At 66.6% G+C, this 56,803-nt stretch carries 52 protein-coding genes (1 of these 52 running past the window's edge); 19 read left to right on the top strand and 33 right to left on the bottom strand.

Annotated features, from left to right (window positions below; translation table 11 throughout):
- The 5 genes from hflK to U1763_RS12950 form a co-directional block, all read left to right on the top strand.
- A protein-coding gene (gene hflK, locus U1763_RS12970) for a protease modulator HflK (protein WP_132896127.1) crosses the window boundary here: on the top strand, nt 1-220 show its end. It extends 917 nt beyond the left edge of the window; 220 of the gene's 1,137 nt are visible here — the last part of the coding sequence; the start codon falls outside the window, past its left edge; its stop codon occupies nt 218-220.
- Nucleotides 217-1,083 (top strand): protease modulator HflC, encoded by an 867-nt coding sequence (gene hflC / locus U1763_RS12965; protein ID WP_332755535.1) that lies wholly within the window; start codon nt 217-219, stop codon nt 1,081-1,083. The genes hflK and hflC overlap by 4 nt, the downstream gene beginning before the upstream one ends.
- A gap of 102 nt (nt 1,084-1,185) precedes the next feature.
- A complete protein-coding gene (locus U1763_RS12960; protein ID WP_132737640.1) occupies nt 1,186-2,742 on the top strand; it encodes a Do family serine endopeptidase in 1,557 nt (518 codons plus the stop codon).
- Nucleotides 2,743-2,853: 111 nt separating this feature from the next.
- The gene (locus tag U1763_RS12955; protein ID WP_332755534.1) at nt 2,854-4,497 is read left to right on the top strand and encodes a helicase HerA-like domain-containing protein; all 1,644 of its coding nucleotides are present in this window, start codon (nt 2,854-2,856) and stop codon (nt 4,495-4,497) included.
- 171 nt (nt 4,498-4,668) lie between these two features.
- Nucleotides 4,669-5,913, top strand: a complete 1,245-nt coding sequence (locus U1763_RS12950; protein WP_332755533.1) for a M20 metallopeptidase family protein — start codon at nt 4,669-4,671, stop codon at nt 5,911-5,913.
- A 150-nt stretch (nt 5,914-6,063) separates the two neighbouring features.
- Here U1763_RS12950 and U1763_RS12945 read toward each other — a convergent pair whose 3' ends face one another.
- The 3 genes from U1763_RS12945 to U1763_RS12935 all read right to left on the bottom strand — a co-directional run bounded on the left by U1763_RS12945 (nt 6,064) and on the right by U1763_RS12935 (nt 9,807).
- Nucleotides 6,064-7,176, bottom strand: coding sequence for a serine hydrolase (locus U1763_RS12945; protein WP_332755532.1), 1,113 nt, complete (start codon nt 7,174-7,176; stop codon nt 6,064-6,066).
- Between the two features lie 118 nt (nt 7,177-7,294).
- Nucleotides 7,295-8,872, bottom strand: a complete 1,578-nt coding sequence (gene nadB, locus U1763_RS12940; protein WP_332755531.1) for an L-aspartate oxidase — start codon at nt 8,870-8,872, stop codon at nt 7,295-7,297.
- Complete coding sequence (locus U1763_RS12935; RefSeq protein ID WP_332755530.1) at nt 8,869-9,807, bottom strand: ABC transporter ATP-binding protein; 939 nt, start codon at nt 9,805-9,807, stop codon at nt 8,869-8,871. Before U1763_RS12935 ends, nadB begins: the two co-directional genes overlap by 4 nt.
- A gap of 273 nt (nt 9,808-10,080) precedes the next feature.
- Between U1763_RS12935 and U1763_RS12930 the strand changes: the two genes are divergently transcribed.
- Entirely contained in the window at nt 10,081-10,314 is a 234-nt protein-coding gene (locus tag U1763_RS12930) for a zinc-finger domain-containing protein (protein WP_031393477.1), read from the top strand.
- 18 nt (nt 10,315-10,332) lie between these two features.
- Nucleotides 10,333-11,760, top strand: a complete 1,428-nt coding sequence (gene tldD, locus U1763_RS12925) for a metalloprotease TldD (protein ID WP_120299871.1) — start codon at nt 10,333-10,335, stop codon at nt 11,758-11,760.
- On the opposite strand, the gene U1763_RS12920 is transcribed toward tldD, so the two are convergent.
- Together U1763_RS12920 and U1763_RS12915 are read right to left on the bottom strand one after the other, a co-directional pair.
- Nucleotides 11,757-12,047, bottom strand: coding sequence for a CcdB family protein (locus U1763_RS12920; RefSeq protein WP_332755529.1), 291 nt, complete (start codon nt 12,045-12,047; stop codon nt 11,757-11,759). The genes tldD and U1763_RS12920 overlap by 4 nt on opposite strands.
- Nucleotides 12,048-12,293, bottom strand: coding sequence for a type II toxin-antitoxin system CcdA family antitoxin (locus U1763_RS12915; protein WP_332755528.1), 246 nt, complete (start codon nt 12,291-12,293; stop codon nt 12,048-12,050). It lies immediately after the preceding gene.
- 49 nt (nt 12,294-12,342) lie between these two features.
- Here U1763_RS12915 and U1763_RS12910 point away from each other — a divergent pair, with 49 nt between their 5' ends.
- Nucleotides 12,343-12,903, top strand: a complete 561-nt coding sequence (locus U1763_RS12910) for a pyridoxamine 5'-phosphate oxidase family protein (protein ID WP_332755527.1) — start codon at nt 12,343-12,345, stop codon at nt 12,901-12,903.
- Nucleotides 12,900-13,097: a putative signal transducing protein gene (locus U1763_RS12905; RefSeq protein WP_056057596.1), complete on the top strand. Its 198-nt coding sequence runs from the start codon at nt 12,900-12,902 to the stop codon at nt 13,095-13,097. The genes U1763_RS12910 and U1763_RS12905 overlap by 4 nt, the downstream gene beginning before the upstream one ends.
- Nucleotides 13,098-13,304: 207 nt before the next feature.
- On the opposite strand, the gene U1763_RS12900 is transcribed toward U1763_RS12905, so the two are convergent.
- From U1763_RS12900 to U1763_RS12830, 15 genes are all read right to left on the bottom strand, one after another.
- The gene (locus U1763_RS12900) at nt 13,305-14,633 is read right to left on the bottom strand and encodes a PQQ-dependent sugar dehydrogenase (protein WP_332755526.1); all 1,329 of its coding nucleotides are present in this window, start codon (nt 14,631-14,633) and stop codon (nt 13,305-13,307) included.
- Nucleotides 14,634-14,890: 257 nt separating this feature from the next.
- Nucleotides 14,891-15,454: an outer membrane protein gene (locus U1763_RS12895; protein ID WP_332755525.1), complete on the bottom strand. Its 564-nt coding sequence runs from the start codon at nt 15,452-15,454 to the stop codon at nt 14,891-14,893.
- A gap of 105 nt (nt 15,455-15,559) precedes the next feature.
- Complete coding sequence (locus U1763_RS12890) at nt 15,560-16,456, bottom strand: hemolysin family protein (RefSeq protein WP_132896138.1); 897 nt, start codon at nt 16,454-16,456, stop codon at nt 15,560-15,562.
- A gap of 8 nt (nt 16,457-16,464) precedes the next feature.
- The gene (gene ybeY, locus U1763_RS12885; RefSeq protein WP_332755524.1) at nt 16,465-16,974 is read right to left on the bottom strand and encodes an rRNA maturation RNase YbeY; all 510 of its coding nucleotides are present in this window, start codon (nt 16,972-16,974) and stop codon (nt 16,465-16,467) included.
- A 19-nt stretch (nt 16,975-16,993) separates the two neighbouring features.
- Nucleotides 16,994-17,389, bottom strand: a complete 396-nt coding sequence (locus U1763_RS12880; RefSeq protein ID WP_332755523.1) for a type II toxin-antitoxin system VapC family toxin — start codon at nt 17,387-17,389, stop codon at nt 16,994-16,996.
- Nucleotides 17,386-17,640 (bottom strand): type II toxin-antitoxin system VapB family antitoxin, encoded by a 255-nt coding sequence (locus tag U1763_RS12875; RefSeq protein WP_132896141.1) that lies wholly within the window; start codon nt 17,638-17,640, stop codon nt 17,386-17,388. The genes U1763_RS12880 and U1763_RS12875 overlap by 4 nt, the downstream gene beginning before the upstream one ends.
- A gap of 50 nt (nt 17,641-17,690) precedes the next feature.
- Nucleotides 17,691-18,695 (bottom strand): PhoH family protein, encoded by a 1,005-nt coding sequence (locus U1763_RS12870; RefSeq protein WP_132737677.1) that lies wholly within the window; start codon nt 18,693-18,695, stop codon nt 17,691-17,693.
- 379 nt (nt 18,696-19,074) lie between these two features.
- A complete protein-coding gene (miaB, locus tag U1763_RS12865; RefSeq protein WP_332755522.1) occupies nt 19,075-20,406 on the bottom strand; it encodes a tRNA (N6-isopentenyl adenosine(37)-C2)-methylthiotransferase MiaB in 1,332 nt (443 codons plus the stop codon).
- 301 nt (nt 20,407-20,707) lie between these two features.
- Entirely contained in the window at nt 20,708-21,412 is a 705-nt protein-coding gene (locus U1763_RS12860) for a lysophospholipid acyltransferase family protein (protein WP_332755521.1), read from the bottom strand.
- A 13-nt stretch (nt 21,413-21,425) separates the two neighbouring features.
- The gene (locus U1763_RS12855) at nt 21,426-21,848 is read right to left on the bottom strand and encodes a Fur family transcriptional regulator (RefSeq protein WP_055873135.1); all 423 of its coding nucleotides are present in this window, start codon (nt 21,846-21,848) and stop codon (nt 21,426-21,428) included.
- Nucleotides 21,849-21,922: 74 nt separating this feature from the next.
- A complete protein-coding gene (locus tag U1763_RS12850; protein WP_332755520.1) occupies nt 21,923-22,411 on the bottom strand; it encodes a GNAT family N-acetyltransferase in 489 nt (162 codons plus the stop codon).
- Entirely contained in the window at nt 22,411-23,040 is a 630-nt protein-coding gene (tsaB, locus tag U1763_RS12845) for a tRNA (adenosine(37)-N6)-threonylcarbamoyltransferase complex dimerization subunit type 1 TsaB (RefSeq protein WP_332755519.1), read from the bottom strand. The genes U1763_RS12850 and tsaB overlap by 1 nt, the downstream gene beginning before the upstream one ends.
- 157 nt (nt 23,041-23,197) lie before the next feature.
- Complete coding sequence (locus U1763_RS12840; RefSeq protein WP_332755518.1) at nt 23,198-23,791, bottom strand: malonic semialdehyde reductase; 594 nt, start codon at nt 23,789-23,791, stop codon at nt 23,198-23,200.
- Nucleotides 23,791-24,363: a NifU family protein gene (locus U1763_RS12835; protein WP_056050182.1), complete on the bottom strand. Its 573-nt coding sequence runs from the start codon at nt 24,361-24,363 to the stop codon at nt 23,791-23,793. Before U1763_RS12835 ends, U1763_RS12840 begins: the two co-directional genes overlap by 1 nt.
- 283 nt (nt 24,364-24,646) lie before the next feature.
- On the bottom strand, nt 24,647-25,510 hold the full coding sequence (locus U1763_RS12830; RefSeq protein WP_332755517.1) for an aspartyl/asparaginyl beta-hydroxylase domain-containing protein: 864 nt from the start codon (nt 25,508-25,510) through the stop codon (nt 24,647-24,649).
- 148 nt (nt 25,511-25,658) lie between these two features.
- On the opposite strand from U1763_RS12830, the gene U1763_RS12825 reads away from it, so the two are divergent.
- A complete protein-coding gene (locus U1763_RS12825; protein WP_332755516.1) occupies nt 25,659-28,565 on the top strand; it encodes a M16 family metallopeptidase in 2,907 nt (968 codons plus the stop codon).
- A gap of 157 nt (nt 28,566-28,722) precedes the next feature.
- On the opposite strand, the gene U1763_RS12820 is transcribed toward U1763_RS12825, so the two are convergent.
- Both U1763_RS12820 and trmB read right to left on the bottom strand, forming a co-directional pair.
- On the bottom strand, nt 28,723-30,507 hold the full coding sequence (locus U1763_RS12820; protein WP_332755515.1) for an AMP-dependent synthetase/ligase: 1,785 nt from the start codon (nt 30,505-30,507) through the stop codon (nt 28,723-28,725).
- Nucleotides 30,508-30,641: 134 nt separating this feature from the next.
- The gene (gene trmB / locus U1763_RS12815; RefSeq protein ID WP_132737701.1) at nt 30,642-31,322 is read right to left on the bottom strand and encodes a tRNA (guanosine(46)-N7)-methyltransferase TrmB; all 681 of its coding nucleotides are present in this window, start codon (nt 31,320-31,322) and stop codon (nt 30,642-30,644) included.
- Between the two features lie 162 nt (nt 31,323-31,484).
- On the opposite strand from trmB, the gene U1763_RS12810 reads away from it, so the two are divergent.
- Nucleotides 31,485-31,766: a hypothetical protein gene (locus U1763_RS12810; protein WP_332755514.1), complete on the top strand. Its 282-nt coding sequence runs from the start codon at nt 31,485-31,487 to the stop codon at nt 31,764-31,766.
- On the opposite strand, the gene U1763_RS12805 is transcribed toward U1763_RS12810, so the two are convergent.
- The 4 genes from U1763_RS12805 to U1763_RS12790 all read right to left on the bottom strand — a co-directional run bounded on the left by U1763_RS12805 (nt 31,763) and on the right by U1763_RS12790 (nt 35,410).
- Complete coding sequence (locus U1763_RS12805) at nt 31,763-32,032, bottom strand: hypothetical protein (protein WP_332755513.1); 270 nt, start codon at nt 32,030-32,032, stop codon at nt 31,763-31,765. The two genes, U1763_RS12810 and U1763_RS12805, sit on opposite strands and share 4 nt — an antisense overlap.
- Nucleotides 32,033-32,086: 54 nt before the next feature.
- Complete coding sequence (locus tag U1763_RS12800; protein WP_332755512.1) at nt 32,087-32,947, bottom strand: AraC family transcriptional regulator; 861 nt, start codon at nt 32,945-32,947, stop codon at nt 32,087-32,089.
- 199 nt (nt 32,948-33,146) lie between these two features.
- Nucleotides 33,147-33,737 (bottom strand): response regulator transcription factor, encoded by a 591-nt coding sequence (locus U1763_RS12795; protein ID WP_332755511.1) that lies wholly within the window; start codon nt 33,735-33,737, stop codon nt 33,147-33,149.
- The gene (locus U1763_RS12790) at nt 33,734-35,410 is read right to left on the bottom strand and encodes an ATP-binding protein (RefSeq protein WP_332755510.1); all 1,677 of its coding nucleotides are present in this window, start codon (nt 35,408-35,410) and stop codon (nt 33,734-33,736) included. The genes U1763_RS12795 and U1763_RS12790 overlap by 4 nt, the downstream gene beginning before the upstream one ends.
- Before the next feature lie 180 nt (nt 35,411-35,590).
- On the opposite strand from U1763_RS12790, the gene U1763_RS12785 reads away from it, so the two are divergent.
- The 4 genes from U1763_RS12785 to U1763_RS12770 all read left to right on the top strand — a co-directional run bounded on the left by U1763_RS12785 (nt 35,591) and on the right by U1763_RS12770 (nt 40,464).
- A complete protein-coding gene (locus U1763_RS12785; RefSeq protein ID WP_332755509.1) occupies nt 35,591-36,397 on the top strand; it encodes a hypothetical protein in 807 nt (268 codons plus the stop codon).
- Nucleotides 36,398-36,547: 150 nt separating this feature from the next.
- On the top strand, nt 36,548-37,060 hold the full coding sequence (locus U1763_RS12780) for a sigma-70 family RNA polymerase sigma factor (RefSeq protein WP_332755508.1): 513 nt from the start codon (nt 36,548-36,550) through the stop codon (nt 37,058-37,060).
- A 51-nt stretch (nt 37,061-37,111) separates the two neighbouring features.
- Nucleotides 37,112-38,044 carry a FecR family protein gene (locus U1763_RS12775; protein ID WP_332755507.1) on the top strand — a complete coding sequence of 311 codons (933 nt, stop codon included), beginning with the start codon at nt 37,112-37,114 and terminating at the stop codon, nt 38,042-38,044.
- A 2-nt stretch (nt 38,045-38,046) separates the two neighbouring features.
- Nucleotides 38,047-40,464: a TonB-dependent receptor gene (locus U1763_RS12770; protein WP_332755506.1), complete on the top strand. Its 2,418-nt coding sequence runs from the start codon at nt 38,047-38,049 to the stop codon at nt 40,462-40,464.
- Between the two features lie 42 nt (nt 40,465-40,506).
- Here U1763_RS12770 and U1763_RS12765 read toward each other — a convergent pair whose 3' ends face one another.
- Nucleotides 40,507-40,992 (bottom strand): hypothetical protein, encoded by a 486-nt coding sequence (locus tag U1763_RS12765; protein WP_277984041.1) that lies wholly within the window; start codon nt 40,990-40,992, stop codon nt 40,507-40,509.
- Between the two features lie 136 nt (nt 40,993-41,128).
- Between U1763_RS12765 and U1763_RS12760 the strand changes: the two genes are divergently transcribed.
- The gene (locus U1763_RS12760) at nt 41,129-44,335 is read left to right on the top strand and encodes an autotransporter outer membrane beta-barrel domain-containing protein (RefSeq protein ID WP_332755505.1); all 3,207 of its coding nucleotides are present in this window, start codon (nt 41,129-41,131) and stop codon (nt 44,333-44,335) included.
- A 112-nt stretch (nt 44,336-44,447) separates the two neighbouring features.
- Here the strand turns inward: U1763_RS12760 and U1763_RS12755 are convergent, their stop codons facing one another.
- The 5 genes from U1763_RS12755 to U1763_RS12735 all read right to left on the bottom strand — a co-directional run bounded on the left by U1763_RS12755 (nt 44,448) and on the right by U1763_RS12735 (nt 51,769).
- On the bottom strand, nt 44,448-45,848 hold the full coding sequence (locus tag U1763_RS12755; RefSeq protein WP_332755504.1) for an efflux transporter outer membrane subunit: 1,401 nt from the start codon (nt 45,846-45,848) through the stop codon (nt 44,448-44,450).
- 10 nt (nt 45,849-45,858) lie between these two features.
- Nucleotides 45,859-49,038 carry an efflux RND transporter permease subunit gene (locus U1763_RS12750; protein ID WP_332755503.1) on the bottom strand — a complete coding sequence of 1,060 codons (3,180 nt, stop codon included), beginning with the start codon at nt 49,036-49,038 and terminating at the stop codon, nt 45,859-45,861.
- Between the two features lie 133 nt (nt 49,039-49,171).
- Nucleotides 49,172-50,449, bottom strand: a complete 1,278-nt coding sequence (locus tag U1763_RS12745; RefSeq protein WP_443026922.1) for an efflux RND transporter periplasmic adaptor subunit — start codon at nt 50,447-50,449, stop codon at nt 49,172-49,174.
- Complete coding sequence (locus U1763_RS12740; protein WP_056489271.1) at nt 50,446-50,844, bottom strand: hypothetical protein; 399 nt, start codon at nt 50,842-50,844, stop codon at nt 50,446-50,448. Before U1763_RS12740 ends, U1763_RS12745 begins: the two co-directional genes overlap by 4 nt.
- 310 nt (nt 50,845-51,154) lie before the next feature.
- Complete coding sequence (locus U1763_RS12735; protein WP_332755502.1) at nt 51,155-51,769, bottom strand: TetR/AcrR family transcriptional regulator; 615 nt, start codon at nt 51,767-51,769, stop codon at nt 51,155-51,157.
- 144 nt (nt 51,770-51,913) lie between these two features.
- Here U1763_RS12735 and U1763_RS12730 point away from each other — a divergent pair, with 144 nt between their 5' ends.
- Nucleotides 51,914-53,821, top strand: a complete 1,908-nt coding sequence (locus tag U1763_RS12730) for a gamma-glutamyltransferase family protein (RefSeq protein WP_332755501.1) — start codon at nt 51,914-51,916, stop codon at nt 53,819-53,821.
- A 181-nt stretch (nt 53,822-54,002) separates the two neighbouring features.
- Here U1763_RS12730 and U1763_RS12725 read toward each other — a convergent pair whose 3' ends face one another.
- A complete protein-coding gene (locus U1763_RS12725) occupies nt 54,003-55,304 on the bottom strand; it encodes a UDP-glucose dehydrogenase family protein (protein ID WP_332755500.1) in 1,302 nt (433 codons plus the stop codon).
- 259 nt (nt 55,305-55,563) lie between these two features.
- On the opposite strand from U1763_RS12725, the gene U1763_RS12720 reads away from it, so the two are divergent.
- Both U1763_RS12720 and U1763_RS12715 read left to right on the top strand, forming a co-directional pair.
- Entirely contained in the window at nt 55,564-56,010 is a 447-nt protein-coding gene (locus U1763_RS12720) for a phasin family protein (protein ID WP_243643293.1), read from the top strand.
- Nucleotides 56,011-56,220: 210 nt separating this feature from the next.
- Nucleotides 56,221-56,577: a PilZ domain-containing protein gene (locus tag U1763_RS12715; protein WP_332755499.1), complete on the top strand. Its 357-nt coding sequence runs from the start codon at nt 56,221-56,223 to the stop codon at nt 56,575-56,577.
- Nucleotides 56,578-56,803 lie beyond the last annotated feature (226 nt).

The raw sequence follows: 56,803 nt of genomic DNA, 5'->3' as shown, positions 1-56,803 counted from the left end.
GTATAAGCTCGCCCCCGAAGTGACGCGCCGCCGTATGTATTACGAGACGATGGAGGCGGTGCTCGCCAAAAGCGACAAGACGATCGTCGAGACGCCGGGCGGGGTGGTACCGTATCTGCCGCTGTCGAACGCCAAGCGCTTGCCGAACCCGGAGGCTGTCCAGTCGACGCCAGCGCCTGCCGCGGCGGCGGCTGCCCCCCAGTCTGGAGCCGATCAGTGAACGCCGTGAGTTTCCGCAATCCGATCGTCGCCGGCATCGTCGCGCTGCTGCTGGTGATCCTCGCCGCATCGACCTTTGCGATCGTCCCCGAGACCAAGCAGGCGGTGATCCTGCGCTTCGGCCAGCCGATCCGCACCGTGAACGCCTGGCAGCCGAACACCGCGTTCGGCCAGACCGGCGCGGGCCTGATCGCGCGCATTCCGTTCGTCGACCGGATCGTCTGGATCGATAAGCGCGTGCAGGATCTCGAACTCGACAACACGCTGGTGCTGTCGACCGATCAGCTCCGGCTCGAAGTCGATGCGTATGCGCGCTATCGGATCGTCGATCCGCGCAAGATGCGGAATGCGGTCGGCAGCGAGGACCGGATTCCCGATCAGCTGCGCCCGATCCTTGGTTCGGCCTTGCGCAACGAACTTGGCAAGCGGCGCTTCGTCGAACTGCTCAGCCCTGAGCGGTCCGAGCTGATGGACAACATCCAGAAGGGTCTCCAGCGCGTCGCCAGCCAGTACGGCGTCGAGATCGTCGACGTTCGCATCAAGCAGGCGAACCTCCCCGTCGGTCTGCCGCTCGAAAGCGCGCTCAAGCGTATGTCTAGCGCACGCCAGCAGGAGGCGATCACGATCCGTGCCGAGGGCCAGAAGCAGGCGCAGATCGTCCGCGCGCAGGCCGATGCGGATTCGGCTAAGATCTATGCCGAGAGCTTTGGCAAGGACGCCGACTTCTACGACTTCTACCGCGCGATGCAGTCGTATCGGCACACGTTCGGTGCAGATGGCGGTACGCCACCGACCGGTTCGACGTCGATCATTCTTTCGCCGAACAACAGCTATCTACGGGAATTCGAGGGCCGCGGGCGTTGAGCCTGCGGAACCTTTGAACCCCTGTTCATATTCAAGCATCATTCAGGACGGTGTGGCTAAGCGCCACCTGTTTCGATTGATGAAACGAGAGGACAACATCTAGTGCGTTACGCCTACGCCATTACCAGTGCTCTTCTCCTCGGCGGCGCGACCGCGACGCTCGCGCTCCAGCCGAGCGGTGCGCAGGTCGCGCAGAACGAACCCGGTGCGATCCAGGCGGTCTCGCCGAAACCCGGCGCGCCGATGAGCTTCGCCGACATGGTCGCACGGCTCCAGCCCGCGGTCGTCAACATTTCGACCAAGCAGACGATCGTCCAGAAGCAGCAGGCCAATCCTTTCGCGGGCACGCCGTTCGGCGACCTGTTCGGCGGCATGGGCGGCGGCGGCCAGGGTGGCGCGCCGGTGAAGCGCGAAGGCGCCTCGCTCGGCTCGGGCTTCCTGATCTCGCCCGACGGCTATGTCGTCACCAACAACCACGTGATCTCGCCGGGCGCGCAGGGCGCGACGGTCGATTCGATCACCGTGACGCTTAGCGACAAGAAGGAATATGTCGCCAAGGTCATCGGCAAGGATCAGGAATCGGATCTCGCGCTGCTGAAGATCGACGCGGCCAACCTGCCGTTCGTGAAGTTCGGCGATTCGAACGGCGCGCGCGTCGGCGACTGGGTCGTCGCGATCGGCGAGCCGTTCGGCCTCGGCGGCACCGTGACCGCGGGTATCGTCTCGGCGATCAACCGCGTCACCGGCCAGGGCGGCGCGTATGACCGCTTCATCCAGACCGATGCGTCGATCAACCAGGGCAACTCGGGTGGCCCGATGTTCGACCTCAACGGCAACGTGATCGGCGTGAACTCGCAGATCTTCAGCCAGTCGGGCGGCAATATCGGCATCGGCTTCGCGATCCCCGCGGCCGTCGCCAAGCCGATCATCGCCACCTTCATGAAGGGCGGCACGATCGAGCGCGGCTATATCGGCGTCCAGCTCCAGCCCGGCGGCACGATCAACGAGGATACCGCCGCCGCACTCGGCATCGCCAAGAACCAGGGCGAGCTGATCAACGACGTTACCGCAGGCGGCCCGGCGGCGAAGGCCGGCGTGCGCGCAGGCGACGTCGTGACCAAGGTCAACGGCCAGGTCGTTACCGTCGACCAGTCGCTGTCCTACCTTGTCTCGAACGTGAAGCCCGGCCAGACCGCGCGTCTCGACATTCTGCGCAACGGCAAGCCGGTGGTCGCCAACGTGGTCGTCGTACCGCGTCCGAGCGCCGACAAGCTGGCCGCGACGCTCGGTGGTGACGCGCAGGGCTTCGGTACCGACGACGGCGATGACGGCGACGATTCCGCCACCCCCGCCGCACCGACGGCAGGCGCGGCGCTCGGGATCGGCGTCCAGCCGCTGACCCCGGCGATCGCGCAGGCGGTCGGCGTCGAGACGAACACGCAGGGCGTCGTGATCGCCGTGGTCGCACCGACCAGCGATGCGTTCGGCAAGCTCAAGCGCGGCGACGTCATCATCTCGGTCAACGGCACGCCCGTCCGCACTGCGGTCGACGTCCAGAACGCGGTCAACGTCGCCAAGGCCGCCGGTCGCCCGCAGGTCCTGTTGCAGGTCAAGCGTGGCCGCAGCCCGGCGCAGTTCCTGCCGGTCAAGATCAAGTAATCCACGACCGACACGACTGATGTGAAAGGACCGTCGCTCACCCGAGCGGCGGTCCTTTTTCTTTGCGGCGCGCGGGGTTAGGGTCGGCTCCGGATACAGAGGACGAGACCCATGACCGACGGCATCTTCATCGGCGCGAGCGTGGACGGCAAGCCGCAGACGCTGGAGTTGAAGCGCGCCAACCGCCACGGCCTGATCGCGGGCGCGACCGGTACCGGCAAGACGGTGACGTTGCAGGGCATCATCGAAGGCTTTTCCGCGAACGGCGTGCCGTGCTTCGTCGCCGACGTGAAGGGCGACCTGTCGGGCCTAGCGATGGCCGGGTCGCCGACCGCGAAGACGCACGCGACGTTTGCCGAGCGCGCCAACGCGATCGGCGACGACAGCTGGGCCTATGCCGACAATCCGGTGCAGTTCTGGGATCTGTTCGGCGAGCAGGGCCATCCGATCCGCACCACGATCAGCGAGATGGGGCCGCTGCTGCTGGCGCGGCTGATGGACCTCAACGAGGTGCAGGAGGGCGTGCTGACGATCGCCTTTCACGTCGCTGACAAGGAGGGGCTGCTGCTGATCGACCTCGATGATCTTCAAGCGATGCTGACCGAATGCGCGGGCCGCGCGGACGAACTGACGGTGACGTACGGTAACGTCTCGAAGCAGTCGATCGGCGCGATCCAGCGTTCCCTGCTTCAGTTGCGCACGCAGGGTGCGGAGAATTTCTTCGGCGAACCGGCGCTCGAGATGAACGACTTTATCGGCGTCGATGACCGGGGCAGGGGCATCGTCAACATCCTCGCCGCCGACAAGCTGATGGCCGCGCCCAAGCTGTATGCGACGTTTCTGCTGTGGCTGATGAGCGAGCTGTTCGAGCATCTCCCCGAGGTCGGCGATCCGGACAAGCCGGTGCTCTGCTTCTTCTTCGACGAGGCGCATCTGCTGTTCGACGAGGCTCCGAAGGCACTGTTGGAAAAGATCGAACAGGTGGTTCGCCTGATCCGCTCAAAGGGCGTGGGCGTGCACTTCATCACGCAGAACCCGATCGATGTTCCCGACACGGTGGCAGGGCAGCTCGGCAACCGGGTGCAGCATGCGTTGCGCGCGTTCACGCCGCGCGATCAGGCGGCGGTGCGCTCGGCGGCGGAGACGTTCCGGGCGAACCCAGGCGTCGACGTCGCGACGATCATTACCGAACTGAAGGTGGGTGAAGCGCTCGTGTCGCTGCTTCAGGCCGATGGCGCGCCGACCCCGGTCGAGCGCACGCTGATTAAGCCGCCTGCCTCGCGCGTCGGCCCGATCACGCCGGCCGAGCGGAAGGTGATGATCGAGACCGATGCGATCGGTGCGAAATACGACACGCTGGTCGATCGGGAGTCGGCGGAGGAATTGCTGGCCGCGAAGACGGAGGAGGCGAGTGCTGCTGCCGCTGAGGCCAAGGCAACGACCGAGGCGGAGAAGGCTGCTGCCGCGCAGGCAAAGCTCGATGCGAAGGCGGCGAAAGAGGCGGAACGCGCGCGCATCGCGGACCAGCGCGAGGCGGATCGCCAGCAGCGTGAAGCCGACCGCGAGACGGCCAACTCGCCCTGGACCAAGATGGCATCGTCGGCGACGCGCGCCGCCAGCTCGTCGATCGGCCGTCAGGTCGCCAACGAGATCGGCAAGCAGGTCTTCGGCACCAAGTCGCGCCGGTCGTCGTCGAGCGGTGGTCTGGTCGGCACCGTGTTGCGCGGGGTGTTAGGCGGCCTCTTCCGGGGCTAGACTACCTCAGCGATCGGGGGCGGGCTGCCCCACAAAAACGCCACCCCGGCGAAGGCCGGGGCCCAATTGGCAAGGTCGATGTAACGGAGCGCCGTCCGCCGTTACCGCTGTTCCCCAACTGGGCCCCGGCCTCCGCCGGGGTGGGGCTCAAATACTAGACAGGAGTTCCCGATGTCCCTCGATTTCGAATCCGCCACAGACTGGGCCCCGACCGACTGGACTGCCGTCGGCGAAGACAGCCTCGACGACGCGATTCAACTCCGCCGCGCGATCCACGCCGATCCTGAAGTCGGCCTTCACTGCCCCCGTACCTCGGACAAGGTGAAGGCCGCACTTGCCGGTCTCCCGCTCGATATCCGCGAAGGCACTTCCACAACCGGCTTCGTCGCGATCCTGCGCGGCGGCCGAGCAGGCAATGCCGGCGGCAACGGCCGCACGGTGCTGCTCCGCGGCGACATGGACGCCCTCCCGATGCAGGAGGAAACCGGCCTGCCGTTCGCGTCGAAGATCGACGGCGCGATGCACGCTTGCGGCCATGATTCGCACACGGCGATGCTGGTCGGCGCGGCCAAGGCGCTTTGCGCGCGCCGCGACGAACTGCCCGGTACGGTCGTCTTCATGTTCCAGCCCGGCGAGGAGGGGCATCACGGCGCCCGCCATATGATCGCCGATGGCCTGCTCGACTCGCCGTTGCCCGAGGCGGGCTTCGCGCTGCACATCTCGCCCAACATGCCGATGGGCCATGTCGTCAGCCGCGCGGGCACGTTGATGGCCTCGACCGACACGCTGCGCGCTACGATCACCGGGCGTGGTGGTCACGCGGCTATGCCGCACGACTGCCTCGATCCGCTGCCGATCGCCTGTGAGATCGTTACCGCCTTGCAGACCTACGTCGCGCGCCAAGTGGCGGTCACCGACCCGGCGGTGCTGTCGATCACCAAGCTCAACGCCGGCAGCGCGCACAACGTCATCCCGTCGACGGTCGAGATGCTCGGCACGATGCGGACGCTGTCTGAGCGCACGCGCGAACAGGTTCGCGCCGCGTTCATCCGCATGGTCGAGGGCATCGCCGCCGCGCACGGCGCCGTCGGTACGCCGACGATCGAGGAAGGCTATCCGGTCACTGTCAACGACGAACGCGCCACCGACCTGCTGAAGGCGTGCGCGACCGCGATCGGTGGCGAGGGCGCGTATCAGGTGATGCCGCCGATGATGGGCGCGGAGGACTTTTCGTACGTCCTCCAGAAGCTGCCCGGCGCGATGGCGTTCATCGGCGCGGCGCCCGAGGGCAGCGATCCGCGTACCAACCCGCCGCTGCATAATACCAAGATGACGATCGACGAGCGTGTGATGGCGCATGGGATCGCGATGCACTGCGCGGTGGCGGAGCGTTTTCTGGCGAACGGGTTCGACTGAGGGCGGTCCTGTGGGGACGAATGCTCGTCTTACGTCATCCTGACGACAGTCAGGACCCAGAGCTGGATACGGTATCGCCCGTCATCCTGGGTCCTGACTTTCGTCAGGATGACGGTAGGGTGGAGTTCATCCGCCCCGATACCGCTGATCTCAGTTCGAAGGCCGCGTGGTCCCCGCATACTTCGCCACCGCCGCCGCAGCCGCCTGGATCAGCCGCTGCCGCTCCGGCATTGGCCTGATCGTATCCCCGATCATCACCGCGATCGCATACCGTCGCCCATCTGGCGCAGTGAGCAGCCCGACGTCGTTGAAGCCGGCATTGCGGCGACCCAGGTCCTGCCCGGTGCCGGTCTTGTGCGCGATCTCCCAGCCGCCGGGGAGCGCCGCACGAAGCCGGGCGCGACCGGTGACCGAACGCCCCATCGTGTCGAGGAGGATCTTGGTCGAGGTCTCCGACAAGATATCCCCCTTCGCCAGCCGCGCAATCGCATCGGCGATCGCGATCGGCGCCGCACCGTCGGGCGGATTGCGGACATACGCATTCAGCGCGGCCTCACGCACCGCCGGGGACAATCGGTTGCGTGCGGTCATGAAGCCGCCGTTGACGGCGTAGGACGGCTGCCAGACGAGCCCAGCGGTGCCGCTCTGCAACAGCCGCTCGCCGGGCCCAAACCGGATTGCGCCGAGCTGCTTCCGCGCGATCATCGACCGCACCGCCGACGGCCCGCCGACCCGCGCCAGCAACCGGTCGTTCGCGGTATTGTCGCTGTGCGTCAGCGCACGCGTCAGCAGGTCGTTGATCGTGGTGTGATACCCGTCGCCTTTCACCAGCATCGCGATCGGCTGGTGGAAGAGCGTCAGATCCTGCGGGCGGACGACGATCGGTTCGTCGAGGCGCAGCTTGCCCTGGTCGCGCAGGTCCATCACGGTCATCGCGACCCACAGCTTGCTGACCGATTGCTGCGGCAGCAACTGGCGCCCGCCGGCCTCGACCGTCCAGCCGTCGTCGACCGCACGCACTGCGATCCCCGCCTTGCCCTGGAAGCCACTCTGCAATTCGGAGATCGCGTTGACCAGGCTCGCCGGCGCGGGTCGCAGCGCGCGTGGCAGCGGTGGCGGCACCGGGATCGACACGAACCCCTCGGCCTGATGCACCGGCCCGACCGCGGGAGGGCTTGGCCGCGACGCCGATCCGCATCCGGCGAGCGCCACGCCGAACAGGGACGTGGCCAAAAGACGCTTGAACGCACTCGCGGATGTCATGATCGATGGAACGCCCTGCACTGAAGCATCGACCCTTATCCGTTGATCCGGCGCGCGAAACAGCGGCCAGGCGGCGCTGCGACGAAGCGCGCCGACGGTGCGCCCAATCGCGCGGCGATCAGGGAACGAGAACCGTATCGACCGCGTCCGGCAGCGTCTCGGGATAATCGAGCGTGAAATGCAGCCCGCGGCTTTCGTGCCGGTGCAGCGCGGACCGGACGATCAACTCGGCGGTCTGGAGCAGGTTGCGCAGTTCGATCAGGTCGGGCGTGACGCGGAAATGCTGGTAATATTCGGCGACCTCTTCATTGAGCAGCTTGATCCGGTGTTGCGCGCGTTCGAGGCGTTTCGTCGTGCGGACGATGCCAACGTAATTCCACATGAAGCGGCGGATTTCGGTCCAAGTCTGCTTGATCACGACCTCTTCATCGGAGTCGGTGACGCGGCTTTCGTCCCACGGGCGGATCGGCGGGGGCGGGGGCAGCGAGTCCCACGCGGCTGCGATGCTGTCCGCCGCCGCCTCGCCGAACACGAAGCATTCGAGCAGCGAATTGGACGCGAGCCGGTTGGCGCCGTGCAGGCCGGATTCGGTGCACTCGCCTGCCGCATACAGGCCCGGAAGATCGGTCTTGCCGTGTTCGTCGATGACGATGCCGCCGCACGTATAGTGCTGCGCGGGGACGACCGGGATCGGCTGCGTCGTCATATCGATGCCGAGCCCGAGCAGTTTCTCGTGGATGTTCGGGAAGTGATGCCGGATGAATTCGGCCGGCATGTGGCTGATGTCGAGATGAACGTAGTCGAGGCCATAGCGCTTGATCTCGGCATCGATCGCGCGCGCGACGATATCGCGGGGGGCGAGTTCCATCCGCGTAGGGTCGTAATAGGTCATGAAGCGCTTGCCGGTCGACGGGTTGATCAACCGCCCGCCTTCGCCGCGGACCGCCTCGGTGATCAGGAAATTCTTGACCTCCAGATTGTAGAGGCAGGTCGGGTGGAACTGCATCATCTCCATGTTGGAGACGCGCGCGCCTGCACGCCATGCCATTGCGATGCCGTCGCCGGTCGCACCGCGTGGGGCGGTCGAGAACAAATAGGTGCGGCCCGCGCCGCCGGTCGCGAGGATCGTCGCGCGCGCGGTGTAGAGCGCGACACGCTCGGTCTTGCGGTCGACCGCGTAGACGCCCCAGACGTTGCCCGCGCCTGAATAGCGTTCCTCGTGGCGGCCGGTGGCGAGGTCGATGGCGATCTGATCTGGGACGAGGGTGATGTTCGGATGTGCTTCGGCGGCCTTCTGCAAAGCCTCCTGCACCGCCCATCCGGTCGCGTCGGCGACGTGGACGATGCGGCGGTGCGAGTGGCCACCTTCGCGGGTCAGGTGGAGCGCATTGCCTTCGGTCTCGAACGGTACGCCGAGACGTGTCAGGCGCTCGATCGCGGCGGGGGCACCCTCGACGACCATTTCGACGATCGCGCGGTCGTTGAGCCCGGCGCCGGCGACCATCGTGTCCTCGACATGGTTCTCGAACGTGTCGCCGGGTTCGAGCACGGCGGCGATCCCGCCCTGCGCCCAGGCGGTCGAGCCTTCGTTGAGCGCGCCCTTCGCCAGCACGGTGACCTTGAACCGGTCCGCCAGGTTGAGCGCCGCGGTGAGACCTGCGGCGCCCGAACCGACGATCAGGATGTCGCTCGTCATGCGTTGGCGGCGCGAGTCAGGCTGAGGAAGACGTCCTCGAGATCGGGCTCCTTGGTCGAGACGTCGACGATGCCGAAGCCGCCGGACTGGATCGCGGCGAGGACATCTCCGGCGTTTACCCGGTCCTTCGAATAGGTGATTTCGAGAGTGCGAGTGCCTTTCAGGGTGATCTTCTGGAAGCAGGCGTTCGCGGGGATGTCGGTCACGTCGCGATCGACGGTGACGGCGACGATCTTCTCCTGCGCCTTGCCGACCAGTTCGCGCGTGGGTTCATTCGCGATCAGGCGACCGTTGTTGATGATCGCGATCCGGTCGCAGAGTTCTTCGGCTTCCTCAAGATAATGCGTGGTGAGGACCACTGTCACACCGGCCTGGTTGAGGCTGCGGACATAGGTCCAGAGCTGTTGGCGCAGCTCGATGTCGACGCCCGCGGTCGGTTCGTCGAGGACGAGGACGGGGGGCGAGTGCACCATCGCTTTCGCTACCATCAGGCGACGCTTCATCCCGCCCGACAGCGTGCGCGCATAGGCGTGCGCCTTGTCCTCCAGATGCACGGCGCGGAGCAGTTCCATCGTGCGGCGCTTCGCCTTGGGGACGCCGTAGAGGCCGGCCTGGATCTCGAGCGTCTCGAACGGCGAGAAGAACGGGTCGAACAGGATCTCCTGGTTGACGATCCCGATCGACGCCTTGGCGTTGCGCGGGTGCTCGTCGATGTCGAACCCCCAGATCGCGGCGCTGCCATCGGTCTTGTTGACGAGGCCGGCGAGGATGTTGATCAGCGTCGACTTGCCCGCGCCGTTGGGACCGAGCAGGCCGAAGATCTGGCCGCGGGGGACGTCGAACGTCACGTCGTCGAGCGCGCGTTTCGGCGGCGCCGTGCCGACGGGCGCATAGGTCTTGCAGAGGTTCTTGATGGCGATCGCGGCTTCGGTCATGCCAGCGGCATAGCGGGGCGTCGCGGGCTGGTCATCCCCTCGGGCGTTGCAAAGAAGATTTGTTCGCGCGGAGACGCGGAGACGCGGAGGTGTTGCACCCAGCCTGTCGGTCGGGAGACTCAACTATCTGTTCCGCGGTCAGATGATTGGAAGGTCGCTTCGCGGCAAGCGCAACACCTCCGCGTCTCCGCGCCTCCGCGTGAACCCATTCTTCCTTCTGGATCACGGGAAGAACCAATTGCCCGGCCCGCGCACCCTTGCTATCGACCGCGCATGCATCCGCCGCTCGAAACCACCCGCGTCACCCACGCCCGCGTCGCCTGCGATGGCGCCACCGACATTCCCGGCGGCGCAGCGCTCGGCCACCCGCGCGTCTGGTTGCAGATCGACGAGACCGGCTATGTCGATTGCGGCTATTGCGACCGCCGCTTCATTCTCGTCGGCGGCGCCGCCGATGGCGCGGACCAGTCGACTTTGCGCGATCACGGGGATGGCGCAGGGCGCTAAGCTTCTTATATCTATCGGATGACGATAGCAGCAGACCCCCGTTCGTTCCTCTACCGCGATACCCTGGACCCCGAACAGGCGCAGGCGCTGACCGCCAAGGCGCTCGGCAAGGCCGATGACGGCGAGCTGTATCTCCAGTACCGCAAGGCCGAGGCGTTCGGCTTCGACGATGGTCGGCTGAAGACCGCCTCCTACGACACCAGCTCGGGGTTCGGCCTGCGCGCGGTGTCGGGCGAGATGACCGCGTTCGCGCATTCGAACGAGATGACCCCCGCCGCGATCCGGCGCGCCGCCGAGACGATGGCGCTGATCGAACCGGGTGTTGCCGCAAAGGCTGGTCCGCCGCAGGGCACCAACCAGCGCCGCTACACCGCCGCCGATCCGCTCGACCTCGTGCCGTTCGCCGACAAGGTGAACCTGTGCCAGACGATCGATGCCGCCGCGCGGGCGCGCGATCCTCGCGTCGCGCAGGTCTCGGTCAGCCTGTCCGGGACGTGGTCGGTGGTCGAGATCGTCCGCGCGGATGGTTTCGTCGCGACCGACGTGCGCCCGCTCGTCCGCCTCAACGTCTCGATCGTCGCCGAACAGAACGGGCGTCGTGAGACGGGCAGCTACGGGATCGGCGGCCGCTATCTCTACAACGACCTGTTCGAGCCTGCGACGTACAACCGTGCGATCGACGAGGCGTTGTCGCAGGCGCTGGTGAACCTCGACTCGATTGCGGCGCCGGCGGGCGAGATGACCGTGTTGCTCGGCAATGGCTGGCCCGGCATCCTGCTGCATGAGGCGATCGGTCACGGTCTCGAAGGCGATTTCAACCGCAAGGGTACGTCGGCTTTCTCGGGTCGCATCGGCGAGCGCGTTGCGGCCGAGGGCGTGACGGTGGTCGACGACGGCTCACTTCAAGATCGCCGCGGCTCGCTGACGATCGACGACGAGGGCACGCCGACGCGCGAGACCGTGCTGATCGAGGACGGCATCCTCAAGGGCTATATGCAGGACCGCCTCAACGCACGGCTGATGGGCGTCGAGGCCACCGGCAACGGCCGTCGCGAGAGCTATGCGCACGCACCGATGCCGCGGATGACGAACACCTTCATGAAGGCGGGCAACGACGACCCCGCCGAGCTTCTGTCGCGCGTCAAGAAGGGCATCTTCGCCAAGGCGTTCGGCGGCGGTCAGGTTGATATCGTGTCGGGCAAGTTCGTGTTCAGCTGCACCGAGGCGTATCTCATTGAGGACGGCAAGCTCGGTGCGCCGATCAAGGGCGCGACGCTGATCGGCGATGGCCCGAGTTCGCTGACCAAGGTGCGTGGGATCGGCAACGACTTCGCGCTTGACGAAGGTATCGGGATTTGCGGCAAGGGCGGACAGTCGGTGCCGGCTGGCGTCGGGCAGCCGACATTGCTGGTCGATGGGCTTACGGTCGGGGGGACGGCGGCCTAAAACCCGGAGATCAACATATCGAGCGCAGCCTTGATCTCGAACTGTGCTGTGTCGAGTGTCGTGACGGTATCTTCGATATCGCGGACATCGATCGCGCGCGCTAGCGGCGTGATCATGGTCAGTGCCGTGCCGTTGATAACGAAGGTCGGGGTCAGCCTCTTGAGTGCGACGGTGTCGGTCGGGCGAAGCGGCACCACGAAGCGGGTCGGCAAATCGGTCAGAAGATCAGACTGGCAATCGATCACCAGCACGTTGCCGCGAACGCGGTAGACGTCGAACTGTGCCATTCAGAGCGACCGCAAATGGGCGAGCGGATCGCCGTTCTTTTCGTACCAGTGGTTCCAGCCCTGTATCGCCTCGCGATTTTCTTCCTTCCAGCGCCGCTCCTGTTCGACCTTTGTCGCGTGCCTGATAGCATGTTCGCTGATCTGGGAGAGGTTGAGCCCTGCCTCCCGTGCCGCCGCTACGATGCCGGTATCGAGCGACATGTTGACCGATTTGCGCTTGCCGGTTGCGACGGGATCATGTTTCATGGGCATAGAGTATGCGCGTCGATGATGCGCGTCAATTCGGAGCCGAACGATGGACTTCTTCCCCGCGCTCACCGACGATCATCGCGCATTCGTGATGCGGCAACCGGTATTCTTCGTTGCCACCGCCGCGGAAGGCGCGCGGATCAATCTCAGTCCCAAGGGCATGGACAGCTTTCGCGTACTCGATCCGAAGACGGTCGCGTATCTCGACGTCGGTGGGTCGGGGAACGAGACGAACGCGCATCTGGGTGCCGATGGTCGCATCACGATCATGTTCTGCGCGTTCGGCCAGCCCGCGCTGATCTTCCGCATCTATGGCAAGGGGCGTGCGGTGTTGCCGCAGGACGACGGCTGGGCCGAGCTTTACGCGCAGTTCACGCCGTTGCCGGGTACGCGGCAGATCTTCGTGATCGATGTCGACGAGGTGCAGACGAGTTGCGGTTGGGGCGTGCCGTTCATGACTCTGGACCGCGAGCGCCAGACCCTGTCGAAATATCACGCTGCGCAGGCGGGAACCGAGCGGCTCGCAAAATGGGCTGGGCGGACCAGAAGCATCGACGGGCTGCCGGTGCGCGTTGCGACCGTCCTGCCGGAATGTGCCGGAGAATGAGCCTCGTCGAACTGGGGCGGTACGGCCGCAACGAGGCTCATATCATCGTCGGGCGGCTCGAGAGCGAAGGCATCCCGGCGATCGCGTTCGATGGCGGGATGTCGATCATGGAAGGGAGCTGGCTGCTGATCCCGGTTCGCGTGATGGTCGACGAGGACGATCTGGACGAGGCTAGGGGGATTTTAGCGGGGTGAGCGAGTGCGTTAGGCGTCAGTAAATTGGCGCCAGATTAAGCGAACACTTCTGCGCTCTCCAATAACCGACGGTATCCGTCATGCCGGGCTTGTTCCGGCATCCACGGTTCAGCAAGCTACGTGGGTTCGCGTTTGCGGAACGGTGGACCCCGGAACACGTCCGGGGTGACGGAAAAGGGCAAGACCTTTGCCCGCCTTCCGCAGAGATCAGCCCCCCGCGCTAACCCGCCAGATCGCATTGCCGACATCGTCCGCCACCAGCAGACCACCGGTCTTGTCGGTGATGACGCCGACCGGGCGGCCCTGTGCGTCGCCGTCCTTGTTCAGGAACCCGCTCAGTACGTCGATCGGCTTTGCGTTTGCAGCCGGGAAGCCGGTGTCGCCGAAGGGCACGTAGACCACCTTGTAGCCGGAGACGGGCTTGCGGTTCCACGAGCCGTGCTCGCCGACGAACGCGCCATTGGCGAAGCGATCGCCGAGCTTCGCATCCGCGGAGAAGGTCAGGCCGAGCGCGGCAACGTGGGGTCCGAGCGCATAATCCGGGCGCTTCGCATATTGCTGGAGCGCGGGGTTCTTTGGTTCGACGCGGCTGTCGGGATAGCCGCCCCAATAATACCAGGGCCAGCCGAAGTGATCGCCGAACTCGACCTGCGTCAGGTAATCGGGGGCGAGATCGGAGCCGAGCATGTCGCGCTCGTTGACGACGGTCCACAGCCCGCCCGACTTGGGGTTGATCGCCATGCCGTTGGGGTTGCGCAGGCCCGCGGCGTAGATTCGCCAGTTCTTGTCCTTGGGCCATACCTGCAGGATGTTGGCGCGGTATTTCTCGGCGTCCATGCCGTTCTCGGCGATGTTCGAGGATGAGCCGACGCCGACGTACAGCGTCTTGCCGTCGGCGGCCGCGATGACGTTGCGTGCCCAGTGATTGCCGCCGGGGTTGAGCTTGATGACGAGCTCGGGTTTGGCGGTGATCTTGGTCGAACCGTCGGTGTAGGGGACGCGGACCAGCGCGTCGGTGTTGCCGATGTAGAGCTGTCCGTCGAGCAATGTCATGCCGAACGGCGAGTTGAGCCCGGTCATGAACACCGACTTCGTTTCCGCAACGCCGTCACCGTTTGCATCGCGGAGCAGCGTGATGCGGTTCGCGGACGGCACACCGGCGCCGGCGCGGCCCATCAGGACCTTCATCACCCAGCCGGTGATCCCGCCGCCCTCGCGCGGGGGCGAGTTGGTTTCCGCTACCAGCACGTCGCCATTGGGCAGGCGGTACATCCAGCGCGGGTGATCGAGCCCCGTCGCGAACGGCTGGACCTTCAGGCCGGCCGCGGGCGTCGGCATCGCGCCGTTCTGCCAGCCGACGACCTTGGCGACTTTCACGGTCGGGATCGTCTGGATGCGCGGATCGGTGATCTTGGGCAGCTTGCCCGCGACCTGGTCGACTGACAGTTCCGCCGTATCGGGCCAGGCGACATAGGTGACGCCCGCGGCGATCACGAGCAGGATCAGGCCAAGGACGATGAGGATGTGTTTGCGCATACGGGGAGATTAGGGGGGCGAGGGGATTGGGGCAATCTCTACCACCGTCATCCCAGCGAAAGCTGGGATATTCATGAGGGAGGTGCGGTGGCCCGAACCGGGAAATCCCAGCTTTGGCTGGAATGACGGGTGAGGGGGGGCTTCCATGGGCGATGCGCTCACAGTGAGCCCCTCCACCCTGCCACTGTGCGTCGCGGTCCCCCTCCCCGTGCCGGGGAGGAATAAAAGGCCGCCGGCAATCTCGAACAGGACGGAGATCAGAACCGGATCGGCATGCCCACGAACGCTTGCCACGTCTGGTTGTCGACGTGCTTGACGTCGAAGCGGACCCCGTAACGGCGATCGAGACGGTATTCCGCACCACCGCCGACGACGAAGCTGCTGCCCCACTTATTCGTGTCGCCGATACCGAGCGCGTCGCGAATACGGTATCTGTTGCCGCCATAGCCGACCGATCCGTACGCCATGAGGCGCGGTGTCAGGACGTAGCCGGCACGCGCCGTGCCCCGAACACCGAACTGGGGCCGTTGTTCGTAGACCAGCGTCTCGAACGTCGCCCTGTTGTCCCGGCCTCCTGTGGTACCCGCAATCTCAAGGCCGAGCCGCCAGTTGCGGGATGCGGCGATGTCGTAGCCGGCGAACACGCCGCCACCAAAGCCGCTGGCCCTGTAATAGCGATCATAGCTGGCGACCAGCGTGTCATTCTCGTAGTTTTCGAACTGAAGCACGAAATGGTGTTCGAGTAGTCCGGCCTCGGCACCCACCGACGGACCGGTGAAGGGAAGCTCCATTTCCTGGGCCGACACTGGGCTTGCTACCATTATCGCTGCCATAACGCCTGCATACTTCATCGCTGATCCCCTTTTTCGAGAAGGAGATCATTGGCCAGCCGCAATGAACCGCCGTTTACAGGATAGCGAGATTGATCAGTCTTCGACCAATTCGATCACCGGTGGATGCAGGCGCAGCCGGTTGATGCGGCGCTCGTCCGCGTCGGTGATCTCCAGCTTCCACCCGCTCGGATGATCGACGCACTCGCCGATCTGCGGGACATGTCCGGCCAGAAGTGCCGCCAATCCGCCTAGCGTGTCAATGTCGCCGTCGACTTCCGCCAGACGCGGATCGATCAATTCGGCGGCGTCCTCCAGCTCGGCGCGTGCGTCGGCATCCCACGCACCGCCCTCGATCGGCGTCATTAGCACCTGCGGCGCCTCGTCATGCTCGTCCTCGACCTCGCCGACGATCTCCTCGATCAGATCCTCGAATGTCACCAGACCCTCGGTGCCCGAATATTCGTCGAGCACTATCGTCAGGTGGACGTGCTTCTGTCGCATGTCCGCTAGCAGATCGAGCGCCCCGCGCGACATTGGCGCGTAGAGAGGCTCGCGGATCAGTCCGGCGATCGACGTCGGATGCTCGGCACCGGTCGCGAGGATGTTGAAGACGTCCTTGATGTGGACCATGCCGATGATCGTATCGAGGTTGTCGCGGTACACCGGCAGGCGGCTGTGCCCCGCCTCGGCGAACAGCTTCACCAAGTCCGCGAACGGCGTGTCTTCCTCCACGGCGATGATGTCCGCGCGCGGCACGCCGACGTCGCCTGCGTCGCGCTCGCTGAAGTGGAGCAGGTTGCGGACCATCTGGCGCTCGAGCGGGGTCAGATCACCCTTTGCATCGGGGGCGGGATCGCCCTCGTGCCGGTCGATCGCATCCTCGAGCTGGTCGCGGAGAGACTCGTCTTGAGCACCGAAGATCAGGCCCTTGAGCCCGCGCCAGATACTGTCGCTACTATCGCCGTTACCGGCATTGGGGCCATCGGCCATCGTGGTCGTCAGTCCTCTGTTATCAAGTAAGGGTCGTGAAGGCCGAGCGCGGCGAGCGCGTCGCGCTCGATCTGCTCCATGCCCTCGGCCTCGTCGTCGTCGATATGGTCATAGCCTAGCAGATGCAGCGTGCCGTGCACCATCAGATGCATCGCATGATCCTCGACCGAGATATTGCGCTCGGCGGCTTCCGCGACGCAGACGCCGTGCGCGAGGATGATGTCGCCGAGCAGCACCTCGCCGTCGTCCGAGTTCTGCGTGATCGTCTCCAACAGGTCGGGCTGGACCATCGGGAAGGACAGGACGTTGGTCGGCTTGTCCTTCTGGCGATATTGCTTGTTGAGCGTATGCACTTCGTCGTCCGACGCGAGCCGGATCGAAATCTCGACCGTTGCCGCGCTGGTCAGGAGTTCGCCGTGCGGGGTCCGCTCGATCGCCGCCGTCGCCGCGCGCAGGGCGAGGGCGTCCCAGTCCTGCTCAGGCCAGGGGGCGTCGGAAGAGAGCGCGATTTCGAGCATGCGGGTCCTTCAGGCGAGATCAGGCGAGATCGGTTTGGGCGAAATCATTACCCTTGTAGAGAAGTTCCGCACCATGGGCTTTCGCACAGGCATAGGCGAAACAATCGCCCATGTTGAGCTTCGCGGGGTGGTTCCCTTTGCCGTAGCGTTCGTGAGCCATGATGGCCTCCCGGGTCTCGGTCTCGCCGATAGGGACGAGGCGGAGTGCAAAGTCGACCCTGAACGTCTCGACTTCGGCGTGCGCGACGGCGACGGGAACCTTGCGCTTGCGTGCTACGGCGCGGACCGTTTCCCATAGCGACATCGCCGAGCACAGCACCGCGTCAGCCTGACCGTATCGCTTCTCGAGGGAGAAGGCTTCAGGCTCGCCCGTAATGATCGCAACCATTGCGGATGCGTCCAGGAATGCGATCAATCGTCATCTTCGTCGTTGAGCGAATCGTAGAAGGCCTTGTCCGCTTCCAACCCCGTCGGTTCGCCTAGCGGATGAGCCGCTCGCCAAGCCGCGAATCGATCATGGATACTCGCAAGCTTCTCCGTTTCGAGCATACGCTTGCGGTGCAGGAGAGCGTCGTGGACCGCTGCCGTCTTGCTGGTGCCGAGCAGCCCAGCGACCTCACGCGCAAGATCGGCGGTATCGGCGTTCTTGATATAGAGCGATGCCATCGTCCGACTCCGGGGATATCCTGAAGATGTACTCCAGGATATCCCGTGCATCAAGCATCGGTGCCTTCGTAGGCCGCGACGACGCGACCGACGATGGGGTGGCGGACGACGTCGCCGACGGTGAAGCGGCACATCGAGATGCTTTCCACGCCCTCCAGTCGCGTGACCGCATCGGCCAGACCCGAGGCCGCTACGCCGCCGGGGATGTCGACCTGCTTGGGGTCGCCGCAGATCACCATGCGGCTGTTCTGGCCGAAGCGGGTGAGGAACATCTTCATCTGCGCGGGGGTGGTGTTCTGGGCCTCGTCGAGGATGACGAACGCGTCGGCCAGCGTACGGCCGCGCATGAAGGCGATCGGGGCGACCTCGATCTCTCCGCTGGCGATGCGGCGTTCGACTTGTTCCGCGGGAAGGCAGTCGTAGAGCGCATCGTACAGCGGGCGAAGGTACGGATCGACCTTCTCCTTCATGTCGCCGGGTAGGAAGCCGAGGCGTTCGCCGGCTTCGACCGCGGGGCGCGAGAGGATCAGGCGTTGGACGCTGCCGGTGATGAGCTGCTGCACCGCTTGCGCGACCGCGACATAGGTCTTGCCCGTGCCTGCCGGCCCGAGTGCGAAGATCATGTCGTTGTTGGCTAGCTCGCGCATGTAGTGCGCCTGCGCTGGGGTGCGTGGGACGATCGTCTTCTTGCGCGTCCGGATCATGATCGGCGGGGCGCCGCCGCCACCCGCATCGGCGCGGATGATGCCTTCGAGAACGGGCTCGTCCGCCATCGCTATCGACGCGTCGACGAGGCCGGTATCGACGTCCTCGCCGCGCTGGATGCGGGCATAGAGGTCGTGCAGCACGTCGCGCGCCTTGGCGACCTGTTCGGCGGTGCCCTCCAGGCCTATCTTGTTCCCTCGCGCGGTGATGTAGACGCCAAGGCGATTCTCGAGCGCTACCAGGTTCTGGTCGTACTGGCCGAACAGCCGGACGAGCAATTGGGGCTTGTCGAACAGCAGCTCGACACGGGCGCGGTCACCGGACTGGGCGGGAACGGGTTTACGGCTCATACGGTCCTTTCGAGATGTCAAAGGCTACGCTTGGAAGCGTCGAACCGTAACCTCTGGAAGGAAGATGAGGAGCGGGGCGCCGACCTTCAACCCGCGCCATGACGGCGGGTCGGAAGAGCATCGGATCGCGCGGGCGCAACTGCATCGCCGGCGAGTGTGACAGGGGATTGGGATGGAGGATAGGGTAATCGTGCGGGTCCGTGCGAAGGCTCGAAATCGGTGCTTTGGCGCCTCGGCAGGGAGAGGTCCTCACTGATCCTCCCTTGTAAGGGGAGGTGTCTGGCGCTTGCCAGACGGAGGGTGACGCCCTCTCGATAGCGCGGTCACCCCTCCGTCAGCCCTTCGGGCTGCCACCTCCCCTATCAGGGGAGGATAGGTTTTAGGCGGCTTCGCGCACGCGTTCGATGCCGGTCAGGGAATTCGGGCCGGCGGCGGCTAGCGTCACCTCGACCAGGTCACCTATCGCGTGGTTGCCGATCAGGTGGACCGATTGCAGCCAGGGGGACTTGCCGATCAGCTGGCCGGGGAGTTTGCCCGTGCGTTCGAGCAGGACCGTGCAGGTACGGCCTACCGTGGCTGCATTGAAGGCGTGTTGGTCGCGGTTGAGTGCGGCCTGGAGGCGCTGGAGGCGCTCGTCCATCACGGCTTCGGGGACCTGCTCGACGATCGACGCCGCAGGCGTGCCGGGGCGGGGGCTGTATTTGAAGCTGTAGGCCTGCGCGTAGCCGACCGCGTCGACAAGGCTCAACGTGTCCTCGAACTCGGCGTCGGTCTCGCCGGGGAAGCCGACGATGAAGTCGCCCGACAGCGCGATGTCGGGGCGGACTGCGCGGACGCGGTCGAGCAGGCGGAGATAGGAGTCGCGGGTGTGGCTGCGGTTCATCGCCTTGAGGACGCGGTCGCTGCCGGCCTGCACGGGAAGGTGGAGGAACGGCATCAGGCCCTCGATGTCGCGGTGGGCGTCGATCAGGCCTTGAGTCATGTCGTTGGGGTGGCTCGTGGTGTAGCGGATCCGCGCGAGGCCGGGAATGCGGTCGAGGTCGCGGATCAGGTCGTGGAGGCCGCGCCCATCTGAAGTATTGGCATTCTCGGACCACGCGTTGACGTTCTGGCCCAGCAGCGTGATCTCGCGCGCGCCGGCGTCGACCAGCGCCTTCGCCTCGTCGACGATCGCTGTGAACGGGCGGCTGATTTCCGCGCCCCGCGTGTAGGGGACGACGCAGTAGGTGCAGAACTTGTCGCACCCTTCCTGCACGGTGAGGAACGCTGAAGGGGCGACTTTGCGGCGGGCGGGGAGCGCGCCGAACTTCGACAGCAGCGGCATGTCGGTGTCGAGCGAGGGCGTACCGGCGGCGGCTTTCGCGACCAGCTCGGGGAGGTTGTGATAGGCCTGCGGGCCGACGACGATATCGACCTTGGCGCGGGTGAAGATCTCCTCGCCCTCGGCCTGCGCGACGCAGCCGGCGACGGCGATCATCGGCGTCTTGCCGGACTTGCGGCGCTGGTCCTTCCGGAGGCGACCGATGTCCGAATAGACCTTTTCGGTGGCGCGTTCGCGGATGTGGCAGGTGTTTAGGACGACTACGTCGGCGTCGACCGCGTCGGCTTGCGTGAGGCCCTGGGCGGCCATCAGTTCGGCCATGCGCTCGCCGTCGTAGACGTTCATCTGGCAGCCGATGGATTTTACGTGGAAGGTTTTGGGAGGGGACATGCGGGGGCCGTACCAAATTTGTGGGCGCGGGGGGAGGGGGCGTTGTTAGAGCGTCTTTTCGAGCACCGTCAGGGAGGCCCCGCTGGAGCACCGCCCCGGCGGAGGCCGGGGGCCAATTAGAAAGGTTGCAGTAACGGAGCGCCGTCTTCCGTTAGCAATGTCCCCCAATTGGGCCCCGGCCTTCGCCGGGGTGGTGTTTCTGTGTTGGGGATAGGTGGGAGGTTCCCTCCCTTGTTCTCCCGCGAAGGCGGGAGTCCAGTCTGGGCCCCCGCCTTCGCGGGGGAACACTCTATTGTTTGGACTACAGCGCTTCCATGCGGCGGCGGGCTTCGGCGGCTATGGCTTTTCGGTCGCCATATTCCGCGGGATCGAACGGTTCTGCGAAGTGCAGCGTCGCGACGAAGCTGCCTTTGCGCTTCAGGACGCGGGCGGCGTGGTGTTGGCCGGGCTCGTCGCCGACCCACGCGAGTTCATCGGTCGCCGCGCCATAATCGATGCGGACCGGTTGCACGCGGACGCCCGGCGGGGGCGGGTCCAGGGCCGCCAGCAATGCCGCCTTGAAAGGGAGGAGCGTCGTGCCGTCTCCCGTCGTGCCTTCGGGGAACAAGGTTACGGGCCAGTCTGCCGCAAGCGCGTCGCGGACCTGGGCGATCTGGGCGGTTACCGCCATGCGGTCGGCCCGCGACACGAAGATGGTGTGGTTGAGTGTGCAGAGCCAGCCGACCAGCGGGGCGCTGCGCAGTTCGGATTTAGCCACGAACGCGCTGCCGGTTGCGCCGGACAGGAGCAGGATGTCGATCCAGCTCAGATGGTTCGAGACGAACACGACGTCGTGGCGGAGCGGGGTGCCGACCACTCGCACCCGAGCGCCGACGATCCGCGCGACCAGTCCCAGGAACCGCGGCGGCCAAGGCGACTTCCGCCCGAACAGCCGCCACGCGCCATGTAACGGAAGCGCCAGGATCAGCGCGAGCAACAGCGCCGCCAGCCGCGCCCCAAATCGCACCCGGCCGATCGGCTCAGTCCTTGCGGGCTAGCGCGACGCCGTAGAGTTCCATGCGGTGATCGACCAGACGGAAGCCCAGCTTCTCGGCGATCGCCTTCTGCAACTGCTCGAGTTCGGGATCGACGAATTCGATCACCTTGCCGCTCTCGACGTCGATCAGGTGATCGTGATGCGCTTCGGGCGCAGGCTCGTAGCGGGCGCGGCCGTCGCCGAAATCGTGGCGGTCGAGGATGCCGGCTTCCTCGAACAGCCGGACGGTGCGGTACACCGTCGCGATCGAGATGCCGGGGTCGATCTGCGATGCGCGCTCATAGACCTTCTCGACGTCGGGATGGTCGTCCGCCTCGGACAGCACGCGTGCGATGACGCGGCGCTGCTCGGTGATGCGCAGGCCCTTCTCGTTGCAGAGTGCTTCCAGATCGATCTTGCGCGGCATGTGTCATTCCCTCGTTGCACCCCATGTAGGACGTCCGCGCTGTTGCGAAAAGGGATAGTGACTCGCAATAAGCCTTAGCTGTTGATATCTTTCGAATAGGTGTGTGCGTCATACGCGACGCCGGTCTTGCCGCGGTAATAGGCGCGGCGCTCACCGACCTTCGCGAAGCCGTGTGTAGCATACATCTTGACCGCGTCGTTACCGGCGCGGACTTCGAGGTGGAGTTTGGCGATGCTGCCGACCGAGCATTCCGCGATGGCCGCGCGGATCAGTGCGGTGCCGACGCCGCGACGACGATAGTCGGGGGCGACTGCGATCAGGAGAAGTTCGGCTTCGTCGGCGACCGACCGGGTCATCGTGAACCCTGCGGGGAAGTCGTCGACGAACGCGAGCGTGAGGTGGACGCCGGTGAGCGCTAGCACGCCGAGGCACTGGCTGCGCGTCCACGCTTCGCCGTAGCGCGGGTCGAACGCGTCGGTCATCAGTGCGTCGACGATCGCAAGATCGCGTGCGTCGCCGGTGCGGAGCGTGACGGTGCGGGTGGCGACTTGGCGGCTGGCCATTATTTCGGAACCGACGGCTTGGCGTCGGGGGCACGGCCGTAGATCGGGCTTGGTGAAAGGGCGGTCAGCGATGCTGGGAGCAGGATCGCGGAGGCTGCGTCGGGTAGCGCTTCGGTGAGGTCGAGGCTCCCTTCGAACTGGGCATCCAGTGCAGCAAGCCAGCGGACGCCGTTGCCGACCGCACGCCGCCCCGCCAGCGCGGCGAGCGCGGCGGCGGGCTTCAGCGATACCATGTCGGATCGCGGCGACAGATCGGCGGCAAAGGCCTGCATGAAGACCTCGCCATGCCCGCCTTCCATGACGACCGCAATATCGTCGGTTAAGCGGTCGGCAAAACCGGCGGCGGCGATGAGCGGGAGCGAGGAGAAGCCGGCGATTTCCGCATCCCAACCGAGTGCTAGCCCGCGGGCTGCGGCGATGCCGACGCGGACGCCGGTAAAGCTGCCGGGGCCGCAATCGACGAGGATGCGGTCGGCGCGGCCGCCGTTGGGGAGCTCGGCGATCATCGGGATGAGCCGTTCGGCATGGCCGCGGCCGACGACTTCGTGCGCACGGGCGAGGACGGCGCCGTCCTCGATGAGCGCGACCGAGCAGGCGGTGGTGGATGTTTCGATTACTAAAGTGCGCATTGTTTATTCCGTCACATCCCAACGTCCCAACGTCCCAACGCCCGTCACCCCAGCGCAGGCTGGGGTCTCCCGGTTGGCGAAGGCCCTGGCCATTAACGGGAAGACCCCAGCTTTCGCTGGGGTGACGGCCTTTGGCTAGCGCCGTTGGCTAGCGCGGTCAGGCTATCGTGTTGAACTTCGCGAAACCGGGGCGGGGCGACCGTCCGAAGATCGTCGCGGGGTCGCCGTGGCCGAGCGTCGAGATGAAGTTGGTCCGCACCGCCGGCGTATCGTGGAAGAACGCCGCATCGACCTTGCCCGCGTCGAAGCCCGACATCGGCCCGGTATCGAGCCCGAGCATTCGCGCGGCGATGATGAAATACGCGCCCTGCAATGTCGAATTGCGGAACGCGGACGCTTCGCGCAGTTCGGCGTTGCCGTCGAACCACGACTTCGCATCGACGTGCGGGAACAGCTCGGGCAGGTGCTCGTGGAAATTGGTGTCCATGCCGATGATCACCGACACGGGGGCTTTCAGGATCTTCGGCTGGTTCTGCGCGCTGCATGCGTCGGTGAGCTTCTGCTTGGCCTCGTCGCTGACCACCCAGATCAACCGCGCAGGAAGCTGGTTGGCAGACGTCGGGCCCCACTTCATCAGGTCCCAGATCGCGTGCAGTTCGGACTCGGCGACCGGCTGGTCGGTGTAGCCGTTGTAGCTGCGGGCTTCGCGGAAGATCGTATCGAGGACGGCGTCGTCCAATTTCTCGCGCATCAGACGGCTCGCACTTCGGTGACTTCGGGGACGTAGTATTTGAGCAGCTGCTCGATGCCGTTCTTGAGCGTGGCGCTCGACGACGGGCAGCCGGCGCAGGCGCCCTGGAGCTGGAGGAACACCTTGCCCTTGTCGAAGCCGCGATAGACGATGTCGCCGCCGTCGTTCGCCACTGCGGGCCGGACGCGGGTGTCTATGAGTTCGCGGATCTGCGCGACGATGTCGGCGTCGGCGGGATCGTCCGACAGCGCGGGCTCGTCCGATGGCACCGAAAAGCCGGCGCGCGCGGGCTTGAACAGCGGCATCGCGGCGGAGAAGTGATCGAGCAGGATCGCCAGCACGTCGGGCTTGAGGTCCGACCAGGCGACGCCCGGCCCCGCGGTCACCGACACGAAGTCACGGCCGAAGAACACGCCGGTCACGTCGCCGAGATTGAAGATCGCCTCGGCCAGCGGACTGGTCTCGGCCTCCTCCGGCGTGGCGAAGTCGCGCGTGCCAGCGTCCATGACGGTGCGTCCCGGCAGGAACTTCAGCGTCGAGGGGTTCGGGGTGGATTCCGTTTCGATGAGCATGCACCGCATGTGGCCCGACGGGCGCGGTGGATCAAGCGCGGAACGGGAAACGGTTTCTTTCGGGGGGTGAGGAGGGGGGACATTGCGCGGGAGAACATGCTTTGGACGGACCGGGCCTCCCCCAAATTCGTAATCCCTCAAGTCCGTCACCCAAGCGAAAGCTGGGGTATCCCCGTTGGGAAGCGCGTGGCTCGAACCGAGATACCCTAGCTTTCGCTGGGGTAACGGAGTTTGTAGTGGCGACAGAGTTTGTATTAGCGACGGGTTGGCAGGTGGGGTGAACTCAGACGTCCATCGCCTTCACTGCGGCGTTCCAGCTGCCGATGTTGCGGACCGCGTCCTGGACGAAGGCGGAGCGGCGGACGACCCCCAGGAACAGGTCGGCGATCCACTTGCCCGGGTTGCGCAGAGGGCGTTCGAACTGGATCAGCAACACGACGCGGGTGCCGGTCGTGTCGTTCCACACCTCGTGCTGATAGGTGTCGTCGAATACGAGCGTCTCGCCTTCCGCCCAACGCACGGTGCGGTCGTGGACGCGCATTCGGACGTCGCCGTCGCGCGGGACGATCAGGCCGAGGTGGCAGGTGATCAGGCCCTTGGTCACGCCGCGATGCTCGGGGATGTGCGTGCCCGGCGCGAGGATCGAGAAGAACGCGCTGTTGAGGCCGGGTATGCGCGCGACCGCGGCGGCGGTGTGTGGGCAGCGCGCCAAGCTCTCCTCAATCGGGTAGCCATAGCCGTAGAGGAAGAACGAGCGCCATTTGTCGACTTCGGCGATCGAGCGGTGATCGGGCGAGATCGTCGCGAGGCTGGGCGAGGCCTCGCCTTGCAGCGCGACGCGGACGGCTTCGTCGCGGATCGCGGCCCAGTTCTCGCGCAGGCCCGCGGTCCAGGCGAAGTCGCGGACGTCGAGCACCGGATCGTTGGCGACCAGCGAGGACGACGCGATCATCTTGTCGAATACGCCGCGCAAATGCTTGCCGACGCGGATGATCAGCGGGCGGTTGGCCTCGGCGACCATCGGCGCGCCGGATTTGGGTGCGCCCGAGATCACGTTCAGATCGGGCATTCGGGCGCTGCGCCGTACTGCCGGCCCGCCCGATTCCCGCCACATTGAAGACTGCCCCAGTTCGGCTTCGACCGTCATCTCTACCCTGTATCCCGGCGCGTCGCGCGGCCGATCCCGTTGTTAGAACACGATATACCGCCAGTGTTGGACGAAATGATGGCATCCGCACGCCGGGCGTGGAGGCAGGGCACTGGCGAGCGACGCCCGCGACCGCTACAGATGCACCATGGTGTCTTTCTCGCGCTTGTATCGCGCTCCCGTCCTGCTCCCCCTCGTGCTCGGGCTGGCCATTCCGGCAAGCGGCCAGATGGCGACGCAACAGGCCGCTTCCTCTCCCGCCAAGGAAGCGCCGACGCTTCCCGAGCTGCCGGGGATCGATACGACGGCGTGGCTCTACAAGGGCAGCGACCTTACCCGTGACCCCGAGTGGAAGTTCGGGACTCTCCCCAACGGCATGCGGTTCGCGGTGCGCAAGAACGGCGTGCCGCCCGGCCAGGTGTCGGTGCGCGTGCGGATCGATGCGGGGTCGCTGAACGAGACCGACAGCGAACGCGGTTTCGCGCATTTCATCGAGCATCTCTCGTTCCGCGGCTCCGAATACGTGCCGGACGGTGAGGCCAAGCGCGTGTGGCAGCGGTTCGGCGCGACCTTCGGGTCGGACACCAACGCGCAGACGACGCCGACCTCGACCACGTTCAAGCTCGACCTGCCCTCGGCAACCGAGGCGGGGCTCGACGAGAGCCTGAAGATCATGTCGGGCATGATGGAGAAGCCGACGATTACCGACGCGTCGGTCGCTGCCGAGCGCCCGATCGTGCTCGCCGAACAGCGCGAGCAGCCGGGGCCGCAGGTGCGGTTCGGCGATGCGATCCGCGCGACGTTCTTCGCCGGCCAGCCGCTCGCGGATCGCTCGCCGATCGGTAATATCAAAACGCTGGAAGCTGCCACCGGCGCTACGGTCAAGGCGTTCCACGATCGCTGGTATCGTCCGGAGAACACCGTCGTCATCATCTCGGGCGACATGGATCCGGCGCTGTTCGGGCGGTTGATCGTCAAGAACTTCGCCGACTGGAAGCGCACCGACCCGGTTGTGCCGGCACCCGATTTCGGCAAGCCCGATCCGAAGGCGCCGGTCTCTGCGACGATTGCCGAGCCGGCGATCCCGGCGGTGGTGACGCTCGGCGTGGTGCGGCCGTGGGAGTATAAGGACGACACCGCGATCATGAACCAGAAGCGGCTGGTCGACGTGCTCGCCACCCGCCTGATCAGCCGGCGGCTGGAGACGCGGGCGCGCGCGGGCGGCAGTTTCCTCCAGGCGGGCGTGTCGATCGACGACGTGTCGCGCTCGGCGAACCTGACCAGCGTCAATATCGTGCCGATCGGGACCGATTGGGAAGCGGCGTTGAAGGACGTGCGCGCGGTGATCGCCGACGCGCAGACCAACGCGCCGAGCCAGGCCGAAGTCGACCGCGAGTATGCCGATTTCGATACGATCATGCGGACCAGCGTCGAGACCGCCAAGGTCGAGGCGGGGTCGAAGCAGGCGGACGACATGGTCGGCGCGCTCGATATCCGCGAGACGGTGGCGGGGCCGGAGACGTCGTACAAGATTTTGCAGGATGCCAAGGCCAAGGGCATGTTCACGCCTGCCACGCTGCTCGCGTCGAGCAAGGCTATTTTCGAAGGGACCGCGACCCGAGCGCTCGTGAATACGCAGACGCCCGATGCGGGAGCTGCGAACAAGCTGGCGACTGCGCTGAAGGCGGACGTTTCGGGACTGGCGGGCAAGCGGCGCGCGCAGGCTGCGGTCGATTTCTCGAAGCTGCCGTCGCTCGGCAAGCCGGGCGTCGTCGCGAGCCGTGAAAAGATTGCCGCGTTTGACATGGAGCAGGTGAACTTCGCGAACGGGACGCGCGTGCTGCTGTTCCCGAACGCGGGTGAGACCGGGCGCGTGTATGTGCGCGTGCGGTTCGGTGGCGGCTATACCGCGATCCCGTCGAACCGGTCGACGCCGGCGTGGGCGGGTGATCTTGCGCTGGTCGCAGGGGGTATCGGCAATCTCGACCAGGGCGATCTCGACCAGCTGACTGCGGGTCGGCGGATCGGGCTCGACTTCGGAATCGACGACGATGCGTTCACGCTGAGCGCGATTACGTCGCCGGCGGATTATGCCGATCAGTTGCGGCTGATGGCGGCCAAGCTCGCGTTCCCGGCGTGGGACCCGGCGCCTGTAGCGCGTGCGCGGGTCGCGGCGCTGGCAGGGTTCGCGGGCTATGATTCGTCGCCTGATGGCGTGTTGTCGCGTGACCTTGAGGGGCTGCTGCGGGCAGGCGATCCGCGCTGGGGGACGCCGTCGAAGCCGACCGTCGAGGCGCTGAATGCGAAGGACTTCCGCGCGTTCTGGGAGCCGATCCTGAAGACCGGGCCTGTCGAAGTCTCGATCTTCGGCGACGTGAAGACCGAGGATGCGATCGCTGCGGTGGCGAAGTCGTTCGGGGCGATGAAGCCGCGGACGGCGGTGTCGACGGTCGGTGCGCCGGTCGGCTTCCCGGCGCACAACGCGACGCCGGTGATGCGCGCGCATACCGGGCCTGAGAACCAGGCGGCGGCGGTGATCGCATGGCCGACCGGTGGCGGGATCGACAATATCGTCGAGGCGCGGCGTCTCGATGTGCTGGCGCAGGTGTTCAGCGATCGGCTGTTCGAGCGGCTGCGGCAGGCGGCGGGCGCGAGCTACAGCCCCAACGTGTCGAGCCAGTGGCCGGTGGGGATGAACACTGGTGGCCGGATGGTCGCGATCGGGCAGGTCGCGCCCGACAAGGTGTCGTTCTTCTTCCAGATCGCGCGGCAGATCGCGGCGGAACTGGTGTCGACGCCGATCGCGGCGGACGAGCTGGATCGGATCAAGAAGCCGATGGGGCAGTATATCCTGCGCGCCTCGACCGGAAACCAGTTCTGGTTGCAGCAGCTTGGCGGCGCGACGTTCGACCCGCGGCGGATCGCGGCGACGCAGCGGATCGCTTCGGACTTGGTGGCAACGACGCCGGTGGAGTTGCAGGCGACCGCGGCAAAGTATCTGCGGCCGGAGAAGGATTGGACGATGGCGGTAGTGCCGGCTGCGGCGAAGAAGTGACCGCTTAATCCCTCTCCCCGTCGGGGAGAGGGAGGGAGGAGCCACTTGGCGACGGAAGTGTGAGGGGCTTTGGTCGGAGGCGTTGCGAGCCTCACGCCCCTCTCCCTCCCACGCGCAAGGGCGCGCGGGCCCCTCCCTCTCCCCGTGGGGGAGAGGGTTATTTGTAGAGCGCGTCCAGCCTCTCGCCGTAGGCCTGCTTCAACACATGCCGCCGGATCTTCAAACTCGGCGTGAGCTGCTCGTTCTCGATCGTGAACGGGCCGTCGGCCAGTACGAACCTGCGCACCCGCTCCGTTACGGTCAGGTCCGCGTTCACCCGCTCGACCGCATGGCCGATCGCGGTGCGGAACTCGCTGTTCTCCGCCAGACGTGCGAAGCTGCACGCGTCGCCGTTCCCTGCGCACCATTCCTGCGTCCATTCCGGATCGGGCACGACCAGTGCGACCATGTACGGGCGCTTGTCGCCGGCGATCATCGCCTGCGCGATTTCGGGCTGGAGCGTCAGCATACCCTCGACCTTTTGCGGGGCGACGTTTTCGCCCTTGTCGTTGATGATCAGGTCCTTCTTGCGGTCGGTGATGCGGATCCGGCCGCGGTCGTCGATCTCGCCGATGTCGCCGGTGTGGAGCCAGCCGTCTTTGAGCACTTTGGCGGTCTCGGCATCGTTGCGCCAATAGCCGTGCATGACGAGTTCGCCGCGCACCAGAATCTCGCCGTCCTCGGCGATCCGGACCTCGGTGTCGTTGAGCGGCGGCCCGACCGAGTCCATCCGCACGCCGGCCTTGGGGCGGTTGCAGGAGATGACGGGGGCGGCTTCGGTCTGGCCATAGCCTTGCAGGAAGGTGAGGCCGAGCGCTTCGAAGAACAGGCCGACCTCGGGGTTGAGCGGTGCGCCGCCCGAGATCATCGCCTTCAGTCGACCACCGAACTTCTTCGAGATCTTCGGCTTGAACAGCGTGGCGACGGCGGCCTGCATCGGGCGGTCGATCAGGCGGAGGCGACCGGCGTAGCGTTTGCCGCCGATGTCGAGGGCCTGGCGCAGCAGGTAGGCCGACGCGCCGCCCTGTTTCTCGATCGTCTTCGAGATCCGCGTGCGGAGGACTTCGAACAGGCGGGGGACGACGAACATGATCGTCGGGCGCGTTTCCTCGATGTTCGCGGCCAGCTTTTCGAGGCCCTCCGCGTAGTAGATCTGGCCGCCGAGCGAGATCGGGAAATGCTGGCCGCCGGTGTGCTCATAGGCGTGGCTTAAGGGAAGGAACGACAGGAACACCTCGTCGTCCCAGCCGAAATCCTCCGAGATGACGGACGCGCAGCCGGCGCAATTGTGGAGGATCGCGCCGTGATGTTGCATCACACCACGTGGCGCGCCGCCGGTGCCCGATGTGTAGATGATGCACGCTAGGTCTTCGCGTTCGAAGTCGGCGCGGGCGGCGGCGGTCTCGGGGGTGGTCGGGTGCGCGGCGATCAGTGCGTGCCAGTTATGGAAGTCGATTCCGGCGGGGACCTTCATGTCCTCCAGGCCGATGACGGTCTGCGCCTGATTCGATCGGATGACCGCGGGGAGGAGGGTCTTCGCGAGCTTGGCGGTCGAGACGATGATCGCGCAGGCGCCGGCGTTCTCGATGATGTGAAGGTGATCGCGCTCGGTGTTGGTGACGTAGGTCGGCACGGTGATGCACCCTGCCGCCATGATCGCGAGGTCGCTGAGGCACCATTCGGGGCGGTTCTCGCTGACCAGCATGACGCGGTCGCCGCGCTTCAGGCCGATTGCAGTGAGCGCGGTGGCGAGGGCAGCGACCTGCCGCGCGGCTTCGGCCCAGCTGGTGGCGACCCAGGCGCCGCTCGTCTTGGTCCAGAGAAACGGCGCATCGCCCTTCTCCGCAGCACGCGCGAAGAACATCGCGACGAGGTTCGGGAATCGTTCGAGCTGACGGGCCATGATCTCTCCCTGGGCGCAGCGGGAGCCGACGCGCCTCGTTGCGCCCCTTGTAGGCGAGAAGCTTCGCGCCGGACAATCACCGACACCGTCAATCCCGTCCGGCGCTTCAGAGTCCCGCTAGGCCCCGTGCACGGTCAGACCCGGACGTACCGGAAATACCAGACCTCGTGGCCCTGGCGCCGCGCCTTTCGCTCGTACCGCGTCTCGGGCCAGTCGTCGGGACGCGTCAGGAAATCGTGCGGCGTCTCGGCCTGCCAGACGAAATCGCGGCGCGCATTCATGATCATCATCGACCAGCGGCAATAGGTCGGATCGTCGGTGCCGAGCCGGAATTCGGCACCGGGCTTCAGCTTGGCGGCGATCGTGTCGAGCGGACCATGATTGACCATGCGGCGCTTGGCATGGCGTGCCTTCCGCCACGGATCGGGATGGAGCAGGTACAGCCGGTCGAGGCTGGCATCGGGCAGCCGCTCGATCACTTCGAGCGCATCGCCCATGTACAGCCGTACATTGGTCAATTCGCCATCGCGGATGTGCGAGAGCGCACCGACCACGCCATTGAGGAACGGCTCGCAGCCGATGAACCCGATCTCGGGATTGGCCGCCGCCTGGCCGGCAAGATGCTCGCCTGCACCGAAGCCGATTTCGACATGCAGCGGACGGTCTTCGCCGAACAACATCGCAGCGGTGATCGGGCCCTCTTCGGGCACCGACAGGTCGGCGAGCGTTTCCTCGACGAGCGCGGCCTGGCCGAGGCGGAGCTTATGGCCTTGGCGTCGGCCGTACAGGCGGCGGATAATGGAAGGGTCGGTCATCGCCGCGCGCTCTAGCGATCTGCGTGCCGCGCGCAAAGCGCCGTACGCGTGTTTCCGCTCGGATCGAGCCTGCCGCCTTGCGCGAGGTTGCGTTTTCGACGCTGCGGAATTTGCGCGACCGGACTCTGGCGTTGCCGCGATGCTTGCCGTACCGGATGACGGATGGGCGATCTGGATAGGCTGGTTCCATCGGGAATCATCGAACAATGGGTCTATCATCTGCGTCGCCAGCGTGCGCGGGCGGCAGATGCGATCTGGTTGATAGATCAGGGTTTTACTCTGCACGATGGGCATGGGGGCATGCCGCAGCACGATGCCACGGCGCGATGGCGGGCCGAGCAGGAGGCCGTGGTCGAGGAAGTGACCGCGTTGCTAGCGCTGTACGACGGAATCAATCTCGGGGAGATCGATGCCGACGCGACGTCGGATCATCTTTCCAGTTAATTGCTATAACTTTGCCGCATGAGCCACCCCGTGACCTGCAGCGACGAGCTTTGGGGCATCTCCGGTTCGGTCATCGCCACGACGAACTCTGCCGACGCCATCATCTGGAGATGCCGATCGGCAAGTAGGAGATGTGCCGCGCGCGCCGCCTCGGTCTTCGAGCGCTGCGCAAGCAGCTTCTCCTGAACCGCGCGGTCGCGGTGGTAGGCGACCCGATCGTGCCACGCTTCGGCCGTGGTCGGAGGGTCCGACCGTTCACTGGTCATGCTCGTGTCCTCGTCGTTGGACGTTGATCTGGATCATCGATCCCGGCCTTCGCGCTACCGGTAATCCGGGCCGTCGGATGCCGACTTGCCATGAGCCGAGGCATCGATGCGGCGAAGATAGCGCCGCGGCGTGGTCCCCAAAAACCGGTTGGCGTCGCGGAGGAAGTGCGATGCATCGAAATACCCAAAATTCGTGATCGTCGCGAAGTCCATTCCGGCCTCCTGAAACCGCTCCAGCGCGGCGATAAAGCGACGCCGCATCAACAGCGTCTTGGGGGGGAAGCCAAACCAGCGCAGCGCAATCCGGCGAAGATTATGCGGCGAGGTCGACAGATGATCGGCGGCCGTCGCTGCATCGTCGACGTCCCCTGCGTCGATCAACGCCGTCAGCTGCGCGATCAGTGCGACGGTCGTGCCATCGAGCGGCGCGATGCCGCGTGCGACCACCGCATCGGCGAGACGCGCTATCGTCCTGCCAGCGATGTCGCCCTTGTTCGTATCGGCGACGTCGTCGAGGCACGTGATTCCCAGATCGGCCGCGCCGAGGATCCGATCGGCCACCGTCGCGGCGACAACGGGCGTCAGCCGCGACCAGTCGAGCGGGCTCAGCGGGATCTCGACCGGCGCCTTGCCGTCGATCTGCAACGCGACCGGACGACTCGATGGACCGACGATGGCGACATCGGGCAGCCGATCATAATACCGGTTGCGGATCCGCGCCGAGACCCGCGTACCCTCCGGGATCACCAGGATCCGCGCGGTTCCGGGCAGTCGCGAGACATCGAACGCACCCGTCGGGCGGTGCCGCACGTTGCCTAGCGCATCGATCCGTGACCGCAATTCGCCCTCCACCGAGCGTGTTGCCACCATCACCCCGTCGACGGCCGTCGTCGAGCGCATCGGAAAAACCAGCATCGTCACATCCCATTCTCGGGTGTGCGCGACCAGCGTCGACCACTCCCTGCCAAGGCCAACACTTGATCGAGATTGTACAATGGCGAAATGTCCACGGGTCTCAAATGTGAGACGGGGAGACATGATCGGGTCATCGTAAATCCAGAGTTTTCGGGCGTTTGGCGCAGCGACCCGCTGTCGAACGGGGCCATCCCAGCGCTCACGAAACGAGCGCGATCAATTGCGCCAATCCGTTGGTGCCGGTCTTGGTGACGATCGCAGCGCGGTGGTTCTCGATCGTCTTGATGCTGAGGCCCAGCGCCCCCGCGATAGCCTTGTTGCTATGGCCGCGTACGAGCATGTCGAAGACCTGGCGTTCGCGCGCCGTCAGCAACGCGGTACGGCGTGACAGCAGGCGGCGGCTGTTCGACCATGCCACGCCTTCGGCAACCGCGGTCAGCAGGCGATCCTCGTCGATCGGCTTTTCGAGATAGTCGAGCCCACCATAGCGGCGGACGCTGTCGACCGCGTTGGCGGTGGTCGGCCACGCCGTCATGAACACCAACGCGACATCCGGATCGAGCTCGCGGACCGCATCGGCAAAGGTGAAACCATCCATGTCGCCCATCATCACGTCGGAGATGATGCAGGCGGCAGGGTCGCGGGGATAATCGTGCAGCAACGCGATCGGCTCGACGAACGCGCGGGCGGCGTGGCCATGCCGGGCGAGCAGCCGCGCGACGCTGGCCCCCAGATCGGCGTCATCGTCGAGCACGTACACCGCCGTCGGTCTGGAAGCGATCGAGGTCATGCGGCGTCTCCGACGAGCGTGCCGACCAGCGGGAGGGTGACGACATGCGCGATCCGCGCCAGTCCACGATCGGCGCGAGACAGCGTGCCGCCATGCGCCTCGACGATCGCCTTCGCCACGAGCGAGCCGACGCCCATGCCCTCATGGACGAGGGGGTGATCGGCACAATGATTGACCACGGCGATCGCGATCCGTTCGTCACGACGGGTCACGGCGATCTCGACCACGCCGTCGTCGGTAGCCTGCACGGCGTTGCGAACCAGATTGACGAGCGCCTGCGCAATTTCGATCTCCTGCGCCAGCACGGTCCACTCGGGATCGACGGGTGCGACCCGGATCGCGACACCGGCGACGCTTGCCTCGGGACGGGTCAGCGCCGTGACGGTGTCGAGCAGGGTCCCGATCGGCAACAGCGACGGCTCGTCGACCGCGCGACCGCCGAACCGGCGCAGTCGGCGGACCAACGTCGACAGCGTCGCGGTCTTGCGTTCGATGAGCCGCGCCGTCTCGGCGATATCGGGATCGGCGTTGCCGCTGATCTCGACCAGATGACGCGCCTCGATCGCGAGCGTGGACAGCGGTTGGCTGATCTCGTGGATGACCGCGACCGACATCGCCCGCAGCGTCTTGAGTCGTTCGGCCTGGAACAGCATCCGGTCGCGCCGAGCCACCGCGGCAAGCGCACGCGCTTCGGCATCGGCGAAGCTGCCTGCGAGATACCCGACCACGGCTACCGCGGCGAGGCTCATATGGAGCGCGAGCCGTTGGTCGACGGCCATCGCGCCAGTCGTTTCGGGCAGGACGAGAATCGCGGTGACGACGATCGCGGCCCACGCCGCGGCGCGGCCGAACCGCAGCCCGATCCAGGCGATCGCCAGCAATACCGGCGTCGCCGGGATGCCGAGGCCGATCGTCGCCAGCGTTCCGACCAGCCCGAGCGACACGCCGAGCACCAGCACGGCTTCCGCAATATGCCGGTGCGACGGAAACATCGCGGGCATCGCGGTCCTGCCGCTCGACAGATCGGCGATCCAGAGCAGCGGCGGCGCGATCAGCAGGACGCCGAGCATGTCGCCGACCGCAAATCCGGTCAACGACGCGATCACGTCGCGGACATTGGCGACGTTCGTGATGTCGGGCCGCATGATCGACCAGGGCAGCGCGAACGCGACGGCGGCCAGCGGCGCCAGAACGGAGGCGAGCCCGAGCGGCATCGGCGCGGTCGCCAGGCTACCGGTGGCGCCATCGGCAACCCGGCGCACCACCGCGACCGCGATGCCGTATGCGAGGACGGGGCTGGCGACACCGATTATACCGCGTGGCCATTCGGGTTGCGTGAACACGACGACCCCGGTCAGGCACTGGACGATGATCTCGGTGATCGCCGCGGCCGGTGCGAGACGCGCGCCGAACCGCCAGAACAAGGCGAGGCGAACCCCGGCAGCCGGAAACCAGAGCGAATAATAGCCAACCCCGCCCCACAGGACTGCCAGCCGGTGCAGCGCGACGAAGATGACGCCGTATCCTGCCAGCACCAGCCACTCGCGCTCGCGCGGCAACCAGCGTGCCTGGCCGTCGCGCGATGGCGCCAGTGCTGCGAGCTCGGCAGCATCGGCGCGTTCGGCGGCGCGTTCGGCGGCACGATCGGCGGCGGAAAGGGGAACGGAAGCCATCCCCGCCTCGATACCGCGAACTACGCCGGGCAGAAGTAGGGAAATACCCGGACAGGAGGCCGCCAGCATGACCGGAGGCCGTGTACCGGGGGTATTTCCCGGACTGACGCCGCCGTGTCGCCGCGCTTACCGACGGGGTCCCATCCAGTGTCCGGGAAATGCGATGTCGGCCCACGCACGATGAACTATTATCACAATATCGAGGGTGAACAGATCAGCCCGATGGTCCTGCCGACGATCTCGATCCGCGGCGACGACCTGCTCGGACTGCGGACCGTGAGTACGCCCGGCACGCATGCGCTGGCAAACCTGCGCGTCGACTACCGGCCCACCGACGCCGGCCAGCGGGCGATCGCGCGCGACGGGCATAGCGGGCCGGGGATCTATGCCTGTTTCTGGGACCGGGAGCTTTTCTATATCGGCACGTTTGCGGGTATTGGCCGACCGACCAATGGCAACGTCGCCCGTGACCGCTGGACCAAGCATATCGCGGGAATGAGCTTTCGCGGTCACGGCGTCACGATCGGCGAACGGGCGCTCAACCAGATTGGCGACGACGCGCCGTCCCGCCTCGGCGACCTGCTGTTGGCGGCGGATCGCGCGCGCCTATCGAAGACGGCTGGCGCACTGCAAATGCACTATGAAAAGTTCCGGTTCGCGGCGCGGCACTGGGACGACTTCGCGCTACTCGACGAAGCGATGCTGGCGCGGTTCGCCTTCGTGTATTTGCGACCATCGCTGCATGGTCGGCTGGCAGGGATGGACAAGGCTACGCTCGATCCGCACCTCCGCGCGATGGAGCGAGGGATCGTCGCGTTGCTCGATCCACCCTGCAACTGTGGATCGCTCAATCAGGACGGGGCGCCTGGCCCCGGTATCGCCAACACCGCAGAGGCGATGCGACAGGTCATGGATGCGCACCTGGCCGCGGTGCAGAGCGATCATCCGGAATATCGGTTGATGCCGCGCGGATCGCGTAGGATCTAGCCGCATTACCGGATTCGGGCGGATCTCGGTGCCTTGCCTCGGAGGTGCGATAGGTCGTGCTCATTGTACGTCCGGGGCAAGCGCGGTACGTCCCGCCGGGAACACGGTGCCGTCGAGCGCCGATCGGCGGCCTAACGACACGGGCGAAACATGGATTCCTCGGGCCTTGAGGCCGTTTTTCTCGCAAACCGCGATGCGCTGCTGCGGTTTATCCGCTCGCTCGGCGCGGCCGATGCGGCCGAGGATCTGCTGCACGAACTGTGGGTGCGGATCCAGACGGCGCCGAGCGGGCCGATCGCATCGCCGCTGTCGTATCTGTACCGGATGGCGAACAATCTGATGCTCGATCGCCACCGCGCGGCGCGGCAGGCGGAGAAGCGCGATCGGGCGTGGACCGAGGCGACGGGTGGCCCCTCGCTCGATCGGTCCGACGAGCCGTCCGCCGAACGCGTCGTGATCGCGCGCCAAGAGGCGGCGCTTGCGGAGGCGGCGTTGCAGTCGGTCGGCGACCGGGCCGCGCGGATCTTCCGGCGGCACAGGATCGACGGGGTCGAGCAACGCGCGGTCGCCGCGGAGTTCGGGGTGAGCCTCAGCACCGTCGAGGGCGACCTGCGGAAAGCCTACCGCGCGATGATCGATGCAAAGCGACGTTATGAGTCGTGAATCTTCAAGGGCGTACGCGATCGCCTCCGTCTTCGGCTATAGGAGGCCATGATGGCGGAGCATGACGATATCGACGCACGCGCGCTGGACTTGACGGCGCTGGACTGGGTCGTCCGGACCGGCAGCGATGCGTTCGACGACTGGCCGGCGTTCCAGGCGTGGCTGAAGGCGGACCCGCGTCATGCAGCGGCGTATCATGCGATATCGGCGGATCTTGAGGATATGGCGGCCGCCGTACCGCCTGTGCAGGCCGCACCGATCGTCGTGACGGCCGCGCGCCGCCGCTGGCCGGTCTGGGCCGGCGGGGCGATCGCGGCGTCTTTGGCGCTCTTCGTCGGCTATGAAGCGACCCAGACGAGGGCGCACCCCTATACGGTCGAGACGGCGGCGGGGGCGATGCGGACGGTTCGGCTCGCCGATGGCAGCAGCATCGCGATGGGCGGTGCGACGCGGCTGATGCTCGATCGCGACGACCCGCGGATCGCGACGCTGGAACGCGGCGAGGCGATGTTCGTGGTCCGGCACGACGATAGCGATCCGTTCGAGGTGAGCGTCGGCGGCGCGCGGCTAGTCGACGTCGGCACCGCGTTCGACGTGAAGTTCGCGCTAGGCGAGACGCGCGTCGCCGTGTCTGAGGGCGCGGTCGATTACAATCCGGGGCGCGAAGGCATCCGGCTCGTAAAGGGGCAGGGGCTGGTCGTGCGCGACGGCACGGCGACCGTCACGGCCGTCGATGTCGCCAGCGTCGGATCGTGGCGCGACAGCGTGCTGGCCTATGAGGGAGCGACGCTGGCGGAGGTGGCGGACGACCTGTCGCGTGCGCTGGGCGTCGACCTGCGCGCCGACCCAACTGTGGCGAAGCGGCCGTTCAGCGGCAGCATCGCGACCGCCAAGCTGGCGGGCGATCCCCGGCTCGCCGCGCCGCTGCTGGGTGTCGCGATCCGCAAGACCGGCGGTCACTGGGTGATGTCCACGCGCTCGTGAGGATGCGCGGATGTCTGGTCGTCGCGGCGCTCGCCGTCGCCGCTCCTGCGCAGGCGGGGCAGGGGGGCGTAGACTTGCCGGCGGGGCGGCTTGGGGATGCAGTGCTGACGCTTGGGCGGCAGTCGGGGACAAGCATCGTCGTCGGCGATCCGGCGCTGTGGGCGCGGCGCGTGCCGGCGGTGCGTGGGCGAATGAGCGCGCGCGAGGCACTAGACCGGTTGGCGTCTGCGGTGAATGCGGATGTCGTCGCGGCGGGGCCGGTCGGGTGGCGGCTCGTGACACGCGCGCCGCGAGTCGTCTCGGTCCGGGCGAAGAGGCCTAAGGTCATTCCGGTTGCCGCACCTGTGGCGGAAGGCGCGGATATCATCGTAACCGGCAGCAAGCGCGACGTCCGGCTGCGCGATTTCGCGGGACAGGTGGCGTTGCTCGACGGGGTCGATCTCGCGCTTGGCGGCGCGGGCGGGACCGAGGCGATGCTGGCGCGGCTCGCGAGCGTGTCGTCGACGCATCTCGGTGCCGGCCGCAACAAGCTGTTCATCCGCGGCATCGCCGATTCGAGCTTCACCGGGCCGACCCAGACCACGGTGGGGCAATATTTCGGCGACCTGCGGCTGAGCTATAATGCCCCCGATCCCGATCTGCGCCTCTACGACATCGCGTCGGTCGAGGTGCTCGAAGGCCCGCAGGGCACGCTGTACGGCGCAGGCTCGCTCGGCGGGATCATCCGTACCGTGCCCAACGCGCCGGAGCTGGGCGCGGTCTCCGCGTCGATCGCGGGCGGTCTCTCGGCGACGTGGCACGGCGATCCCGGCGCAGATCTGGGGGCAACGCTGAACGTGCCGCTCGGCGAGCGCGCCGCACTGCGCGTCGTCGGCTACGGCGTGAGCGAGGGTGGCTATATCGACAATCCGGTGCTCGACCGGCGCGACGTGAACCGGACGCGGATCGGTGGCGGTCGCGCGATGCTGAGGCTCGATGCGGGGAATGGCTGGACCGTCGATCTCGGCGGGATCGGGCAATGGACCAAGGGCGACGACAGCCAATATGCCGATCGCGACGCACCCGCCCTCACGCGGTCCAGCGCGATCGTGCAGGGCTTCTCCGCGGATTATGCGATGGGGCAGGTGGTCGTGTCGGGCGCGATCGGCGGGCTGAAGGTCAGATCCTCGACCGGGATCGTCCGCCAGACGCTGACCGAACGGTACGATGCGACCCTGCCAGTAGTCGATCCGACGCTACCGGTTACCAACGGGCCTGCGTTCGGCAGTCCCCTGACGACAGCTGCGGGCAGCCCGCGTGTGTTCGCCCAGCGCAATGCGACCGACATGATCGCGAACGAGACGCGGGTATGGCGGCCGATGCGGAACGGCTTCGGCTGGGTCGTCGGCGGCAGTTTCACGCACAACCGGACGCGGCTGTCGCGGTCGCTCGGGCCGGTCGATGCGCCTGCGCCGGTGACGGGCGTGACCAACAGCATCGACGAGGCGACGCTGTATGGCGAGGGGAGCATGCAGCTGGTCCGCGGGCTGACCGCGACGGCGGGCGCGCGCGTCACGCGGGCATCGCTGGCTGGGACTGGTGAGGATATCGCGCCGGCGCGGCTGGAGACGGTTGCGCTGGCCCGTGCGCGCGTGACCGCGGACCGGATCGAGACGAGCGTGCTGCCGTCCGCCTCGCTGATCGCCGCGGTGTTGCCCAAATTGTCGTTGTATGGGCGATATCAGCAGGGATTCCGCCCGGGCGGGCTGGCGATCGAGAGCGATTTCGTGCGGCGGTTCGAGAATGACCGCGTGCGGACGCTGGAAAGCGGCGTGCGCTATGGACTGGCGGGGGTCGACAGCGCGTATCTGTCGGCGAGCGTGTCGCACACGATCTGGCAGGATATCCAGGCGGATTTCATCGACGCGACCGGCCTGCCGAGTACTGCCAATATCGGCGACGGCCGGATCTGGACGTTCAGCGCGACTGGCGGGTGGAAGCCGGTCGCAGGGCTGACGCTCGACGCGGGCTTCACCTACAATGACAGCCGCGTGACCGAACCCAGCGCCAATCTGTTCGTGGCGCTCGCGCGGATGAGCCAGGTGCCGAACATCGCGCGTTATGCCGGGCGGCTGGGGGCGGATTACCGGCATGATGTCGGCCGCGATCTGGAACTGCGGGTCTATGGCTGGGCGCGCTATGTCGGTCGATCGCGGCTCGGCGTGGGGCCCGTGCTCGGCGAGGAGCAGGGGGATTATCTCGACACGGCGCTGACCGCGCGGGTCGGGAGAAGTTCGTTGGGGCTGACGCTCGGAATAACGAACCTGACGGATAGCGTCGGCAACCGGTTCGCGCTGGGGACGCCGTTCCAGGTCGGCAGTGGCCAGATTACGCCACAACGTCCGCGGACGGTGCGGATCGGGCTGGACGCTGCGTTCTAGCTAACCGTTCGATCCTCCCCCTGGCGGGGGAGGATCCAGCTTTCACACGTTCGCCAGTGCGCGCTGGTCGGCGGGGAGCAGCGCCAGCGCGGTCTTGTAGCAGTCTTCGACGTGCGAGTTGCCGACCAGCTTCATCGCGCCGAAGCTGATCGTCGCAGCCACCGCCGAGCCCGCAAACGGGATGAACTTCGCCATCGATCCGACCGCCACGCGGGCGCCGACGCGGCGGAGGAGGGCGGCGACGATGCGCTTGGTCACCATCCGGCCGATCATCGTGTTGCCCAGACTCGACGCCATCACCAGCGCCTGCTGCGCGAGTTGCGGCTCCATCGTCTTCACCTGATCGTGATCGAGGCCGAAGCGCTTGCTGATCTCGGGTAGCAGCTTGGTAAGCAGACCGATGTCCGCGACGATATCCGCGCCGGGGATCGGCACGACCGCCGCGCCCGCCGACATCATCGAGCGCGTCGTGACGAGACGCTTGCTGTCGTCGCGGATGCGGTCGAGTTCGGCGATAGTGGTGATCATGCTGGCAATTCCCTGAAATTATCGAGCCGATAACGCGCCGCCGCGATCCTGGTGCCGCGCGATAATGCACCGCAGTTCAAGGTTAGCGGGCCACGCCTCCGTCCTCTCTTCGAAAACACATCGAAAAGGGTTCCGTATGCGTCGTCTCCTGCTGACCACCACCTGCCTGTTCGCGGTCACGTCGCCGCTCCATGCGCAGACCGTCATCGACACCAAGCGGACCGATGCGGTGCGGACCTCGACGATCAAGGCAGGCGCAGCCGACAACCTCAAGATCGTCGCGGCCGGGTCGGTCACGCCGACCAGCGGCACCGCAGTGACCGTCGACAGCGTCAATTCGGTCGTGAACGAAGGCACGATCCAGGTCACCAACGCCGATGGCTCGACCGGCATCCTCGCCAACGCAGGCACTGGCGGCGGCATCACCAACGCGACTGCCGGCAAGATCATCATCGACGAGAGCTATACGGCCACCGATACCGACAAGGACGGCGACCTCGACGGCCCGTTCGCAGCAGGCACCGGCCGCACCGGCATCCGCACCGCGGGCGCGTATACCGGCGCGATCGTCAACAGCGGCGCGATCACGATCGAGGGCAACAACTCCGCCGGCATCTGGCTCGGCGGACCGCTGACCGGCGCGTTCACGCATGATGGCCAGACCTCGGTCACCGGCGACGGATCGACCGGCGTGCGGATCGCCGACGTCACCGGCAACGTCCGGCTCGCCGGCACGATCGCGGCGATCGGGCAAGGCGCAGTCGCCGCGCGTGTCGATGGCGACATCGCGGGCGCGCTCGTCGTCCAGGGCGCATTGGGGTCGACCGGCTATCGGTCGGTGACCGCGCCCGCCGATACCAGCAAGCTCGACGCCGACGACCTGTTGCAGGGCGGCTCGGCGCTGATCGTCGCCGGCAACGTCTCGGGCGGGATCATCTTCGCGGTCCCGCCAAAGGATGCGAGCACCACCGATACCGACGAGGACAAGGACGGGCTGCTCGACAGCACCGAAGGTTCGGCGGCGATCACCTCCTATGGCGCGGCGCCCGCGGTGCAGATCGGCTCGGCAACGCGTGCGGTCGCGATCGGTGCGGTGGCAGGCTCTGGCACCGGTTTCGGGCTGATCGTCGACGGCGGGATTGCGGGGAGCGGCGTCTATGGCGGCGTCGAAGGCACCGGGCTCGCGATCGGCGGGCTCGGTGGCGTGGTGACAATCGCGGGCGGGATCGGCATCAACGGGACCGTGGCGGCGGCGGCGAACGGCGCGAGCGCGACCGCGTTGAAGCTCGGCAGCGGCGCGTCGACCGCTGAGATCCGCAACGCCGGCACGATCTCGGCAGCGGGGGGCGGCACGGCGGCATCGCGCTCGACCGCGGTCCTCGTCGATACCGGCGCCTCGGTCGCGACGATCCGCAACAGCGGCACGATCAAGGCCACCGCGCAGGCCGCCGACGGTACCGCGATCGGCATCCTCGACCGGTCGGGAACGGTGACGCTGGTGGAGAATAGCGGCGGGATCGGCGCAGCGGGTGCGCTCGCCACCTCGGAACGCAACGTCGCGATCGACCTGTCGGCGAACACCACCGGCACGATCGTCCGCCAGACCGCGGTCGCGACCGGCATTGCCGCGCCCGCGATCGTCGGTGACGTGCGCTTTGGTAGTGGCAACGACCTGTTCGACGTTGCCGACGGCACCGTCGCCGGCACCGCACGGTTCGGCACCGGCAACAACCGGCTCTCGCTCTCAGGTGATGCGACCTTCACCGGCGGCGCGGTGTTCGGCGCGGGCAACGACGCGCTCACGCTCGCCGGTACGTCGGTGTTCAGCGGTGCGGCGGACTTCGGCGGTGGCAGCGATACGCTGACGCTCGGCGGCACCGCGCGCTTCGCCGGCACGCTCGCCAACGCGCAAGGGCTTGCGGTCGCGGTCAATGGTGGCACGCTCGACATCACCAAGGCTGCGTCGATCGCCTCGCTGGCGGTGACCGGCGGCGGCGTGCTGGCGGTAACGCTCGACAAGACCGGCGGCACCGGTACGATGATCCAGGTCGCTGGCACCGCAACCTTCGACAAAGATTCGAAGCTCGCGCTGAAGCTCACCAGCGTTGTCGATGCGGAGGGGCGTTACGTCGTGCTGCGCGCCGGCACGCTGACGGGGGCGGCCAATCTGACCGCGACGACGACCGCGTTGCCGTTCCTCTACAAGGGCAGCATCGCGACCAATACGGGCAACGACCTGACCGTCGACGTGCTGCGCAAATCGTCGACCGAACTCGGTTTCAATCGCTCGCAGGCGTCGGCCTATGATGCGGTCTACAAGGCGCTCGGCAACGACGCGAAGGTCGGCGGCGCGTTCCTCACCATCACCGATGGCGACGCATTCCGAGGCTCGGTCCGCCAGATGCTGCCCGAGCATGCCGGCGGCACGTTCGAGGCCGTCACGATGGGCTCGCGCGCGACCGCCCGCGTGCTCGCCGACCCGCACGGCCCGTTCAAGGACGAGGGCAAATGGGGCTATTGGGTGACGCAGGTCGCGTGGGGCACGTCGAAGAGCATCGCCGACACCGCGGGCTATGACATCACCGGCTGGGGCGTTTCGGCGGGTGCGGAGTACAAGACCGGGGTGGGCAATTTCGGCACTTCGCTCGCGTATCTCAACGGCCAGGATGCCGATGACGGCACCGACAATGAAGTGCGGTCGAACCAATATGAGCTGGCCGGATATTGGCGGGGCCACTGGGGCGATCTTCAGACCAATGCGCGCGTTTCCGGGGCACGGATAGCGTTCGACGGCACCCGCCAGTTCAGCGGCGCGATCGGCAGCGAGGCGGTCGATCGGACGTCCAAGGGCGACTGGAACGGCACGCTATACTCCGCGTCGGGTGGCATGTCGTGGGACGGCGGCAAGGGTATCTTCGTGTTCCGCCCGGTGCTCGCGATCGACTATTACAAGCTCAAGGAGGACGGTTACAGCGAGACCGGTGGCGGCAAGGCGATCGACCTCGTGGTGCGCTCGCGTACGAGTGACGAGCTGGCGGTGACGGCCAGCACGGCCTTGGGGCTGAACTTCGGCGGATTAAGCCCGGACCAGGGCTGGTTCCGGGTCGAGGCCGAGGGCGGTCGCCGCGAACTGGTCGGTGGCGGGCTCGGGGCGACGACGGCGTCGTTCGAGGGGGGGCAGTCGTTCACGCTGACGCCGGAAGAGCGGACCAGCGGCTGGGTCGGCAAACTCCGCGCGGTCGGCGGCAGCTCGGCGTTCCGGATGGGCGGCGAGTTCGGCGCGGAGCAGCAACAGGGCCGCGTCGCGCTGTCGCTGCGGGCGAGCCTGCAGATCGGGTTGTAGGGCACTTCTGCTCTCCTCCCCTTCAGGGGAGGGGTTGGGGGTGGGGCAGTTCCCCGCGTGAGCCGCCCGTGGTGAAGCCCCACCCCAACCCTCCCCTGAAGGGGAGGGAGTTTTACGTGCGCGTCTGCCAGCCGCCGCCTAGTGCACGGAACAGGTCGACTTGCGCGCCGGCGATCCGCGCGTCGGCTGCGGCGAGGTCCGTATCCGTATCGGCAAGCGTACGCTCGGCGTCGAGCACGTCGAGGAAGTCGATCTGGCCTTCGCGCTGACGGGCGCGGGTGATGCGGGCGGCGGTGGCGGCGTTGTCGTGCGCGGACTGCAACTGCGTGCGGCGATCGAGTTCGCGGGCGTAGTTCGACAGCGCGGTCTCGGTTTCCTCGAGTGCGGTGAGGACGCTGCCGTCGAAATTGGCGAGCGCGCCGCGCGAGTCCGCCTCGGCGCCGGCGATGCGCGCGCGGGCGGCGGACTGGTTGAGCGACCAGTTCAGCAGCGGGCCGAGCAGCCAGCGGATTGGGCCGCCGGTGAAGATGTCGCCCACGCTAAGCGCGGTCGAGCCGATCGATCCGCCGAGCGAGATCTGCGGATAGAGTTGCGAGGTCTGCACGCCGATCCGCGCGGTGGCGGCCGCGAGCCGGCGTTCGGCTGCGTGGACGTCGGGGCGGCGGGCTAGCAACGTCGCGCCGTCGCCGATTGGGATCGGCTGGTCTAGGCGCGGCGTCGTCGTGCGGGCGCCGGCGGTTGCGGGCAGGTCCTGCGGGGTGCGGCCGGTGAGCGTGGCGAGGCGGAACAGCGCGGCTTGGCGCTCGGCTTCGATCTGCGGGATGTTGGCGGCGCGCTGGTCGCGCAGGGCTGCGATCCGGACCTGGTCGAGGCGGGCTGCGCGACCCGCGTCGACGCGCTTGCCGGTCAGCGTGTTCGACTTGTCGAGCAGGTCGACGATCCGCCGGGCGACTACAAGACGTTCGGCGGACGAGGCTGCGTCGACATAGGCGCGGGTCGTTGCCGCGACGATCGAGACGCGGACGGCGTCCGCATCGGCCTGTGCGGCGCCGACGTCACCGCGGGCTGCTTCGACGTTGCGGCGGACTCGGCCGGCGAGATCGACCTCGTAGCTGACGTCCAGGCCTACGTCGTAGGTGGCGCGCTCGCGGTCGAGGCCGGGCAGGTTCTGGAGTTGCGAGGTGCGCGCGTAATTGCCGCTCGCGCCCGCGTTCACCTGAGGTTCGCGGTCGGTCTTCGCGCCGCGCAGGGAGGCGCGGGCGCTGTCGAGCCGCGCGACGGCGACGCGGAGGTCGGTGTTTGCCGCGAGCGCGTCCGCGACGAGGCTGTCGAGGACCGGGTCGCGGTACATCCGCCACCAGTCGTTGTCGGGCGCGGTGGTGACGGTGGCTGCGTTTGCGGTGACGAACGATGCCGCCGCCTTGGGTGGGGTGATCGGCGCGACATAGTCGGGGCCGGCGGCGCAGGCGGCGAGCGTCAGCGCCGAGAGGCTCGCGAGGAGGGCGGACTTCATGATGCTGGTCCTATTCGGCTGGCTGAAGGGTCGCGGCGGGTGCGGCGGGACGGCGGCGTTCGAACCGCAGCGCCAGCGCCCGTGCGACGACATAGAAGGTGGGGGTGAAGAGCAGGCCGAACCCGGTCACGCCGATCATCCCGAAGAACACCGCGGTCCCGAGCGCCTGGCGGAGTTCCGCACCGGCACCGGTCGCGATCACCAGCGGCACTGCGCCGAGAATGAACGCGAAGCTCGTCATCAGGATCGGCCGCAACCGGTCCTTGGCCGCGCGGACCGCGGCCTCGACGGGGGTAAGGCCGTCTTGTTCCTCGGCCTGCTTGGCGAACTCCACGACTAGGATCGCGTTCTTCGCGGCGAGCGCAATCAGCACGACCAGGCCGATCTGCGTGAGGACGTTGTTGTCCATGCCCCGCAGGTTCACGCCGGTCATTGCGGCGAGCAGACACATCGGCACGATCAGGATGATCGCGAGCGGTAACGTCAGGCTCTCATACTGCGCGGCGAGCACGAGGAAGACGAACACCACCGCCATGCCGAAGACGAGTGCGGCAGTGCTGCCGGCTGCTTTCTGCTGATAGGCGATGCCGGTCCATTCGTGCGCGTAGCCAGCGGGCAGCGACGCATCGGCGAGCTTCTCCATCGCGACCAGCGACTGGCCCGACGAATAGCCCTTGGCAGTGTCGCCATCGACCTCGACCGCGGGGAACAGGTTGTAGCGGACCACGCGGTACGGGCCGGTCTTGTCCTTGAACGTCGAGACCGAGCCGACCGGGACCATCTGGCCCGAGTTGGAGCGCGTCTTCAGGTTGGCGATGTCGGCGGTGGTGTTGCGGAACGGCGCGTCGGCCTGTGCGGTGACGCGGTAGGTGCGGCCGAGCAGGTTGAAGTCGTTGACGAACGCCGAGCCGAGATAGACCTGCAACGCCTCGAACACGCGCTCCGGTGGGACGCCAAGGAGATTGGCCTTGGCGCGATCGACGTCGGCGAAGATGCGCGGGGTGGCGGTGTCGAAGAACGTGTAGATCTGGGCGAGACCCTTGGTCTGGTTCGCCTGGCCGATCAGCGCGTAACTCGTCTTGCCGAGGTCGGCGTAACCGTGGCCACCCTGGTCCTGCACCATCAAGCGATAGCCGCCGGCCGAGCCGATACCCTGGATCAGGGGCGGCGGGACGATCAGCAGGCGCGCTTCGGTGATGTCGCCGGTCGCTTTCTGCGATTCCGCCATGATGCTCGCGAGCGTAACGCCTAGCTTCTTGCGTTCCTCAAAGCTCTTCAGCGGGATGTACGCGGCGGCCGAGTTGGGAGCGAGCGTCTGCGAGGGGCCGTCGAAGCCCGCGAGCATGACCGCGCCCTTGACGCCGGCGAGCGGCAGGATGCGTTTCGCGACCTTCTGCATGACGGCGTCGGTACGCTCGACCGACGAGCCGGGCGGAAGCTGGATGACGGTCAGGAAGTAGCCTTGGTCCTGTGCGGGAACGAAGCCCGACGGCGTGACCATGAACACGCCGACCGTGACCGCGATCAGCGCGGCATAGGCGGTCATCATCCGCTTCGGCGCGGTGACGAGGCGGGCGGTGAGGCGGGCATAGCTGTCGCTCATCCGCTCGAACCCGCGGTTGAAGGCATCGCCGGCACGCCGCACGGTGCGGGTCAGGCGGTTGCCCGAGTCCGCGGGGGCAGTCGGCTTGAGCAACATCGCGGCGAGTGCCGGCGACAGCGTCAGCGAGATCAGCAGCGAGATGATCGTCGCGGTCGAGATCGTCACCGCGAACTGGCGGTAGAACGCGCCCGACAGCCCGGTGAGGAAGACGGTCGGGATGAACACCGCGCAGAGCACGAGCACGATCGCGACCAGCGCGCCCGACACTTCGTCCATCGATGTGCGCGCCGCCTCTAACGGGGAGAGCCCGTGCTCGAGGTTGCGCTCGACATTCTCGACCACGACGATCGCATCATCGACGACGATGCCGATCGCGAGGACGAGGCCGAACAGCGACAGGTTGTTGAGGCTGTACCCGGCGGCGGCGAGCACCGCGAAGGTGCCGATCAGCGAGACCGGGATCGCCACGATCGGAATGATCGCCGCGCGCCACTTCTGCAGGAAGACGAGAATGACGAGCACGACGAGGATCATCGCTTCGAAGAGCGTGTGCTTCACCGCGTCGATCGACTGCGCGATGAACTCGGTCGGGTTGTAGATGACCTTGTATTCGAGGCCCTTGGGGAAGCGCTTCGACATGCTCGCCATCTCGGCGGTGACGGCCTGTGCCGCGCCGAGTGCGTTCGAGCCGGGGCGCTGGAAGACCGCGGCGATGACCGTGGGCTTGCCGCTGAGATAGGTGTTTGCGCCGTAATCCTGTGCGCCGAGTTCGACGCGGGCGACGTCCGAGACGCGAACCTGGCGGCCTTGTGCGTCGGTGCGGATGACGACGTCGGCGAACTGCTTGGGATCGGTCAGGCGGCCCTGCGTCTCGACGTTGAGCTGGAACGCGCTGTTGCCCTTGTCATAGGGCGGCTGGCCGAGCGTGCCCGCGGCGACCTGGACGTTCTGCGCGCGCAGAGCGGCGACGATCTCGCCGGCGGTGAGGTCTAGCGCGGCGGCGCGACCGGGATCGATCCAGATGCGCATCGAATAATCGCGCGCGCCGAACAGCTGCACGTCGCCGACGCCGTCGATGCGGCTGAGGCGATCGCGGACCTGGGTCAGCGCGTAGTTGGAGATGTAGCCGCGATCGAGCGAGTTGTCGGGCGAGACGAGGTTCACCACCATCAGGAAGTCGGGCGACGTCTTGCGCGTCACCACGCCGAGACGCTGGACGTCCTCGGGCAGGCGCGGGACGGCGACCGCAACACGGTTCTGGACGAGCACCTGCGCGGCGTCGAGGTTGGTGCCGATCTTGAAGGTCACGGTGATCGTGACCTTGCCGTCACCGGTCGATTGCGACGACTGGTACAGCATGTTGTCGACGCCGTTGATCTCCTGCTCGATCGGCGCGGCGACGGTTTCGGCGACCGTCTCGGCAGAGGCGCCGGGATAGGTCGCGCTGACGGTGACGGTCGGGGGGACGATGTCGGGATATTGCGACACCGGCAGCGTCATGTAGGCGATCGCGCCGACGATCGTGATGATCACCGCGATCACGCCCGCGAAGATCGGCCGGGTGATGAAGAAGCGCGAGAAGCGCATGGGAAATTTCCTCGGTAGAGGGGCGCGCAGCACCAGCCGTTCCCCGGCGGAGGCCGGGGCCCAGTTGGGCGAACCGCAATAATTACATCGAAACGCTATCCCACCTGGGCCCCGGCCTTCGCCGGGGTGGTGGTTACTTGGCGAGCGTGGCCTCGCCCGAGATCGGCTGGACCGACGCTGGCGCCGTCGTACCCGACGCAACCACGATCCGGCCGACCTTCGGCGCAACCGTGGCGCCTGGCATCGCCATCTGCGTACCCTGGATGATGATCCGGTCGTTCGGCCCGATTCCCGAGCGCACGATCCGCAGGCCATCGACCACCGGGCCGAGTTCGACCGGCTTCTGGCTCACGACGTTCTTCGCATCGATCGTCAGCAAGACCTTCCGAGCCTGATCGGTCTGCACCGCGTCGTCGGGCACCAGCAGCGCCTGCCGCGTCCCCGCACTCGCGAGACGCATGTTGCCGAACATCCCCGGCGTCAGGAAATACCCCGGGTTGGCGAGCACCGCGCGGCCGCGGATCGTGCCCGAGCGCTGGTCGAGGCCGTTGTCGGTGAAGTCGAGCTTGCCCTTCCAGCGATGCTCGGTCTCGTCCTGCAACTGGATCTCGACCGCCGCCGGCGTCGCACCCGGCTGACGCGCGCGCTGCGTCTTGAGGTACAGCGCTTCCGACCCATCGAACGTGAAGTAGATCGGGTCAAGCGCGTTGATCGTCGTCAGCACCGTGCCGCCGGTGCCTTCGCCGCCCGCGACCTGGTTGCCCGCATCGACGCGACGATCGGAGATACGACCGCCGATCGGTGCGCGAACCTGCGTGAAGCCGACGTCCAAGGCGCGGGCGCGTTCGCGAGCCTGCGCCGCGGCCAGTGCGGCCTGGGCTGCTTCGAGCCGGCCGCGCAGGGCGTCGACTTCGCCTGCGGAGACCGCTTCGTCGGCGACTAGCCGCTGCGCGCGACCGAGATCGGTACGGGCCAGCGACAAGGCGCTTCGGGCGCTCGCGACATTGGCATGTGCCTCAGCCAGGGCAGCCGCAAACGGACGGGAATCGATCGTGAAGAGCAACTGCCCCTTGCTGACGATCTCGCCGTCGCGGAAGTGAATGCCGGTGACTTCGCCAGCGACGCGCGGACGGATCTCCACCGTGCGGCTCGGTGCGAAGCGGCCGACATAATCGTCCCACTCGCTGACCTGCCGGACGAGCGGCGACGCGACCGTGACGGAGGCGGGCGGTGGGGCCGCCATCGCTGCGTCGGGATGGTCGAACAGCTTCACGCCGACCGCACCGAGCAGCGCGATCGGCACGAGCACCATCGCGCCGCGCTGCCATGCGGGTCGTCGGTGACGGTCCGCGGGCGGCGACGCGACGACGTCGGCGTCGTTCGCGGCCGTGATCGTGGTAAGTTGGTTCACGCTGCGATGCTCCGCTTCTGCTGGATGCCGACGCGCATGCCGGTCACGCTCTCGACGAGCGTTTCGATCTGTGCCTCGGCAAAGCCGGCGGCGAGGAAGCCCTGGATTTCGGCCATCGGCAGCGCAAAGCCGCGACGCCAGGCGTACACGGCCATCCGCCGCAACGCCTCGAGCCGGGGATCGGCGAGCCGCGACGCGGTGCTCAGGCCGAACAGGCTGCCCATCGCCCGCGACATGCGGCTGGGGCCGGACAGGCTGCGCAACGTGTCGCGCTTGGCGAGCGCGATGACGCTCCATTCCAGCGCGGAGAAGCCGGTCGGGGCAGGGGCCGCCACCGTCTGGGCGCGGCTGGTGACGGGCGAAGCGAACATGTTGTCTAGGTCGAGATAAGCCATGGGATTGTCCCCCTTTTGATCTTGGGCAAGCGCTGGCCTTCGTCGGTGGACGGTCCACCGACGTCAGCTGGTCGCAAGGCGTGCGCGGTCGTTGCCGGCACATCCCCGTGCCGCGCTTGCCCGCTTGGAATTTTTGAAAGTTCGGCCGAAGCCTAGATTGTAACCGTGGTCATGGATTTGTGTCCCCGGTTGCCCCATCCGAAGTAGGATAGAGCTTCGATACCAGTCGGTATATAAACCTGGGGTTCATCTAGTCAACAGACTTTTGTACCGGGCGGTATTTTTTTCCGCAGCGCGGTAGAAACCGTGTCTATTTGGTCGGCCACATGAGCATGCTGGTCTCGACGAGCTGCTTCAGCTCGACGCAGGTCGCGCCCGATCCCGCCTGGATCGAGAGCCCCTGCATGATCGCGAAGAGGTAACGCATCAGCGCGTGCGACTCGAGGCCATCGGGGAATTCGCCCGCCGCCTTGGCTTCGTCGAACCGCTTCATCAGCGCGGCCTCGGACGAGGCGCGGCGCTTCGCGACTTCGGCCTTGATCGGCTCGGCTTCGGCACTGCACGCCACGCTGCTGATCACGCTGAGACACCCTTTCGGATCGCAGGTGCTCATCTGCATCTGGAGTGCACCCCGAAGGAGGTTTTCCGCTACGGCACGCGCCGTCGGTGCGGCCAGCGCAGACGTCATATAGGCCAGCTTCTCACGCTCGTAGAGGTCGAGCGCCTTGTGAAACAGCGCTTCCTTATTGCCGAACGCCGCATAGAGACTGGGCTTGGTAATCCCCATCTCTGCGGTCAGTTCGGCCATCGACGCGCCTTCGTAGCCATTGCGCCAGAACACGCGCAACGCACCCGCCAGCGCTTCGTCGAGATCGAACTCGCGGGGGCGGCCCTTGGGGGCGGTGAGCGTGCAAAGCCTATTCATACCGGTCGGTATATAGGGACGCACGGCGAAACGTCCAGCGAGTAGAACGCTTTGGGCTCGGCTCTACTCAGCGGGGGGAGCAGGCACGGGGTTGCCGTTCCGATCATCGCAGGCGAGGATACGCGCGTGTCAGGGGAGTAGATCATGCAACGTCGGACTTTCATCGCGGCTTTGCCCGCCGCCGCGCTGTTGCCGGCGATGTCTGGAGCGCAGACCGGCACGCGAGGCACGCCGGGTAGCCAGGGCGCGCAAGGGCCGGGGCAGGGTGGTGCGCCGCAACCCGCAACTGCCGCTGAAGCACCGTTGCCGTCGGGGTGGGAGGCCGGGCAGGATCGCTTCATCCGCCCCGACGTGCATGCTGGTGATCGCCCGGTCGGCGCGAGTTTCGCATCGCGCACCGCGGCTTACGGCCTGAACGGTGCGGCGGGGACCGCGCATCCGCTGGCGACGCAGGCGGGGATCGACATCCTCAAGCGCGGCGGCTCGGCAGTCGATGCGGCGATCGCGATCAATGCGTGCCTCGGGTTTCTCGAGCCGACGTCGAGCGGGATCGGCGGCGATGCCTATGCGATGATCTGGGATCCGAAGCTGAAAAAGGTCGTCGGGCTGGCGGGCTCGGGCAAGAGTCCGCGTGGCCTGAGCCTGGAGACGGTGCGGGCGCGGGCGAAGAACGGCGCGTTGCCGGCGCTGGGTGCGCTCAGCGTCTCAGTGCCGGGCGCGGTCGATGCGTGGTGGCAGATGCACCAGCGCTACGGCAAGCTGCCCTGGGCCGACCTGTTCCAGCCGGCGATCGCGCACGCCGAGGCGGGCGCGCCGGTTCCCGATATCATCGCTTATTATATCCGCCGCAGCCTGGTTGCGTTTCAGCGGCCCGGCAACGGGCTGGAGGAGGTCGCCAACGCGCTGCGTACCTATGGCCTGGCGGACGGCAAGGGACCGGCGCTGGGGCAGGTGTTCCGCAATCCCGATCTCGCGCGCACCTATCGCGCGATCGCCGCGGGAGGCCGCGATGCGTTCTATCAGGGCGATCTGGCGCGGGCGGCCGACCGGTATTTCAAGCGGATCGGCGGGTGGCTGCGGTACGAGGATCTTGCCGCGCATCGCTCCGAATGGATCAAGCCCAACCAGACCGACTATCGCGGGACGACGGTCCATGCGCTCGGCGCGAACACGCAGGGGCTGGCGACGTTGCAGATGCTCAACATCCTCGAACGCTTCGATTTGAAGAAGGCGGGGTTCCAGTCGGCGCTGTCGATCCACCTCCAGGCGGAGGCCAAGCGTTTGGCGTACGAGGACCGCGCTCGCTATTACGCGGACCCGCATTTCGCCGAGCAGCCGGTCGAGTGGCTGATCTCGAAGGAGTATGCGGCCGAACGCGCGAAGCTGATCCGGCCCGACCGGATCCTGACGCCGGTCTATCCGGGGCAGGCACCAAGCCGTGGTGACACCACCTATTTCAGCTGTGCCGACAAGGACGGGCTGATGGTGTCGATGATCCAGTCGAATTTCAGGGGCATGGGATCGGGGTTGGTGGCCGACGGGCCGGATGGACGGACGTTGGGCTTCATGTTCCAGGATCGCGGACAGTTGTTCAGCCTCAAGGACGGCCATCCCAACATCTATGCGCCGGGCAAGCGGCCGTTCCAGACGATCATCCCGGGGTTCGCGACGCGCGGGGGCGATCCATGGATGAGTTTCGGCGTGATGGGCGGCGACATGCAGCCGCAGGGGCAGACGCAGATCATCGTCAACCGCGTCGATTACGGGCTGGAGATCCAGTCGGCGGGGGATTCACCGCGCTGGCATCACGAGGGATCGTCGCAGTCCATGGGCGAGGATGCCGCGGGGCTGGGGCCGACCGGGTTGCTCAGGCTGGAAAGCGGCGTGCCGCTGGCGACGCGGAAACGGCTCGCGGAGATCGGCTGGACGATCGGCGATCCAGATGGCGGGTTCGGGCGCTACGAATGCGTCGAGCACCGCATGGATGGACCTACGCGCGTGTATGCGGCGGCGAGCGAGATGCGCGCGGATGGGTGTGCGCTGGCATATTGAGGCAACGTTAAACTGCCGGCCATAGCCCGGCCGGTAACGTTCGAACCAAGCACCGCCCTGGAGAAGGCCGGGGTCCAGTTGGGCACGTTGCCAATGAAGGGCGGCGCTCGGTTACGGCCATTTTTCCAACTGGGCCCCGGCCTTCGCCGGGGTGGTGCTATGATCGCAAGGTCCGACCCAATCAGCGCCCGACGGCGGTATAAGTGAAGCCAGCCTGTTCGACGTCGGCGCGTTGATACACGTTGCGGAGATCGACCATTACCGGCGCCGCGAGCAGCCCCTTCAACCGAGGGAGATCGAGCGCACGATACGCGTCCCACTCGGTCACGATCACCACTGCGTCGGCACCCTCGGCGGCATCATAGGCGTCGGTGCAGTACACCAGATCGGGCAGCATCGCCTTGGCCTGCTCCATGCCTTCGGGGTCATGCGCCCGTACCGTCACGCCCGCATCTGCCAGTGCGGTCGCGATCGCCAGGCTCGGGGCGTCGCGCATGTCGTCCGTGTTCGGCTTGAAGGTCAGACCCAGTAGCGCGACCGTCTTGCCGCGCGGGCTGTCGCCGAGCGTCGCCAGCACTTTGCGTCCCATCGCGCGCTTGCGGCTGTCGTTCACCTTCACTACCGCTTCGACGATGTGCACCGGGGTCTGGTAATCCTCCGCGGTCTTGAGCAGCGCCAGCGTGTCCTTGGGGAAGCACGAACCGCCATAGCCCGGGCCGGCGTGAAGGAATTTCTTGCCGATCCGGTTGTCGAGCCCGATCCCGCGCGACACGTCCTGGACGTCGGCGCCAACCGCTTCGCACAGATCGGCGATCTCGTTGATGAAGGTGATCTTGGTCGCCAGGAACGCGTTGGCCGCATATTTGATCAACTCGGACGTCCGCCGACCGACGAACAGGATCGGCGATTCGTTGAGATATAGCGGGCGATAGACGTCGCGCATCACCTGCTTGGCGCGCTCGTCCTCGGTGCCGATGACGATCCGATCGGGGCGCTTGAAGTCGCCGATCGCGGCGCCTTCGCGCAGGAATTCGGGGTTCGAGACGACCGCGACGTCGATGTCGGGCCGCTTCTCGCGCAGGATCGCCTCGACCCGGTCGCCGGTGCCTACGGGCACGGTCGACTTGGTCACGACCACGGTCGGACCCGTGATCGCCGCCGCGATTTCCTCGGTCGCGGCAAAGACATAGCGGAGATCGGCATGACCGTCGCCGCGTCGCGACGGCGTGCCGACGGCAATGAAGATCGCATCCGCGCCCGCTACCGCACTGGCGAGATCGGTCGTGAAGGTGAGGCGGCCAGCGGCGACGTTGGAGGCGACGAGCAGGTCCAGCCCGGGTTCGAAGATCGGCATGCGGCCGGCATGAAGCGCGTCGATCTTGGCCTGATCCATGTCGACGCAGCAGACGTCATGCCCGAAATCCGAGAAGCACGCGCCGGAAACGAGACCGACATACCCTGAACCGATCATTGTGATGCGCATATTCACGTTCCTCGAGACCCGACCTCCCTATTGGGATAAACGAGTGGGCATGCAAGCGACCTGCGGGTGACTTGTAAGGACCGGGGCAGGAGGGCGACGACGGATTTGCCGGGGGGGACATCGGTGCCGATGCCAGAGCCGACTGCAAAGACCGTGCGGAAGAAACACGCCTTTGGAGACCCGCCGCGATCGCGCAACCAAACGCCGCGGCGCCGGTTGATCTCACATCATTATCCTTCACCGCAAAAGGAGCGATAGCATGGCCGAGGACATCAAGAGCGCAATCGACGAGGGCGTTGCGCAGAACAAGGCAGCGACGGACCGCGCCGCCCGCGCCGCAAAGGACGCAACCGACACGATGCAGGCTGGCGCAGAGCAGGCTCGCAACGCGTTCTCCGAGAAGGTTCTCGATCCAGCCAAGCGCGCCGGTGAGGCGATGAAGGAGTCGGGCGGGAAGATCGCCGAGGGCGGCGCGACGATCGGCAAGACGATGATCGACCAGGCCGAGCAGAATGCGCGCGAGGCGTTCGCGGCGATGCGCGAGGCGGCCAGTGCGAAGGACCTGACGCAGGTCATGAAGATCCAGGGCGATTACCTCCGCGAGCAGAGTCAGCGCAGCATGAGCCAGGCGCGGGAGATCGGCGAGATGATCATGAAGTTCGGCAAGGACGCGGTCGCACCCTTGCGCGGCGACGGCCCGAAGTGACGGATCGCGGATCTGGCACTAGGCGCCGATGATCTGACGGGCGGCGGCCAGTGTCTTGTCAGGGTGGAGCGGCGTACGGACGAGCAAGAACGCCGCCGCTCCGATACGAAGACGGAGTAGTGGACCGCCAGCCTTGAAGTTTTTCTCCGCCGGTGTTGCACCCGCCACGGCAACGCGCGATTGCGACGGTGCGTAATTATCGAGTGGAAGATGGATCGGGCCGTTCCCTTATCGCGAGCTACGCGTACCAGTGTGATGCTCAAGGCCGATGTGTTTCGGCTCAATCACAGCGCCGCCGAAAGTCATCGCGTGACCAATATCTCGGAGACCGGGATCTGCATCGTGCAGCCGGATGGCCTCGCGGTGGGTAGCGTAGTGGTCGTCGCGATCGGCCAGGTCCAGTCAGCGCCCGCGGACGTCGTCTGGGTTCGAGGCGGACTGGCGGGATTGAAGTTCCATACGCCGATCGACGTCGCCCGCGCGCGATCGCGGCGGGGTGCTGACGAAAAGGTCACGCCTCCCGCCGCGGGCTGGCTTGCGGAGTTGAACAACCCCTACGAGCGGTAGCCGATGCGTTCGCCTCGTCGGCTTTGAGGTCAGTACCCAGCGTATCCGAAGAGTCTGTGCCAACGCCGGCCCGTTTCTGAGGCCGTCCATCACCCATCCCCCAGTCCGTCATCCCCCAGTCCGTCATCCCCCAGTCCGTCATCCCCCAGTCCGTCATCCCCCAGTCCGTCATCCCCCAGTCCGTCATCCCCCAGTCCGTCATCCCCCAGTCCGTCATCCCCCAGTC

It is taken from the genome of Sphingomonas sorbitolis (assembly GCF_036663875.1).
Classification (GTDB): domain Bacteria; phylum Pseudomonadota; class Alphaproteobacteria; order Sphingomonadales; family Sphingomonadaceae; genus Sphingomonas.
Note: the sequence above shows the minus strand (reverse complement) of the source record. Positions and strands in the feature narration are given on the sequence as shown.

Excerpts from the sequence above, each read along its gene's own strand:
- U1763_RS12920 (WP_332755529.1), bottom strand. The coding sequence starts at position 12,047 with ATGGCACAGTTCGACGTCTACCGCGTTCGCGGCAACGTGCTGGTGATC.
- U1763_RS12730 (WP_332755501.1), top strand. The coding sequence starts at position 51,914 with ATGCAACGTCGGACTTTCATCGCGGCTTTGCCCGCCGCCGCGCTGTTG.
- tldD (WP_120299871.1), top strand. The coding sequence starts at position 10,333 with ATGACGATAGCAGCAGACCCCCGTTCGTTCCTCTACCGCGATACCCTG.
- nadB (WP_332755531.1), bottom strand. The coding sequence starts at position 8,872 with ATGACGAGCGACATCCTGATCGTCGGTTCGGGCGCCGCAGGTCTCACC.
- ybeY (WP_332755524.1), bottom strand. The coding sequence starts at position 16,974 with ATGCTCGAAATCGCGCTCTCTTCCGACGCCCCCTGGCCTGAGCAGGAC.
- tsaB (WP_332755519.1), bottom strand. The coding sequence starts at position 23,040 with ATGCGCACTTTAGTAATCGAAACATCCACCACCGCCTGCTCGGTCGCG.
- U1763_RS12795 (WP_332755511.1), bottom strand. The coding sequence starts at position 33,737 with ATGACCTCGATCGCTTCCAGACCGACGGCGGTGTACGTGCTCGACGAT.
- U1763_RS12895 (WP_332755525.1), bottom strand. The coding sequence starts at position 15,454 with ATGGTAGCAAGCCCAGTGTCGGCCCAGGAAATGGAGCTTCCCTTCACC.
- miaB (WP_332755522.1), bottom strand. The coding sequence starts at position 20,406 with ATGTCCCCTCCCAAAACCTTCCACGTAAAATCCATCGGCTGCCAGATG.
- U1763_RS12715 (WP_332755499.1), top strand. The coding sequence starts at position 56,221 with ATGGATCGGGCCGTTCCCTTATCGCGAGCTACGCGTACCAGTGTGATG.
- U1763_RS12755 (WP_332755504.1), bottom strand. The coding sequence starts at position 45,848 with ATGAAGTCCGCCCTCCTCGCGAGCCTCTCGGCGCTGACGCTCGCCGCC.
- U1763_RS12835 (WP_056050182.1), bottom strand. The coding sequence starts at position 24,363 with ATGCTCATCGAAACGGAATCCACCCCGAACCCCTCGACGCTGAAGTTC.
- U1763_RS12785 (WP_332755509.1), top strand. The coding sequence starts at position 35,591 with ATGAACTATTATCACAATATCGAGGGTGAACAGATCAGCCCGATGGTC.
- U1763_RS12870 (WP_132737677.1), bottom strand. The coding sequence starts at position 18,695 with ATGAGCCGTAAACCCGTTCCCGCCCAGTCCGGTGACCGCGCCCGTGTC.
- U1763_RS12740 (WP_056489271.1), bottom strand. The coding sequence starts at position 50,844 with ATGGCTTATCTCGACCTAGACAACATGTTCGCTTCGCCCGTCACCAGC.
- U1763_RS12805 (WP_332755513.1), bottom strand. The coding sequence starts at position 32,032 with ATGACCAGTGAACGGTCGGACCCTCCGACCACGGCCGAAGCGTGGCAC.
- U1763_RS12725 (WP_332755500.1), bottom strand. The coding sequence starts at position 55,304 with ATGCGCATCACAATGATCGGTTCAGGGTATGTCGGTCTCGTTTCCGGC.
- U1763_RS12720 (WP_243643293.1), top strand. The coding sequence starts at position 55,564 with ATGGCCGAGGACATCAAGAGCGCAATCGACGAGGGCGTTGCGCAGAAC.
- trmB (WP_132737701.1), bottom strand. The coding sequence starts at position 31,322 with ATGACCGACCCTTCCATTATCCGCCGCCTGTACGGCCGACGCCAAGGC.
- U1763_RS12820 (WP_332755515.1), bottom strand. The coding sequence starts at position 30,507 with ATGGCCCGTCAGCTCGAACGATTCCCGAACCTCGTCGCGATGTTCTTC.
- U1763_RS12775 (WP_332755507.1), top strand. The coding sequence starts at position 37,112 with ATGGCGGAGCATGACGATATCGACGCACGCGCGCTGGACTTGACGGCG.
- U1763_RS12830 (WP_332755517.1), bottom strand. The coding sequence starts at position 25,510 with ATGACGGTCGAAGCCGAACTGGGGCAGTCTTCAATGTGGCGGGAATCG.
- U1763_RS12840 (WP_332755518.1), bottom strand. The coding sequence starts at position 23,791 with ATGCGCGAGAAATTGGACGACGCCGTCCTCGATACGATCTTCCGCGAA.
- U1763_RS12825 (WP_332755516.1), top strand. The coding sequence starts at position 25,659 with ATGGTGTCTTTCTCGCGCTTGTATCGCGCTCCCGTCCTGCTCCCCCTC.
- U1763_RS12910 (WP_332755527.1), top strand. The coding sequence starts at position 12,343 with ATGGACTTCTTCCCCGCGCTCACCGACGATCATCGCGCATTCGTGATG.
- U1763_RS12735 (WP_332755502.1), bottom strand. The coding sequence starts at position 51,769 with ATGAATAGGCTTTGCACGCTCACCGCCCCCAAGGGCCGCCCCCGCGAG.
- U1763_RS12750 (WP_332755503.1), bottom strand. The coding sequence starts at position 49,038 with ATGCGCTTCTCGCGCTTCTTCATCACCCGGCCGATCTTCGCGGGCGTG.
- U1763_RS12855 (WP_055873135.1), bottom strand. The coding sequence starts at position 21,848 with ATGCCGCGCAAGATCGATCTGGAAGCACTCTGCAACGAGAAGGGCCTG.
- U1763_RS12930 (WP_031393477.1), top strand. The coding sequence starts at position 10,081 with ATGCATCCGCCGCTCGAAACCACCCGCGTCACCCACGCCCGCGTCGCC.
- U1763_RS12810 (WP_332755514.1), top strand. The coding sequence starts at position 31,485 with ATGGGCGATCTGGATAGGCTGGTTCCATCGGGAATCATCGAACAATGG.
- U1763_RS12905 (WP_056057596.1), top strand. The coding sequence starts at position 12,900 with ATGAGCCTCGTCGAACTGGGGCGGTACGGCCGCAACGAGGCTCATATC.
- U1763_RS12850 (WP_332755520.1), bottom strand. The coding sequence starts at position 22,411 with ATGGCCAGCCGCCAAGTCGCCACCCGCACCGTCACGCTCCGCACCGGC.
- U1763_RS12875 (WP_132896141.1), bottom strand. The coding sequence starts at position 17,640 with ATGGCATCGCTCTATATCAAGAACGCCGATACCGCCGATCTTGCGCGT.
- U1763_RS12770 (WP_332755506.1), top strand. The coding sequence starts at position 38,047 with ATGCGCGGATGTCTGGTCGTCGCGGCGCTCGCCGTCGCCGCTCCTGCG.
- U1763_RS12890 (WP_132896138.1), bottom strand. The coding sequence starts at position 16,456 with ATGGCCGATGGCCCCAATGCCGGTAACGGCGATAGTAGCGACAGTATC.
- U1763_RS12900 (WP_332755526.1), bottom strand. The coding sequence starts at position 14,633 with ATGCGCAAACACATCCTCATCGTCCTTGGCCTGATCCTGCTCGTGATC.
- U1763_RS12800 (WP_332755512.1), bottom strand. The coding sequence starts at position 32,947 with ATGCTGGTTTTTCCGATGCGCTCGACGACGGCCGTCGACGGGGTGATG.
- U1763_RS12935 (WP_332755530.1), bottom strand. The coding sequence starts at position 9,807 with ATGACCGAAGCCGCGATCGCCATCAAGAACCTCTGCAAGACCTATGCG.
- U1763_RS12950 (WP_332755533.1), top strand. The coding sequence starts at position 4,669 with ATGTCCCTCGATTTCGAATCCGCCACAGACTGGGCCCCGACCGACTGG.
- U1763_RS12945 (WP_332755532.1), bottom strand. The coding sequence starts at position 7,176 with ATGACATCCGCGAGTGCGTTCAAGCGTCTTTTGGCCACGTCCCTGTTC.
- U1763_RS12765 (WP_277984041.1), bottom strand. The coding sequence starts at position 40,992 with ATGATCACCACTATCGCCGAACTCGACCGCATCCGCGACGACAGCAAG.
- U1763_RS12790 (WP_332755510.1), bottom strand. The coding sequence starts at position 35,410 with ATGGCTTCCGTTCCCCTTTCCGCCGCCGATCGTGCCGCCGAACGCGCC.
- U1763_RS12780 (WP_332755508.1), top strand. The coding sequence starts at position 36,548 with ATGGATTCCTCGGGCCTTGAGGCCGTTTTTCTCGCAAACCGCGATGCG.
- U1763_RS12915 (WP_332755528.1), bottom strand. The coding sequence starts at position 12,293 with ATGAAACATGATCCCGTCGCAACCGGCAAGCGCAAATCGGTCAACATG.
- U1763_RS12760 (WP_332755505.1), top strand. The coding sequence starts at position 41,129 with ATGCGTCGTCTCCTGCTGACCACCACCTGCCTGTTCGCGGTCACGTCG.
- U1763_RS12955 (WP_332755534.1), top strand. The coding sequence starts at position 2,854 with ATGACCGACGGCATCTTCATCGGCGCGAGCGTGGACGGCAAGCCGCAG.